Consider the following 55,353-nt stretch of genomic DNA (forward strand, 5'->3'; position numbering starts at 1 on the left):
AATGTTTGCTATGGTTTTCCACGTCGGAACGGGCCGGGCCCGCGAGACAGACACCTTGTCCGGGTGGCGGAATGGCAGACGCGCTAGCTTGAGGTGCTAGTGCCCTTTATCGGGCGTGGGGGTTCAAGTCCCCCCTCGGACACAGAGCACGTGCCGATCAGGAGAAATCCTGGTCGGCACTTTGCGTTGTCGGGTTTGCGTGCCGGATGCCGCGGACAGCGCCCCGCAGTCGGATCACCGGCGCCGCGCGCCCCTCGCCGTCCACGCGGACACCCCTTGTTGAAACGGTTCATTCCTCGTTACCGTCCACCAGAGAGACGGCGAATACCGAACGAGGAGACGCATGAGCCGCACAGATACCGACACACTGCCCTGGTACGAGGACACGGGGCCGGGATCGGGCGGACTCGCGCCACGGTCCTGGTACGCGGCGTCCGACGCCCTGCGGGTGTCCCTGAACGGCGAGTGGGCCTTCCGGCTCTCGCCCGACGCGGGCGCCGAGGACGCGTCGTTCGCGCAGCCGGGGTTCGACGCCTCGGCGTGGGGAACGGTCGAGGTGCCGGGGCACTGGGTGCTGCAAGGGGCCGGTGGGGCTCCCGCGTACACGAACGTCGTCTACCCCTTCCCCGTCGATCCGCCGCGGGTGCCGTCCGAGAATCCGACCGGCGACCATCTGCGGACGTTCGCACTGCCCGCCGGCCTGCCGGAGGACGGCGAGTGCGTGCTCCGGTTCGACGGGGTGGAGTCGTGCGCCCGGGTCTGGCTCAACGGGCAGGAGCTGGGCGACTTCAAGGGGTCCCGGCTGCCGCACGAGTTCGCCGTGGGCCGGCTGCTGCGGGCCGGTGAGAACGTACTGGCCGTACGGGTGCACTCATGGTCCTCGGGGAGCTATCTGGAGGACCAGGACCAGTGGTGGCTGCCCGGTATCTTCCGTGACGTGACACTGCTGCACCGGCCGCAGGGCGCGCCCCGGGACTTTTTCGTGCACGCCGGGTACGACCATCGCGACGGTTCCGGGACGCTGCGCGTGGAGTGCGACGGCGCCGAGGGGCGGGTTCTCGTACCCGAGCTGGGCATCGACGCCCCGGCGGGCGAACCGGTGACCCTGCCGGTGGAGCCCTGGACCGCCGAGACGCCCCGGCTGTACGACGCGGAGCTGGTGACGCCGGGCGAGCGGATACCGCTGCGCATCGGATTCCGCACAGTCGTCGTCGAGGACGGCGTCATCAAGGTCAACGGGCGACGGCTGCTCTTCCGCGGGGTCAACCGGCACGAGTTCCATCCGGAGACCGGCCGGACCGTCGACGCGCAGACCATGCGGCGTGATCTGGAGCTGATGAAGCAGCACAACATCAACGCCGTGCGGACCAGCCACTACCCGCCGCACCCCGCCTTCCTGGACCTGTGCGACGAGCTGGGGCTCTGGGTGATCGACGAGTGCGATCTGGAGACGCATGGCTTTGTCGACCTGGAGTGGCGCGACAACCCGGTCGCCGACGAGCGGTGGACCCCCGCCCTGCTCGACCGGGCGGAAAGGATGGTCGAGCGCGACAAGAACCACGCCTCGGTGATCATCTGGTCGTCGGGCAACGAGTGCGGTACCGGCCGCGGTCTGAGCGCGATGGCCGAGTGGATACGGGGGCGGGACCCGGAGCGGCTGCTGCACTACGAGGGCGACCTGTCGTGCAAGGACGTCGACCTGTACTCACGTATGTATCCGACGCACGCGGAGGTCGAACTCATCGGCGGGCGGGCCGAGGAGCCGCTGGCCGACGCGGAGCTGGACGCCCGGCGGCGCGCGATGCCGTTCATCATGTGCGAGTACGCCCACGCCATGGGGAACGGGCCGGGCGGACTCAGCGAGTACCAGAGGCTCTTCGAGCGATACGAGCGCTGCCAGGGCGGTTTCGTCTGGGAGTGGATCGACCACGGCTTCGCCCACCCGGAGCACGGCTTCGCCTACGGCGGGGACTTCGGCGAGGAGCTGCACGACGGCAACTTCGTCTGCGACGGTCTCCTCTTCCCCGACCGCACCCCCTCCCCCGGGCTCGTGGAGTACAAGAAGGTCATCGAGCCGGTGCGGATCGGTCCGGGTTCCTCGGCGGGCGCCTTCACGGTGACCAACGGGTACGACTTCGCGGGGCTCGGGCACCTGGAGTTCGTGTGGTCACACGAGGTGGAGGGCGCGCTCGTCGCCTCGGGCACTCTGGCGGTGCCCGAGCTGGCGCCGGGGGCATCGGCCGAGGTGGCGCCGGATGCCGTGGGCGAGGGCCTGTGGACCGTACGGGCGGTGCTCGCCGAGGACACCGCCTGGGCCGGTCGCGGGCACGTGGTGGCGTGGGGCCAGACGGAGGTGGGTGCGCCGGCCGCCCCTGTTCCGGCAGCCGGTGCGCGTCCGGTGCGGGGTGAGGGCGTGATCGTACTCGGGCCGGGTGTCTTCGACGCGGCGACCGGGGCGCCGGTCCGGCTGGGGGACATCGCGGTGGAGGGGCTGCGGCTGGACGTGTGGCGGGCGCCCACCGACAACGACAACGGTGCGCCGTGGCAGCCGGACGAGCGGTACGGGCTGCGGTGGCGGGAGTTGGGACTGCACCGGATGCGGCACCGCGTGGACGCGGTCGAGGCCGAGGAGGACTCCCTCACCGTACGAACCCGGGTGGCTCCGGCCGGGTGGGACCTGGGGCTCGTGACCACGTACCGGTGGACCGCGGCCGGGGACCGGCTCGGCCTCACGGTGTCCGTGGTGCCGGAGGGCGACTGGCGGGTGCCGCTGCCCCGGCTGGGCATCCGGTTCGGGCTGCCCGCCGTGTACGGCGGGGCGCGGTGGTTCGGCGGCGGTCCCGGTGAGGCGTACCCGGACACCCGGGCCGCCGCGATGCTCGGGCTCTGGGAGATGGACGTGGACGCGCTGCAGACCCCGTACGTCAGGCCGCAGGAGAACGGCGCACGGGCCGACGTCCGGTGGGCGGAGCTGACGGACGGCAGTGGCGCGGGGCTGCGGGCCGAGGGCGGCGCACCGTTCTGGTTCACCGCGCGGCGCTGGACGAGCGAGCAACTGGACGCGGCGGAGCATCTGCCGGATCAGGTGGCCGGCGAGCATGTCTGGGTCAATCTGGACCATGCGGTGCAGGGCATCGGGTCGCAGTCGTGCGGACCGGGCGTGCTGCCGGAGCACCGGCTCGACGCGGCCCCGGCGGAGTTCTCGTTCGTGTTCTCGACGCTGGGCCGACCCCGCGCGTCCCGTCCCGCCACGAGCCCCAACCCCCTTGCCTGCCAGGCCCGGTGACGACGTAGCATCGGCGTCCTGCGGTGATGTTCATGATTCGCAAGGGGGAATTTTCATGGTCGGCGGGGGCAGACGGCGGGCCGCGGTCCTGGGGGGCGTGGTCGCCGGGGCGGTGCTGGTCTCCGGCATCGGCCTCTGGGCGACGGACAGTTGGCCGTTCCGTGACTCCTACTGCTGGGGCGCGTGGGAGCAGGACAGCGGCGCCTCGTTCCTCGGCGACGAAGCGCTCGGCAAGTCCGGATCGGAGCGGCGGGCCACCGAGTCCGCGCCGCCCTCGGCCGACCGCCCGCACGGCACCTGCACACTGGCGGTGACCTCCGAGATCGAGGACGACGACTCGGACCGGCCGCTCACCTTCAAGGAGCAGATCACCCTGGAGTACGGGCCGGTGCCCGCGGGCGACAAGGAGCGCCGGGCCTGGATAGCCCAGTACTTCCACGGCTCGGCCTCGCCGCTCCCGGACGGGCTCGACGGGCTGGTCGCGAGCGACCGGGCCATGCTGGTGCTGCCCGCCGAGTGCGACGCGGACGGGCGGGCGTCGGCCGTGACGATCCGGAGCGAGAGCGTGGGTGACGGCCATCTCGGCAAGGTGGCCATGCCGTTCGCGATCGGTAACAGCGCCGAGGTCGGACGGATGCTGCTCGATGCCGCCAACACCACGATGAAGAAGGCGGGTTGCGCGCCGGGCAAGCCACTGCGCATGACGTCGCCCCTGGTGACGGTGGCCGAGGACGACGAGCGCGCGTCGAATCCGCTGTGCCGGATACCCGGCGTGTCCTTCGACTTCGGCCAGGGTTTGCGCTACCAGCAGCAGGTGGGCGCGGTCACCGACCGGCTCCAGACGTGCTCGGTGGTGTGGCAGACCCCGCGAGAGCCCGACGAGCCGTCGGCCCAGTATGTGATGGCCCGCCGGCCACGTCTGGTCGCGGTGTTCGACGGCCTCCCGGCCGGCGCGGCCCACGGCCTGCTGCGCGCGAGCTGCGGGGGACGTCCGACGGTGTTCTACGGGAACGTCGACACCGGTCTGCAGGGCCGGGGCAGGCCGGACGACCGGCGGGTGTTCGACCGCTTCACGGAGTCCGTCGGGCAGCGCATCGGTTGCGGGGACGGTGAGGACGCGTGAGCGAGGACCAGCCCGTGCCCGTTGAAAACGCCGACACCAAAAACACCGAGAACACCGAGAACGCAGGAAGCGCCGAGGGTGTGGCGAGCCCCGACGGTACCGGGGAAGCCCGTGCCGGGGGCGGGGGCGGGGGCGACCGCCCGTCCTTCGTGCGCCGCCTGCTCAGGAGCCGTACCGCCCGTGCGGTCACCGCCGCCGGATTGGCCGGCGCGCTGCTCGGCGCCGGTGCGGTCGCCTGGCGCACCGACACCCTGCCGCTGCTCGGGCCCGCTCCCTGCTGGGACTCGCTCGGGCACTCCAGCGTGTCGGGGCTCTTCGGTGACCGCAGGATCGAGGTCGACGAACAGCCGCTGCGGAACAGCCGGCAGGGTGACGGTCTGTCGTACGGGCAGTGCCGCGTCACCAGTTTCAAGGACGACCGGGCCCTGCGTCAGGTGACCGTCAACGTGCACCAGCTGGACGGCCTGCGGGGGACCGACTCACGGCGGTGGCCCCAGGAGTTCCTCGCGGCCGGCATGGTGTCGCTGGGCGAGGGGCTCCCCGGGATGGTGTCGGCGTCGCGCGGCTGGCTGGCGCTGCCGCAGGGCTGCACGGGGCGCGGCGACTTCTCCGGCCCCACCGTGGTGGAGATCGGCATGGGACGGGCGGGCGTCGACTTCTCGTCGGACCTCGCGACCCAGGACCGCGACGCCCTCACCGATGCCCTGGTGGACGCGACCAACGGGGTCATCCGGTCCTTCGGCTGCTCGGGCAGCTACCCGTCGCCGCGGACGCTGCCGTCCGTCGACACCTGGCGGGACACCGATGCGGCCGCGCTCTGCGGCACCAAGGGGTTCGCCCTGCCCACGGCGTACCGCAAGGAGCTGCCCCGCACCCAGATCGGCGCGGGCGACGACGGGCCGGCCCGGATCTGCGAGGTCGGCGGCGACTACCGCGAGCCGGTCATGCGGATGACGACGGTGGTGGACCCGGCGCTGGCCGAGATCTTCTCCTGGGACTCACTGCAGTCCGGCGCTTCCGTGAAGGGCACCACGGGCTACGGAAAGACGACCGGGGGCCGTGCGGTGTACCGGGCGTCCTGCCAGACCGGGCCCGTGGTGTTCGTGGTGGAGCAGCTGCGGCAGACGGGCAAGGGCGGCTTCACGCTCACCGATGACCTGCTGCCGGGCTACGTCGCGGCGGAGGCCGAGCGCATCGGCTGCGGCCCCCAGAAGCTGACGCTCCCGCCCGCCTGAGAGGCGGTGTGCCGGACGAGCCCCCCGCCCCGCCGGCGCGCGGGGCTCGTCCGCTGTGGAAGGATTCTCCGCACCATGAGAACCAGTACCCGGGCGCCGGGCGGGCCCCGGTGAGGGGGCGCGCGAAGCCTCCCCCCTCACCGCTGCCGCAGCGCGACGGCATCGATCCGGTCCGGGTGCGGCTCCCGGACGATCCGGACGGGCAGTGGCCCACGGTCCGTGCTCATCTGCTGGCGCGGTTCGGTGACGCGATCGGTGCGGACCGGGTCGACGCCATGCTCGCGGGCGGCCGGTTCGTCTCGGCCCTGGGCGCGGTGACGGGCCGGGAGCCGTACGCGGCGGGCCGGTACCTCTGGTTCCACCGGGACTTCGCGCCCGAGGAACCTGTGCCGTTCCCGGTCGGTGTCGTGTACCGGGACGAGCACCTGATCGTCGCGGACAAGCCGCACTTCCTGGCGACGACACCGCGCGGCCGGCACATCACCGAGACGGCGGTGGCCCGGCTCCGCCGCGAGCTGGGTCTTCCCCTGTTGCAGCCGGCGCACCGGCTGGACCGGCTGACCGCGGGACTGGTCCTGTTCGTCGTCCGGCCCGAGGAGCGGGGTGCGTACCAGACGCTGTTCCGGGACCGCCTCGTGCGCAAGGAGTACGAGGCGGTGGCCCCGTACGACCCCGGGCTGGTCCTTCCGCGCACCGTACGCAGCCGCATCGTGAAGGAGCGCGGGGTGATCGCCGCCGGTGAGGAGCCGGGCGAGCCGAACAGCGAGAGCCGGATCGAGCTGCTGGAGCACCGGGAAGGGCTCGGGCGCTACCGGCTGCTGCCCGCCACCGGGCGGACGCATCAGCTGCGGGTCCATATGAACGGCCTGGGGCTGCCGCTCGTCCATGACCCGGTCTATCCCGTGGTCGAGGCGGAAGGTGCGCCCGACGACTGGTCGAGGCCGCTCCAACTGCTGGCGCGGGTGCTGGAGTTCACCGATCCGGTCACGGGAGGGCCGCGCCGCTTCGAGAGCGGGCTGCGGCTCTCCGCGTGGCCGGAGAGGTGAGTCCCCGCGTCAGTGGCCGCGGGCGATCCATTCGTCCAGGTGCGGGGCCTCCGCGCCGATGGTCGTGGAGTCGCCGTGCCCCGTGCGGACCGCGGTGTCCGGGTCCAGGGCGAGCAGCCGGTCCCTGATCGAGGCGACGATCGTCGGGAAGTGGGAGAACGACCGGCCGGTGGCGCCCGGGCCGCCCTGGAAGAGCGTGTCACCGGTGAAGACGGTGGACAGCTCGGGGGCGTACAGGCAGACGGCGCCCGGGGCGTGGCCGGGGGTGTGCAGGACCTTGAGTACGGTCCCCGCGATGCTCAGCTCCTGGCCGTCGGCCAGTTCGCCGTCCGGGTCCCGGTCCGGGTGGGTCTGCTTCCACAGCGGCAGGTCGTCGGGGTGGAGCAGAATCGGTGCGCCGGTGGCGTCGGCGAGGGCGGGGGCCGCGTCGATGTGGTCGTTGTGCGCGTGGGTGCAGATGATGGCGCGCAGCGTACGGCCGCCGAGTGCGGCCTCGATGGCGCCGGCGTCGTGGGCGGCGTCGATGACGACGGCCTCGGTGTCGTCGCCGACGATCCAGACGTTGTTGTCGACGTCCCATTCGCCGCCGTCGAGGGCGAAGGTGCCGGAGGTGACGAGGTGGTCGATGCGGGCGGTCATCAGAAGACCACGACCGAGCGCAGTACGTCGCCGTCGTGCATACGGGCGAAGGCCTGCTCGATGTCGCCGAGTCCGATGGTCTCCGTGACGAACGCGCCGAGGTCGATCCGGCCCTGCTGGTGCAGGTCGATGAGCATCGGGAAGTCGCGCGAGGGCAGGCAGTCGCCGTACCAGGAGGACTTGAGCGAGCCGCCGCGGCCGAAGACGTCCAGGAGCGGCAGTTCGAGCTGCATCTCCGGGGTGGGGACGCCGACCAGGACGACGGTGCCGGCGAGGTCGCGGGCGTAGAACGCCTGCTTGTACGTCTCCGGGCGGCCTACCGCCTCGATGACGACGTCGGCGCCGTTGCCGCCGGTGAGCGCGCGGATGGCCTCGACCGGGTCCTGGGTCCGGGAGTTGACGGTGTGCGTGGCACCCATCTTCTTCGCCGTCTCCAGCTTGCGGTCGTCGATGTCCACGGCGATGATCTTCGCCGCTCCGGCCAGCCGGGCGCCGGCGATCGCCGCGTCACCGACACCGCCGCAGCCGATGACGGCGACCGAGTCACCGCGGCCGACCTGGCCGGTGTTGATGGCGGCGCCGATGCCCGCCATCACGCCGCAGCCGAGGAGTCCGGCAACAGCCGGGGCGACCTCGGGATCGACCTTGGTGCACTGGCCGGAGGCGACCAGGGTCTTCTCGGCGAAGGCGCCGATGCCGAGTGCGGGCGACAGTTCCGTGCCGTCCAGCAGGGTCATCCGCTGCTTCGCGTTGTGGGTGTCGAAGCAGTACCACGGGCGGCCGCGCAGACAGGCGCGGCACTGTCCGCACACCGCACGCCAGTTGAGGACGACGAAGTCGCCCGGTTCGACGTCCGTGACGCCCTCGCCGACGGCCTCCACGACACCCGCGGCCTCGTGGCCGAGGAGGAAGGGGAACTCGTCGTTGATCGCACCCTGCTTGTAGTGCAGATCGGTGTGGCATACGCCGCACGCCTGGATCTTCACCACGGCCTCACCGGGGCCGGGGTCCGGGATCACGATCGTCTCGACCCGTACCGGCTCGTTCTTGCCCGGTGCGATGACCCCTCGTACCTGCTGCGCCATGCCTGTGATCTCCCTGTTCCCGACTTTTTCTGGGATCGATCGTGTTTCCCCGAGATCGATCACGAACAACCGTACGCGGTGTGAGCGTGTCACGGCGGGCGCGCCGCGTTGGCGCGGACCGGGCGCCCTGCCCGGCACGGATGTGCCGGTTTCGGACAGATGGTGCGAAGTGCTGAACTGTGTCCCGGTTCCGGACGTCATTTTGATGCAGAGGGAACCCGGAGTCGATACCTGCGGGGGCAGGGGCCCGGGTTCCGACGTCTGACGGATCACGGGGGGAAGTACCTTGACCGAGACTGCCGAACACACGGAGAAGCTCAGCGGGGAACACGAGGACATCGGGGCACGGGTCGGCGGACTCGTCCCCTACACGGACGCGCTGACCGTACCGCCGGTGCTGCGCCCGCGGAGCGGGATCGTGCTCACGGAGACCGAGATCGCGCTCACTCCCACCTGGATGCGGCTGCACGCACAGCTGCCGCCGACCCTGATGTGGGGCTACAACGGCACGGTGCCCGGTCCGACGATCGAGGTGCGGCGCGGGCAGCGGATCAGGATCGCCTGGACCAACCGCATCCCCAGGGGGAGCGAGTACCCGGTCACCCCGGGCTGGAAGGACGTCTTCCTGGTTCCCCAGGGGCAGTTGGTGAAGGTGCTCGGCAGGTTGGACGGGCGTACGGGCGGTTCATGTACCACTGCCATCTGCTGGAGCACGAGGACATGGGCATGATGCGGCCGTTCGTCGCGATGCCGCCGGAGGCCATGAAGTTCGACCACGGCGCCGGGCACGGCGGTGGCCACGGCGGCCATGAGGGGCACACCGGATGATCCGGGCCGGACCGGCACCATCCCTCGCGGGGCGGCCCCACGGGGGATCCGGATCAGGGAGCGAGCACGTCGAGTTCATGCAGGGCGCCGACCGCGATCTCCTTGGTCAGCCGCTCCGCCGCCGCCGCGTCGCCCTCGCGCACCGCTTCGGCGAGCCGGACATGAAGGGTGACGGCCGCCGGGTCGGGGTCCTCGAACATCACTCGGTGGTGGGTGCGCCCCGCCAGGACCTCGGCTACCACGTCGCCCAGGCGTGCGAACATCTCGTTGCCGGAGGCGTCGAGGACGATCCGGTGGAACGCGATGTCGTGTTCGAGATAGCCCTCCAGCTGCTGGCCGCGCGAGGTGGCGACCATGCCGAGGGCCCGTTCGGTGAGCTGGGCGCACTGGTCCGCGGTGGCGTGGCGGGCGGCGAGCGAGGCGGCGACGGGCTCGATCGCCGAGCGCAGGACCGTCAGGGAGCGCAGCTGACGCGGGCGGTCGGCGCCGGCCAGCCGCCACCGGATGACCTGCGGATCGTAGACGTTCCACTCCTCGGTCGGCCGCACGGTCACGCCGACCCGGCGCCGGGACTCGACCAGGTGCATGGACTCCAGGACGCGGATCACCTCGCGCACGACCGTACGTGAGACGTCGAAGCGCTGGGCCAGCTCATCGGTGCGCAGCACCTGGCCGGGCAGATGCTCCCCCGCGGCGATCTCCAGACCCAGGGTGTCCAGCACATGCGTATGCAGCCCCTGGCTCTGTGTGGTCATGAGCCAAGACTACGGGGACCCCCACCGGAACATTAAGTACGACGTTTACGTCACAACATCTTGAATAAGTCGTACGTATACGTTTCAGTAGCGCGATGAACCCGATGTCGAGGAAGACATCGAAGAGGACAGCGAGGCACCGCAACATGAACTCCCCCCACGTCGTCGTGGTGATGGGCGTCGCAGGGACCGGCAAGACCACCATCGGCCCCCTGCTCGCCACCGCACTGGGCGTTCCGTACGCCGAGGGTGACGATTTCCATCCCGCGGCGAACATCGCCAAGATGTCGGCCGGCACCCCGCTCGGCGATGCCGACCGGTGGCCCTGGCTCGACGCGATCGGGCAGTGGGCCCACGGCCGGGCCGGGCTCGGCGGAGTGGTCAGCAGCTCGGCGCTGAAGCGGGTCTACCGCGACCGGCTGCGCAGCAAGGCCCCCGGGGCCGTGTTCCTCCATCTGGCCGGTGACCGGTCCCTGATCGAGGGGCGGATGGCGGACCGCAAGGGCCACTTCATGCCGGCCACGCTCCTCGACTCGCAGTTCGCCACCCTCCAGCCCCTTGAGGACGACGAGGCCGGCGTCGCCGTGGACGTGTCCGGCACCCCCGAAGAAATCACCCAGCGAGCCGTCGCGTCACTGCGCCGGCTGGACAGCTAAGGATCATCACCGTGACCAGTCTCAGCGTCGAGACGCTGGCAGCGGATGCCGTGCAACCGATCACCTCGGCCGGCAACGCGCAGTTGGGCATCGCCGTCCTGGCGGCCATCGCCGTCATCGTCCTGCTCATCACCAAGTTCAAGATGCACGCGTTCCTCGCGCTGACCGTCGGCTCGCTGGCGCTCGGTTCGTTCGCAGGCGCGGCGCCGGCCAAGACGATAGCGAGCTTCACCGCGGGCCTCGGCTCGACCGTCGCGGGCGTCGGTGTCCTCATCGCGCTCGGCGCGATCCTGGGCAAACTGCTCGCCGACTCCGGCGGCGCGGACCAGATCGTCGACACCATCCTCGCGAGGACGAGCGGACGGGCCATGCCCTGGGCCATGGTCCTGATCGCCTCGATCATCGGCCTGCCGCTGTTCTTCGAGGTCGGGATCGTGCTGATGATCCCGGTGGTGCTGCTGGTCGCCAAGCGCGGCAACTACTCCCTGATGCGGATCGGCATCCCCGCGCTGGCCGGTCTCTCCGTGATGCACGGGCTCATCCCCCCGCACCCCGGCCCGCTGGTCGCGATCGACGCGCTCAACGCCAACCTGGGCGTCACGCTGGCCCTCGGCATGCTGGTCGCGATCCCGACGGTGATCATCGCCGGTCCGGTCTTCTCCCGCTACGCCGCCCGCTGGGTGGACATCAAGGCGCCGGAGAAGATGATCCCGCAGCGCCCGTCGGAGGACCTGGACCGCCGGCCCAGCTTCGGCGCGACTCTCGCCACGATTCTGCTGCCCGTCGTACTCATGCTGGTCAAGGCCCTCGTCGACATCGTGGTGGACAACCCCGAGCACGGTGTCCAGCGGATCACCGATGTGATCGGCTCCCCGCTGATCGCGCTCCTCGCCGCTGTCATCGTCGGCATGTTCACGCTGGGCCGGGCGGCCGGATTCACCAAGGGCCGGCTCTCCACCACCGTCGAGAAGTCCCTGGCCCCGATCGCGGGCGTGCTGCTGATCGTGGGCGCGGGCGGCGGTTTCAAGCAGACCCTCATCGACGCCGGTGTCGGCCGGATGATCCTGGACTTCTCCGAGAACTGGTCGATACCCGCCCTGCTGCTCGGCTGGCTGATCGCCGTGGCGATCCGGCTCGCGACCGGCTCGGCGACCGTGGCCACCATCTCGGCCGCCGGTCTGGTCGCCCCGCTGGCGGCCGACCTGTCGACCTCGCACGCCGCACTGCTGGTCCTCGCCGTCGGTGCGGGCTCGCTCTTCTTCAGCCATGTCAACGACGCCGGGTTCTGGCTGGTGAAGGAGTACTTCGGGATGGACGTCGGCCAGACGGTGAAGACCTGGTCGGTGATGGAGACCATCATCTCCGTGGTCTCGCTGGCCTTCATCCTGCTGTTGTCCCTGATCCTGTAGGGACTCCCGCCGGATGCGCCGGTCACCGCCCCTCCGGCGGCGCGGCCGGGTCAGCGGACTCCACCGGGTCAGCGGACTCCACCGGGTCAGCGGACTCCGCCGGGTCCGCCGGGATCCGCCACAGTGAGTGTTCGCGACGGGCCCACCGTCGCTCGACCGACCCGGTGCGCATGCCACGGCGTGCCTCCGGGTCGGTGTACGCCATCGCGATGTGGCCGCCGAGCACGATGCCGATGGCCAGCGCCAGCCAGTCGTGGACGAACGTCGCGCCGGTCCGCCACATCAGCGGGGCCAGTCCGGTGAACCACATCAGCAGCCCGGTGCCGGCCATCACCAGCACCGCACCCGCGATCCAGGCCGCGTAGAGCTTCTGCCCGGCGTTGAACTTCCCGGCCGGCCGGGAGCCGGACCGGTGGTCGCGGCGGCGCACGGCCCGCAGCCACGCGCGGTCGTGCGGCCCGAAGCGGTTGAGCCGCCCCAGGTCTCCCCGCACCGCCCGCGAGAACAGCCCGGCCAGCAGGGGTGCGGGGATCAGCAGCCCGGACCACTCGTGGACGGTGACCACCAGATGGCGGCGGCCGACGAGTTCGGCGAGCAGCGGCACGTACAGGCAGGCGGCCGTGGCCACGCAGAGCAGCATCAGCGCGGCCGTGGTGCGGTGCACCCACCGCACCGGCCTGCCGAACCGCGGCACACGGCCGGCCGCCTCAGGCCGTGGGAGCGTCGCCGCGGCCGTTGGACCGGCCGACCCAGGCGTCGACGTCATATCCGAGCTCCTCCCAGTATCCGGGGCGTACGGAGTCCGTGACGGTGATCCCGGAGAGCCATTTCGCCGACTTGTAGAAGTACATCGGGGCCACATAGAGCCGGACCGGGCCGCCATGGGAATGGGACACCGGCCGGTCCTGCATGCGCAGCGCGACCAGCACATCGGCGCGGCGGGCCTGGGCGAGGGTGAGGCTCTCGCTGTAGGTGCCGTCGAAGCAGGTGAAGCGGATCGCCTTCGCCCCCGGCCGGACACCCGCGGCGTCCAGCAGCGCAGAGAGCCGTACGCCCTCGAACGGGGTCTCGGGCACCCGCCATCCGGTCACGCACTGCACGTCCCGGACCATCCGGGTCTGCGGCAGCGCCTTCAGGGCGTCCAAGGTGTACGTGGCCGGGCGGTCGACCAGCCCGTCGACGGTCAGCCGGTAGTCGGCCGCACTCTTCGACGGTACGGACGAGGCCACGGAGTAGTACCGGAAGCCGCCGCCGTTGGGCAGCAGTCCGGTCAGTCCGGTGGGGTCCTTGTCCGCGAGCGCGCCCAGACCCGATTCCAGGGTCCGTTGCAGGACCGGGGCTGCGACGAGCCCGGCGGCGCCGAGGCCGAGCATCGTCAGGACCATGCGGCGGCCGACGGGAACGCCGACGGCGTCCGGATCGGGGGCCTGATCGGGGCCCGGCGCCGACGGTTCGGGTCCGGCGCGGGGAGGGGGACTGTTCACTCCTCGATTCGAGCACTCCGGGCCACCGGATGCCAGGGGCCGCCGCGATGCGTCACCGGCCCGTCAGAATTCGCGGCTGCCGGCCGGCCGCGGATGTCAGACTTGCGCCATGCCGAACCGTGAAGCGCTCAAGCCCTTCCTCCTCGTCTTCCCCGGACCGCTGCGCGATCAGCTGGTCGCCGCGGTGCTCGCCGGACGGAAGGTGTCGACGACCGGACTGCTCGTGGAGTACGAGGCGGAGATGGAGGAGCCGCCCCCGGTGGGCGAGCGGTCCGCCCTGATCGACTCGCACGGCCGGGAGATCGCGGTGCTGGAGGTGACGGAGGTCCGGATTCTGCGCCTCGGGGACGTCGATCTCCAGCATGTGCTCGACGAGGGTGAGGGCGACACGTCGGTCGCGCAGTGGCGGGCCGGCCACGAGCGGTTCTGGCACAGCGACGAGATGCGGGAGGGGCTCGGCGACCCGGAGTTCACGGTCGACGACGACACGCTGGTCGTCGCCGAACGGTTCCGGGTCGTCGAACTGATCGGTCCGGTCCCGGAGGACTCGCCGTCCTCCTGACGCCCGCCTCCGCTCAGGCCACCGCCTCCGCGGCGGCCCGGCCCGCCGCCCGGCCGGAGAAGATGCAGCCGCCGAGGAACGTGCCCTCCAGCGAGCGGTAGCCGTGCACCCCGCCGCCGCCGAATCCGGCCGCCTCACCGGCCGCGTACACCCCGGGCAGCGGGGTGCCGTCCGCGGTGAGCACCCGGGAGGACAGATCCGTCTCCAGCCCGCCGAGCGACTTACGCGTGAGGATGTTCAGCCGTACGGCGATCAGCGGTCCGGCCTTGGGATCGAGGATGCGGTGCGGTGCGGCCGTCCGGATCAGCTTGTCGCCCAGATAGGCGCGGGCGCCCCGGATCGCGGTGATCTGGAGGTCCTTGGTGAAGGGGTTGGCGATCTCGCGGTCGCGGGCGGTTATCTCGCGGCGCAGTTCGGCCTCGTCGATGAGCGAGTCGCCGGTGATCGCGTTCATGCCGCGGACCAGCGCGCCGAGGTCGTTCTCGACGACGAAGTCCGCGCCGTTGTCCATGAACGCCTTCACCGGACCCGGCACGTCCGCGCGCGCCCGGCCGATCACGCCGCGCACGGACTTGCCGGTGAGGTCGGGGTTCTGTTCGGAGCCGGAGAGCGCGAACTCCTTGCCGATGATCTTCTGGTCCAGGACGAACCAGGTGTAGTCGTGGCCGCTGCGCATGATGTGTTCGAGGGTGCCGAGCGTGTCGAAGCCGGGGAAGAGCGGGACGGGCAGCCGCTTGCCGCGGGCGTCCAGCCAGAGCGAGGACGGGCCGGGCAGGATGCGGATGCCGTGCTTGGCCCAGATGGGGTTCCAGTTCTCGATGCCCTCGGTGTAGTGCCACATCCGGTCGCGGTTGATGTGATGGGCGCCCGCCTCCTCGGCGATTCCGAGCATCAGCCCGTCCACATGGGCGGGGACGCCGGACAGCATCTTGGCGGGCGGGGTGCCGAGCCGCTCCGGCCACTGCTCGCGCACGAGGTCGTGGTTGCCGCCGATGCCGCCGGAGGTGACGATCACCGCCTGGGCCCTCAGCTCGAAGCCGCCGGCCGTCTCCCGGCTGCTCGCGGTCCCGCGGGCCGCGTCGCTCGGCTCCAGGATCTCGCCGCTCACGGTGTCGACCGTGCCCCCGGTGCGGCCGAGACCGGTGACCCGGTGGCGGAAGCGGAAAGTGACGAGCCCCTTGGCGACGCCCTCGCGCACCCGGCGCTCGAAGGGGGCGACGATACCGGGGCCGGTGCCCCAGGTGATGTGGAAGCGGGGGACGGAGTTGCCGTGGCCGTTCGCGTCGTAGCCGCCGCGCTCGGCCCAGCCGACGACGGGGAAGAGCCGCAGCCCCTGCGCGTGCAGCCAGGAGCGCTTCTCACCGGCGGCGAAGTCGACGTACGCCTCGGCCCACTTCGCCGGCCAGTGGTCCTCCTTCCGGTCGAAGCCCGCCGTACCGAGCCAGTCCTGGAGGGCCAGCTCATGGCTGTCCTTGATCCGCATCCGGCGCTGTTCGGGCGAGTCGACCAGGAAGAGGCCGCCGAAGGACCAGTGCGCCTGGCCGCCGAGCGACTGCTCGGGCTCCTGGTCGAGCAGGATCACCGAGCGGCCCGCATCGACCAGCTCGGCCGTGGCCACCAGCCCCGCGAGTCCTGCCCCGATCACGATCACATCAGCGTCGTACGCCATGAGTTCCATCCTTGTCGGGGCGATCCGGACACGGTCCGGCGGAAGGACCGCACCTCACCCGTGAGGTTGCTCGCGAAGTTACCGGTGCGTCAGATCTTCGGCACCGGCCACCCCGGCGTCAACCGCCCGGTCGGCGGCGCTCCAACCGCACCGGTGGCGTCCAGGCGCTATCGTCGAAACAATCCACTCCCTTCCGGCCTGACCTTGGGGTAGAGAAGCGTGTCGGTGCTGGTTCTCGTGCTCGCCGTGAGCGCGGCCTGCTGTCTGGGCTTCGGCTTCGTGCTGCAGCAGGCCGCCGCCAGCCACGCCCCGAAGAGCGACTATCTGTCGCCCCGGCTGCTGCTGGACCTGATGCGGGTACGGAGCTGGCTGGCCGGTATCGGTCTGATGGTCTGCGGCATGGTGCTGGGCGCGCTGGCCCTGGGTAAGGGCGAGGTCTCCGTCGTCGAGCCGCTCCTCGCGACCAACCTGCTCTTCGCGATGACCCTGTCCCGCCACCGCACGGGCCAGCGGCTGGGCCGGCAGGGCTGGGCCGGGCTCTGGCTGCTGGCGTGCGGGGTCGCGGCGTTCCTGCTGGCGGGCGAGCCCAAGGGCGGCGCGGTGGTGTCGGACCCGCTGCGGCACTGGCTGGTCATCGGTGTGGTGGTGGGCCTCGCCATGACGCTCACCGTGTACGCGGCGCGCTCCCGGTCGGTGGCGGCCCCGGCGCTGCTCGCGGTGGCGGCCGGGCTGCTGTACGGACTGCAGGACGCGCTGACCCGGGTCAGCGGCCAGCGGCTCTCGGACGGGGGCTGGGCGGAGCTGGTGATGAGCTGGCAGCCGTACGCGGTGGTGGTGCTGGGGGTGACGGGGCTGATTCTGGTGCAGAGCGCGTTCGAGACCGGCCCGCTGCGGATGTCGCTGCCCGCGCTGACCGCGGCCCAGCCGCTGGCCGGGATCGCCTGCGGGATCGGGTTCCTGGGCGACCAGGTGCGCACCGACACGGGCGCGCTGGCCTGGCAGGCGGCCGGGCTCGCGGCGATCGTGGTCGGGATCGTGCTGCTGGGGCTGCATCCCGCGATGCCGGAGGGGCCGGTGGGCAGGCGCCGCGCGAAGACTCTCGAGCCGCGCTGAGGCAGATCCGCCCGTGCCGGTGGGCCACACCCCTGCCGCTGGCGGGTCAGAGCAACCCGTCGGCGGTGCAGTACCTTTTCGGTTCCCGTGCCGGGCTGCTCGACGCCGTGATGGCCGGCCTCCAGGCCCGTACCGAGCAGGTGGTGGCGCCGCTGCTCGACGAGCTCCCCGCGGACTGCGGCGTACGGGATCTCCTCACCGCGCTGATGACGGCGGAGGCGAGCCTGCTCGCCGACGACCGGGGCCGGCGCTGTCCGCGCATCTCGTCCCAGCTGAGCCACGAGACCGGTCTGCGGACCGGCCGGCCGCACCCCGCCCTGGACGGCACCGCCTACGGCCGGCTGATCGGCCGGATCGGGGACCGCCTGGGCGCACTGCCGGAGCCCGTCCGTCTGGAGCGCCTCGATCTGGCACTCACCCTGACCGGCGCGGCGCTCGCCGACCGCGCCCGCCAAGCGCTTGACGGCACGGAGCCGCTGACCGGCCAGGGGCTCTTCCTCGCGGATCTCGTCGGGACCATCACCGCGTTCCTGCACGCCCCCGCGCCGCACGGCGCGTGAACCACCCGCACCACATGAAGGACATGTCATGACCGACAAGAGCAACCTCACTGACCGGACCGTCGTCATCACCGGCGCCGAACTCGCCGTGGACGGCGGCTGGACCGCGGGTCCTACCGTCAAGTACGTCATGGGTCAGTGACCGTCCCCGGTGGTCCGATGCCGGATGAGCGGTCTGATGTTGGATGAGGGGCATGAACCCTTCTGACGAGATCCTGGACATCGTCGACGAGAACGACGAGGTCATCGGGCAGGCGCCGCGCGGCGAGGCGACCGCGCGGGGCCTGCGCCACCGGTGCGCGTTCATCGAGGTCCGGGACGCCGAAGGCCGGATCTTCGTGCACCGCAGGACCGCCACCAAGCTGGTCTTCCCGTCGCACTACGACATGTTCGTCGGCGGGGTGGTCGGCGCGGGCGAGACGTACGACGAGGCGGCGCTGCGCGAGGCCGAGGAGGAGCTGGGTGTCACCGGGCTCCCCCGGCCCGAGCCGCTCTTCAAGTTCCTCTACGAGAGCGACCGGCACCGCTGGTGGTCGTACGTCTACCGGGTACGGTGCGAGCTGCCGGTGAAGCCGCAGGTGGAAGAGGTCGCCTGGCACACCTTCCTCACGGACGCGGAGTTGGCGGAGCGGCTCGGCGAGTGGCTGTGGGTGCCGGACGGGCTGGAGTGCCACCGGCGGCTGCGGGCGTTCCGCGAAGCGTCCTGAACCACCCCGCAAGGGGTACCGAAGTGGCAGATAAGGTCCGGACGTGAACGAATTCGTACAGAGCCTGCGCCTGTGGTTCGCGCCGCAGCGGATCCGCGAAGAGGGCGACACCCCCGACTACCGCTTCTCGCTCGCCAACGAGCGGACCTTTCTCGCCTGGATACGGACGGCGCTCGCGCTCATCGGCGGCGGTTTCGCCGTCGACCAGTTCCTGCCGGGCCTCGCCTGGGGGGTCCGGGCCGGCCTCGCGCTGGCTCTGCTCGCGGCCGGTGTGCTGTGTGCCCTGCGGGCGGTCAACCACTGGGTGCGGTGCGAGCGGGCCATGCGGCGGGGCGAGGACCTGCCGGTCTCCCGGTTCCCGACGCTGCTGAGTCTCGCGGTCGCCGTCGTCGCCGTCGCGATGGTGGTGGTGGTCCTCTTCGGCTGGGAGGGGCGGTGAGTAGCACGGCGCGCGATCCGGGGCTGCAACCGGAGCGGACCAGGCTGGCCTGGCGCCGCACCACGCTCTCCTGCACGGTGGTGGCGCTGCTGGCGGGCAAGCAGGCGCTGCACGGCGGGGCGAGCCCGGCCGGGCTCGTCGCCCTGTCGCTGAGCGTGCTCGCCTGGCTGGGCTTTCTGCGGGTCGCGAACCGCCGGGTGCAGGGCATGAACACCGCCCGTCCGCAGCCGCTCGGGTCCCGGGAGGCCCTGACGGTCGCGGCGTGCACGGTCGCGCTGGCCGTGTTCGCGGTGGCCATGCTCTTCTGAGGGCTGGTCCGATGAGGGCTGTTCCGAGGGCGGTTCCGAGAGCTTGCGAGGGCCTTTTGCGAGGGCTGTTTCGCGGCCGGGCGCGGGGCCCGTCAGTCGTCCCAGTGCACGGTGACGACGATCTTGCCGCGGGTGCGCCCCTGCTCGTTCAGCCGGTGGGCCTCCGCAGTCTCCGCCAGCGGGAAGACCCGGTCGACATGGACCGTGACGATGCCCCGCTCGGCCAGCTCCGCCAGGTGCGCCAGATCCTTGGCGTCGGGCCGCACGAAGGCGTACCTGCCGCCGTACGAGAAGACCTCGGCATCCGTGATGGAGGCCAGCCGCCCGTCCGGGGCGAGTGTCTGCGCGGACACCCGCAGGGCTTCCCCGCCCACGGTGTCGAAGGCCGCGTCGATACCGTCCGGGGCCAGGGCCCGCAGCCGGTCGGCGAGCCCATCCCCGTACTCCACCGGTTCCGCCCCGAGCTGTCGCAGATGCTCGTGGTTGCGTGCGCTCGCGGTCCCGATGACCCGGCATCCCGCGTGGCGGGCGAGCTGGACGGCGAGCGAGCCGACACCGCCCGCCGCCGCGTGGACGAGGACGGTGTCACCGCTTCGGATCCGCAGCGACCGGTGGAGCACCTGGTACGCGGTGAGACCGGCCAGCGGCAGTCCCGCGGCCTCCTCGAAGCTCAGGCTCAGCGGTTTGCGGGCGAGGGCGCGCACCGGGGCGGCGACGTACTGGGCGAACGTGCCGCGGCTGAGGAAGTCCTCCCGCACATACCCGATGACCTCGTCGCCGACCGCGAACTCGTCGACGGCGATCCCTGGCTGCACCACGACACCGGACACGTCCCAGCCGGGAATCACCGGAAAGACGGCATCCAGCGCTGCGTCGAGCAGGCCTTCCCGGGCCTTCCGGTCGACCGGGTTGACCGCCGCGGCCCGCACCTTCACCAGGACGCTGTCGGGGCCCACCTTGGGATCGGGCCGCTCGCCGTACTCCATGACCTCGGCCCCGCCGTACCTGCTGTAGCTGATCGCCTTCATCCTTCGACCATCGGCGCGGGCCGGGAGCGGCGCAAGTCATGCCGCGGCGGCCCCCGGGGAACGGCAGCGACGGGCTACGTGCGCGGCAGCGACGGGCGAGGCGTGCGGCCGGAGTGCCGGAGCCCGGCGAGGAGCGCGGCCACGGCCCCGCACAGGGCTCTCACCAGCGCGGGATCGACGGCGTCCGCCACCCCGGCTCGGCCTTGCGCATCGCGGCGGCGTCGTCACGCTCACGCATCGTGCCGTCGTCGTCGAGCCAGCGGCGGTGCAGTACGGCCAGGCGTTCCCGGTCGAGTTCGACACCGAGGCCCGGGGCGTCGGAGACGGTGAGCCGGCCGTCCTCGAAGACGTGGCGGGTGGTGATGACGTCCTCGGTCTGCCAGGGGTAGTGGCTGTCGCAGGCGTAGTCGAGGTTGGGGACGGTGGCCGCGACCTGCGTCATGGCGGCGAGGCTGATCCCGAGGTGGGTGTTGGAGTGCATGGAGAGCCCGACACCGAAGGTGCGGCAGATCCCGGCCAGTTCACGGGTGCGGTGCAGTCCGCCCCAGTAGTGGTGGTCGGAGAGGACGACCTGGACGGCGTCCCGGGCGAAGGCCTCCGGGACCTCGGCGAGCGTGGTGACGCACATGTTGGTGGCCAGGGGTACATCGGTGCCCGCCGCGACCGCGGCCATCAGCTCCGTGCCGCTCGCCGGGTCCTCCAGGTACTCGAGTACGTCCTTGAGCTGCTCGGCGACGTGCAGCGAGGTCTCGACGGACCAGGCGCCGTTGGGGTCCAGCCGCAGCGGCTGGTCCGGGAACGCCTCGGCCAGCGCGCGGACCGCGGCGATCTCCTCGTCGGGCGGGAAGACACCGCCCTTCAGCTTGAAGGAGGAGAAGCCGTACTCGTCGGCGAACCGCCGTGCCTGGGCGACGACTCCGGCCGGGTCGACGGCCGCGCCCCAGTCGTCCCGCTCACCGCCCTCGGGGTGCTCGGCCCAGCGGTAGAAGAGGTAGGCGCTGTACTCGACGCTGTCGCGCACCTTGCCACCGAGCAGCGCGTGCACGGGCAGGCCGAGGGACTTGCCCAGGGCGTCCAGACAGGCCACCTCGAAGCCGGACACCACCGAGAGCCGCAGCTTGTCCGCGGTCTGGACGCCGCGCAGCCCGCCCGCGTCGACCCCCTCGTCGGCCGCGCGTGAGTCTGCGCACACCTCGTCGGCAAGGGCGAAGAGCCCGTTCAGATCGCTGACCGGGCGGCCGGCCAGGGCGGCGGCGAGCGACTCGGCCGGTTCGAGGTACTTGCCGTCGCCGTACGTCTCCCCGATGCCGGTCACCCCGCCGCGTGTGACGACCTCCACGATGAGCCGCGGGGTGTACGGCTGGTGGACGCCCTGGGTGTTGAGGAGTGGCGGGTCGGCAATGAGGATCGGGGTCAGCCGGACTTCGTCGATCAACAATGCTGTATCCATACATGAACTCTATTCAGAGATACGACTGAACACCAGAGGTTCGACTGCCGTTCGGGCCGGACTCGGCACATCCGGTTCCGGGAGTTCACTGGACGACATACCGACTGGTCGGCATCATGAACTCCGACGGATCATTCCTCCCGGAGGTGCGCACGATGAGCCCAGTCCACCCGCCAGGTCTCGACCTCGACCGGCTGCGCGGACATCTCGAGCGCGAACGGCCGGGCCTGGTGAACGGACCGCTCGATGCCCGGCTCATCGAGGGCGGGCGTTCGAACCTGACCTACGTCGTCACCGATAGGGACGGCACCGGACGCTGGGTCGTGCGCCGGCCGCCGCTGGGCCATGTACTGGCCACCGCGCACGACATGAAGCGCGAGCACCGGGTGATCAGCGCACTGCACCCGACGGCCGTCCCGGTCCCCGAGCCGTTGCTGCTCTGCGAGGACGACTCCGTCACCGGCTCGCCGTTCTACGTCATGGAGTACGTCGAGGGCACCCCGTACCGCACGGCCGCGCAGCTCGCCCCGCTCGGCGCCGAGCGCACCCGCACGGCCGTGCTCGGCCTGGTGGACACGCTGGTCGAGCTGCACGCCGTGGACCCGGCGGCCGTCGGGCTCGGCGACTTCGGACGCCCCGAGGGCTTCCTGGACCGGCAGCTGCGCCGCTGGGGCAAGCAGCTGGACGCCTCCCGCAACCGCGAACTGCCCGGCATCGACGAGCTGCACGCGGCGCTCGGGCACGGACTGCCCGTCTCCCCGGCCCCGACGGTGGTGCACGGCGACTACCGCCTGGACAACGTCCTGCTCGGCTCCGACGACCGGATCAAGGCCGTGCTCGACTGGGAGATGTCGACGCTCGGCGACCCGCTGACCGACCTCGGCCTGCTGGTGATGTACAGCTCCGACCTCGATCTGCCCGAGTCACCGGTCTCCACGACCAGCGGCGCGGCCGGCCACCCCTCCCCCGCCGAACTGATCGAGCGCTATGCCGCACGCTCCGGCCGGGACACCTCCGCGATCTCCTGGTACACGGCGTTCGCCTGGTTCAAGCTCGCCGTGATCCTGGAGGGCATCCACTACCGCTACACGCTGGGCCAGACCGTCGGTGGCGGCTTCGACCGCATCGGCGATCTCGTCCCCGTCTTCATCGCGCACGGCCTCACCACCCTCCAGGAAGGCTGATCAACCCCATGGACTTCGCATTCGACGCCCGTACCGAAGAACTGCGCGCCCAGCTGCTCACCTTCATGGACGAGCACGTCCACCCGGCCGAGAAGACCGCGCAGGAGCAGCGGGAGCAGCTCGCGTCGCCGTGGGACACCCCGCAGATCGTGGCGGACCTGAAGGCTGAGGCGCGCCGGCAGGGGCTGTGGAACCTCTTCCTGCCGGACGCCGAGCACGGGGCCGGGCTGACCAACCTCCAGTACGCCCCGTTGGCCGAGATCCTGGGCCGCTCCCCGCAGTTGGCGCCGACCGCGCTGAACTGCGCGGCGCCGGACACCGGGAACATGGAGGTGCTCGCACAGTTCGGCACCGACGAGCAGAAGAAGCAGTGGCTGGAGCCGCTGCTCGCCGGTGAGATCCGGTCCGCGTTCGCGATGACGGAGCCGGAGGTGGCGTCATCGGACGCGACCAACATCGAGACGCGGATCGCCCGCGACGGCGGCAACTACGTCATCAACGGCCGCAAGTGGTACATCTCCGGGGCGATGAACCCGGACTGCGCGATCTTCATCGTGATGGGCAAGACCGACCCGGACGGCGACGACATCCGCCGCCAGCAGTCGCAGATCCTCGTCCCGCGCGACACCCCGGGTCTGACCGTGAAGCGCGCCATGAAGGTGTACGGCTACGAGGACCACTACCACGGCGGCCACGCCGAGGTGGTCTTCGACAACGTGCGGGTGCCCGCGGCGAACCTGGTCGGCGAGGAGGGAGGCGGTTTCGCCATCGCCCAGGCGCGGCTGGGACCGGGCCGCATCCACCACTGCATGCGGCTGATCGGCATGGCCGAGCGCGCCATCGAGCTGATGTGCCGGCGCGCGGTGTCCCGCAACGCCTTCGGCAAGCCGCTCGCCCAGCAGGGCGTGGTGCAGAACTGGATCGCCGACGCGCGGGTCACGGTGGAGCAGCTGCGGCTGCTGGTGCTGAAGACGGCCTGGCTGATGGACACGGTGGGCAACCGGGGTGCGCACACCGAGATCCAGTCCATCAAGATCGCCACCCCTCGTGCGGTGGTCTCCATCCTCGACCAGGCGGTTCAGCTGCACGGTGCGGGCGGCGTCAGCCAGGACTTCCCGCTGGCCGAACTGTGGGCGGCGGCGCGGACGCTGCGGCTGGCGGACGGCCCTGACGAGGTGCACCAGCGGTCGCTGGCGCGGCGCGAGATCAAGAAGTACCTGTAGGCGACGGGCCGGTGGCGGGTCGGGGGCGGCGGATCACGTCAGTGTTCGCCGGCCCCGATCCGGTCCAGTACGTCCGTGTACCGGGAGCGCCGGTCGGGCCGGGCGCGGGCGGCGGCGTGACGGAGTGCCGGAACCGCCGCCCTGCCCAGCTCGGCCAGTGCCTCGGCCGCCGCGCCGCGCACGACGGCGTGCGGGTGCCCGAGCAGCCCGGTGACCGCGGGGATCGCCGGCTCCCAGCCCGCCCGGCAGAGCGTCCGAAGTGCCATGCGCACCACGTCCGGCCGTGGGTCGTCCAGCAGTTGTTCGGTGTGGCGCAGATACGCCGTCCGCTCCAGCATCGCGCGCGCGGTGCGGTGGGCCCGCAGCCGCACTCCGGGCCGGGGGTGCGTCAGCAACTCGCCGAGCAGGTGCAGGAGATGCGGGTCGCGGTCCGGCTCGGGGCCGGGGTGCGCCTCGGCCAGTGCGGTGAGTGCCCGGCAGATCTGCTCGGGAGTGCCGGTCGCGGCCAGGTCCATCAGTTCCCGCCGGGTCGGACGTTGCCCCGGCGCGGCGGGAAGGGCCGCGTCGCGGTCGCGGAGTACCGCCAGTGCCGCCGCGTCCTGCCGTCCGGCGTCCGGCCCCCGCAACGGCCCCTCCACGAGGATCAGCCGGTCGGCGAGTTCGTGACGCCCTTCGGTACGCAGGCGGCGGCAGGTCCGCGTCAGCGCGGGGGTGCGCAGGAGCGGGCGGCCGGCAAGCAGGTCCAGGAACCCCCACGCCCCGGCGTCGAGGCGGTCGCCCAGTGCTTCGGCCAGCGCGTCGGCGGGATGGGCGCGCAACGCGTCCCCGACGGCCCGGGCCACGGCGGGCGGTGCGTGCTCCCACCACTCCAGCAGCAGCGGGACGAGCCGTTCCCGCTCCCCCGGATCGAGCCCCACGGCCGCACCTGCCACTTTGTCGCGCAGGATTCCGTCACCCCGGAGTTCGCTCTCGCCGATGTCTCCGAGCGCGTGGTCGAGGCCGGCCGCGGCGGGCAGGCCGACCCGGCCGTTCAGGTACGCGCGCAGCACGGCCAGGCGGGCCTCCGGCTCGGGCCACCGCGCCAGCGCCTCGGCGGCGGTCCGGCGTCGCCCCGCCTCCGCCGAGCCGAGCATGGCGAGCAGCCGCTCCCGCAGGGCCGCCGAACGCGGCTGGTCCAGGTCGTCGGCACGGACCCGGCGCGGTGGGGGCTCCGGCGCGCGGGCGGTCTCCGCGAGGGTCCAGGGCGGCGCGTCCAGGGGCTGGAGCCGTGTCATCCAGTCGATGAGGGCGGCCCGGACCCCGGGGTCGGCGCCGCGGTGGGCCTCGATGAGGGCGGCCAGCCGGTCCCGCGAGGAAACCGTGCCGTCGTCCGTGCGGCGGAAGTCCGCCAGTGCGTCCGGTACCCGGACCGCGTCGGCCAGCGCGGACCGCCAGGCCCGGACCGCATCGGACACGGGTGCGGCGACGGGCCCTGGCTCCGGTACGGCGAAGGCCTCCCGGAGCACGGCGGTCGCGGCCCGCCAGGGAGCACATCGGCGCGCAGCCAGGCGATCCGTACCGTTGCCGGCAGGTGCCCGGCCGTGCGCCACGGGGGCCGGGGGCGGCCCGTCCATCGGTGGCCGAGCCGCTCGTAGAGCCCGGCCAGGAGGAGATCAGCCTCCGGGAGTCCGGTGAGGGACACGGGCAGCAGTGCGGCGAGTGCGTCCGTCCGCCCGTCGTCGGGGGGGCACGCGGTGACGAGCTCGGCCAGCCGGACCAGTGCCGTGTGACGCTGCCCGGGGTCCTCGTTCGTGAGCTGTCGGCCCAGGGCGTGGAACTCTTCGTCGACCGGCGTCCGCATCGTCGGATGCTAGCCGGGTGCTCCGCGGCTCCACCAACGCGTTTCGGGCCCGCGCCTCCCGGCTCAGTAGCCGCCGTACGGTACGTGGTCGGCCAGCGCCAGGTCGCGGGCGAAGGCCCGCACCCGCAGCAGGCACCGTGCGAGGACCCGGACGGTCCTCGGGCGGTGCGGCCCGTAGGCCACGCGCCACAGGGCGGGGACACGCGTCGATGTCTGGATGTGCGCCATGTATCCAGCGTGGCCCCGCCCGCCGGTTCGGTCCAACAGATGGTTTCACTGGCTGCGATCACTACCGTGGATGGGTGGAGATTCGTCAGCTCCGCCACTTCATGGGCGGTGATCACACACGGCAGCTTCACCGCCGCCGCCCGCGCCGAACTGATCGTGCAGTCCGCGAGCACGTCCGTGCGCAAGCGCGAACGGGAGCTGGGCGCCGATCTGTTCGACCGCACCGGCCGCCGGGTGGTGCTGACCGAGGCGGGCCGGGCGCTGCTGCCGTCGGCCCGGACGGTGCTCGCCGGGACGGACGCGGCGCGCGACGCGGTGGCCGCCGTGTCGGCCCTGGCCACCGGCCGGGTGCGGATCGGCACGATCCAGACGCTGGCCTGTGTGGATCTGGCCGCCGAACCGGCCGCGTTCCACCGGCTGTGGCCCGGGGTGCAGATCTCCCTGCGCGAGGCGACGACCCCGGAGCTGCTGGCGGGGCTGCTCGCCGGTGAGCTGGACCTCGGCCATCTGGCGCCGGACGCCGCCGGACTGCCGGACGGCCTCGTGGCGTTCGCCTCCTGGCAGGAGGACCTGGTGCTGATCACCGCCCCCGGTCACCGGCTGGCGACGGCCGGGCGCACCCTGATCGAGGACCTCGCCGGGGAGCCGTTCGTGGACTTCCGGGCCGGTACCGGTCTGGAGACGGCGGTGCAGCGGCTGGCCGCGCACTGCGGTCTGGAGCGCCGGATCACCTGCGACGTCACCCAGATCCGGCTGCTCGTGGACCTCGTGCGGGCGGGCATCGGCGTGGCGATCCTGCCCCGTCGGATCGGTGAGGACGCCGGGCTGCCGTGCGTGAGCATCCGGCAGCCGGAGCCGGGCCGGACGGTGGTGCCGGCGGGCCGGAGCCCCCGGCCGCGCAACCCGGCGGCGGGGGCGCTGCTGGACCGGCTGGCAGGTGGCGGGTCCTGAACGGCGGCCGCGCGGCGCCTCAGCGACGCCGGTCCCGGTCGCCTCCCGCCCCGGCCCATTCGTGCCGCAGCAGTCCGAAGATCAGCTCGTCGACGCGCCGTCCGTCGCGTTGGACGCTCTCGCGCATGACGCCCTCGCGCACGAAGCCCGCGCCTTCGAGCATCCGCACGGAGCGTGGGTTGTCGGCGAAGACCTCCGCGGTGATCCGGTCGAGGCCGAGCACGTCGAACGCATGGTCGACCGCTTGCACCACTGCCGTACGCCCGTGGCCGCGTCCCCACAGGTCCTTCTCCCCGATGACGATGCCGAGCCGGCACCGGCGGTGGGCGCGTTCGATGAGTGCCAGGTGGAGGAAGCCGATGGGCTCCGCGCGGCCGGCCAGCCCGATCGCGAGGTGGACGGTCCCGTGGCTGGGACGCATCCACCGCTCCAGGGTCGCGGCGACCTCCTCGCGGGTGAACGAGTGCGTCCCGCCGTCGCTGAGCCGCCGGATCTCGGTGTCGTTCTTCCAGCGCAGCAGCGCTTCGAGGCTCGCCGGCGTGTGGGGCCGCAGCTCGACGACCTCGGCAGCGCCCCCGGACACCGTTCCCTCCCTCACCGTCTCTGCCGCCTCCCTACGGCCGCAGCGCGCGCAGCAGCAGGTCGGCGAGGTGGTCGGCGACCTCCTGCTGGCTGAGCGGGCCGTCCGGCCGGTACCAGGTGGACAGGTGGTGGACCGAGCCGAAGTGGTAGTCGACGATCAGGTCCGCCGGGGTGGCCGTGGAGAACACCCCGCTGCGCTGTCCCTCTTCCACCAGGGCCCGGAAGCGCTCGTGGTAGCGGCGCCGCTCCATCCGTACCTGCTTGTTCTTCTCCGGGCTCAGGTGGTGCATGGAGCGGAAGAAGATCGAGGCGTCGTCGAGGTTCTCGATGGTGGTGACGACCACGTCGGCCGCGGCGTCGCGCAGCCGCTGCTCCACGGGTGCGTCGGCGTCCGCGAAGGCGTCGAGGCGCTCCTGCTGGAGCCGCAGCACCCGGGCGTAGACCTCCTGGAGGAGGTCCTCCTTGGAGCCGAAGTAGTGGTAGAGCGCGCCCTTGGTGACGCCGGCCGCCTCGACGATCTCCTGGACCGAGGTGCGGTCGTACCCCTGCTCGGCGAAGAGCCGGGTGGCGGCGGCCAGCAGCCGCTGCGGAACGGGGGTACCGCTCCCGTCCGTCGCCTTGGCCATAGCCGCCACCTTCCTTCCGTGCGGTGCGTGAACCGGTTCTAGCGGGGTGAACGCAGTTCCCGCCTGAGGATCTTCCCACTTGCCGTCTTGGGAAGTTCGGTCAGGATCTCGACCTCGCGCGGGTACTTGTACGCGGCGAGCCGTTCCTTGCAGTACGCGGCCAGTTCGTCCGGTTCGACGCGGGAGCCGGGCCGCAGGCTGACGTAGGCGCGGACCGTTTCGCCCCGGTAGGCGTCGGGGACGCCCACGACCGCCGCCTCGCGGACGGCGCGGTGGGTGTAGAGGACGTCCTCGACCTCGCGCGGCCAGACCTTGAAGCCGGAGGCGTTGATCATGTCCTTCTTGCGGTCGACGACGTAGAGCCAGCCCTCGCGGTCCATGAAGCCGATGTCGCCGGTGCGCAGTTCGCCGTCGGGGAAGGCGGCGTCGTCGGCCGCGGGCAGCCGTTCGAAGTTCAGCACCCGCTCGTCGTTCTTCGTCTGGAAGTCCAGCTCGCAGGCGGTGACGGCGATCCGGACGGCCGGGGCTGCCGCCGCGGTGTCCCGCAGGTAGGCCTCCCAGGCGCGGTCCGAGCAGATGAGCGCGGTGACCTCGGCGTCCTTCAGCACATGGCCGACCTCACCGGACTTGTACATCGGGTTGAGGGGTACGACCGTCGCCCCGGCCTTCCAGGCGCCGAGCAGGGCGAGGACGAACTGCGGCGAGTTCTGCAGCATGATCGCGACCCGGTCGCCGCGCTCCAGACCCCGGACGGCGAGGTGGCCGGCCACGGAGTCGGAGAGCGCGTCGGTCTCGCGGTAGGTGAGGCACCCGTCGAAGTAGGCCAGCGCCGGGTGGTCCGGGGCGCGGGCCACCGATTCCCGGAAGGCGTGCACCAGGGTGGCGGCCGGGTGGACGGAGACCCGCTGGGCCTCGCTGAGCAGCGGGAGCCAGGGCTTCGCCGCGTAGATCGACTCGGTCATGCGCCGGTCTCCTCCCACTTCTGCTGGAGGTGGTTCATGCTGCCGAGCCAGTGGTCGGTGTCCTTGGCGCGGGCCCGGTAGTACCCGGCGACCTCCGGGTGCGGCAGGACGAGGAAGCGGTCCTCGGCCATGGCCGCGAAGAGCGCGTCGGCGACGTCCTCCGGCTCGATGGCGCTGGGGGCGAGCACGAGCTCCCCGGCCGATCCCGCGGCGGTCAGCATGTCCGTACGCACGCCCTGCGGGCAGATCGCGTGAACCTTGACGCCGCGGTGGCCGTAGGTGAGTGCGAGCCACTCCGCGAAGGCGACCACGCCGTGCTTGGTGACGCTGTACGGCGCCGCGCCGATCATCGTGAGCAGTCCGGCGGCCGAAGCGGTGGAGACGAACCTGCCGCTGCCGCGCTCCAGCCAGTCCGGGAGCAGCGCCCTGGCCGCGCGGACGTGGGCCATCACATTGACGTCCCAGGCGGCGGCCCAGACCTCCTCGTCGGCGAAGACGTCACCGGGCGAGGCGAGGCCCGCGTTGGCGCAGTAGACGTCCACGGTGCCGTCCAGGGCGTCCCGGGCGGCGTCGACGATCCGCGAGGCGTCCCCGGCGACGGCCACGGCGCCGATCTCCTCGGCGAGCGCCGCGATCCTGCCCTCGTCGAGGTCGTTGACCACGACCCGTGCGCCCTCGGCGGCGAACCTGCGGGCCAGGGCGGCTCCGATGCCGCCTCCGGCCCCCGTGACCACTACGCCCGCGCCCTGCACCGTACTCATCGGTCCCGCCTCTCTCAGCCGACTGCACCAGCAGACTAACCAGTCGGTATGTCGTCGGGGAAGAGACTGACGCCACCCATGCGTCGCTCCCGTCACATCCGTCACGTCCGGCTCGTTCCCTGCGGCCCGTGTGCGCGCTAGCGTGCGTGGCCATGACAGACGTCGCGATCTTGGAGGTATCCGAATGAGCCTGACCAGACGTGGTTTGCTGACCGCCGGCAGTGCCGTGGGAGCCCTCGCGGCGACGGCCGCGGCGGCCGGACCCGCAGCGGCCCGCCCCTCGCAGGGCAACGAACAGGGCCATGGGCACGGCAACGGGCAGGGGGGCGGCCACGGCCGGTTCCGTACCGGCTTCGACCGGCTCTCGGCGGACGGCTACGCGATACTGAAGGGCCAACGGGTCGGCGTCGTCACCAACCCGACCGGGGTCACCTCCGACGTCCGCCACATCGTCGATGTGATGCACCCGGACGGGCGGGTGAACCTGACGGCCGTCTTCGGCCCGGAGCACGGCTTCCGCGGCACCGCGCAGGCGGGCGGCTCCGAGGGCCGGTACGACGACCCGGCGACCGGCCTTCCGGTCTACGACACGTACCTCAAGAGCGGGCAGCAGCTCGCCGACGTCTTCACGGCATCCGGCGTCGACACGATCGTGTTCGACATCCAGGACGCGGGCGCCCGCTTCTACACGTACATCTGGACGCTGTACGACTGCATGGAGGCGGCGGCCCTCGCGGGCAAGAAGTTCGTCGTCCTGGACCGGCCCAACCCGGTGTCCGGGCGGGCGGCGCTCGGGCCGGTCCTCGATCCGGCGTTCGGCACCTTCGTGGGCCGCCGGGAGATCGCCCAGGCGCACGGCATGACGGTCACCGAACTCGCCCTGCTGTTCAACGGGGAGTTCCTGGCCGACCGTCCGGCCGAGCTGGAGATCGTGAAGATGTCGGGGTGGTCGCGCTCGGACTTCTTCGACGCGAGCGGGCTGCCGTGGGTGCCGCCGAGCCCCAACATGCCGACGCCCGACACGGCGCTGGTCTACTCGGGCACCTGCCTCTTCGAGGGCACGAACCTCTCCGAGGGGCGCGGCACCACGCGGCCGTTCGAGCTGCTCGGCGCGGAGGGCATCGACCACACGTGGGCGGCCGCCGCGAACGCGCTCGACCTGCCCGGGGTGGCGTTCCGCGAGGCGTACTTCGCGCCGACGTTCTCCAAGTTCGTGGGCAAGACGGTCGGCGGCGTGCAGGTGCACGTGCAGGACCGGGAGGTCTTCGACCCGGTGCGCACCGGGATCGCGCTGCTGGTGACGGCGAAGCAGACCTGGAGCGGGTTCGCCTGGCGGCCGGACAACTGGATCGACAAGCTCACCGGCAACACCCGGGTCCGCACGATGATCGACGCGGGTGCGGACACGGATGAGGTCGTGGGGGCGTGGTCGAAGGATCTCGCCGCGTTCCGTTCCGTGCGCAAGCGGTATCTCCAGTACCGGTGAGACGTGCCGGGCGGGCCCGGGAGTTCGGGCCCGCCCGGCGAACCGGTTCCGTCCTCACGCACCGGACGGGCCGGAACTCAGCGATGGGCCGGGGACTCCACCACCTGTTGGTACGTGGGACGGTTCTGCCAGTGGATCGCCTTCTGCGTGATCCCGCCCAGCGCCCGGTGGATGATCGAGTCGGTGCACCACTGCTCGCCGGCCTTGCAGTTGTCGTCCGCCGGGTACACCTCCGCCGCCGGTACCGCCGCCGCCCGCTTCAGCGAGGACAGCAGCGCCGCGCGGCAGCTGCTCAGATCGCCGTTGCCGCAGTAGGTCCTGGCCAGCGGCCCCTTGACCGGCTGTCCCAGCACCTGGCGCAGGTCCTTGTCGGCGAAGCCCCACCAGCCGGAGACCAGCAGGGCGTTGGACATGCGGGGCTTCCGGGCGCCGGAGCCGGAGCCGGGGAGCGAGCCCTCCGGTATGACCTCGTCGTCGTAGATGCCCTGCGCCGCCTTGAGCCCGGCCGGCGCCTCGACCGGGGCACTTGACGATCAGTCATCTCACGCATTGGACGACCGCACCCTTGGATGGAGCCGATCCGGGCAGTTGTACGTCTATTCACCGACGCCGAAGTTCGGGCGACGGAGTACGAGCGACGGAGGTGGCAGCGCAATGGCCGGTTTCCGGAGTCTTGCGAGACAGGTCCGCGATCCGCGGAGCGACCTGGCACTGCGGCGGTACTCGCTGCGCAAGTGCCTGGAACGCTTCGCCCCTTACGGACACCGGGCGACCTGGGATCACCTGTGCGCCCGGCACGGAATCGGGCCCGAGGACCGGGCCCCCGACCCGGTGCGGCTGATACGCGCACTGGAGGAGCTGGAGACGGCCCGCGCGGTCTGGCTGGGCTACGAGGCGGGGTTCGCCGAGCGCCGCCGCCGGGAGAAGCACGACGGGCTGCGCCGGCCGGGCGCGTTCGACGACTGGCACCGGCGCACCTGGGGCGGGAACGGGGTCGCCCGGTGCGACGACCCGGCCGTCCACCCGGCGGCGCCGCTCGCCGAGGTCCTGGTCCGGCTGATCTCCGCCCTGGAGTCGGAGCCGGGCACCGGCTGCCCGGTGTGCGCACAGGCCAGGATCGCCTGGCGGCAGGACCTGGACAGCGAGCCGTGGTCCGGCCCGGTCTGCACCGGGTGCGGGATCGTGGTGCCGCGGTCTGTGCTCACCCAGGCGGCGCTGGCGAAAGCCCGGCGGACCCGGCTCGGCCACCTGGCATCGGCGGCCTGAGGAACGGAGCGGCCCGCCCGGCGTCCGTCGACGTACGGCTGCCGGACGGGCAACACACCTTCATCGGCCGGACCCCTCGGTGCCCTCCCGGGGACCGCTCCGCGACCCCGCATGCCCGGCCTTGCTCTCCGTGCCCCGGTGCTCCGCGACCTTGCCCGGCATCAGACGCGAGCCGCTGATCCGCTCACCGGTGATGTCGTTCGGGTTGGAGAGCACACAGTTCTCCAGCGACAGGCAGCCGCAGCCGATGCAGTCGGTGAGATGGTCGCGCAACCGCGCCAACTGCTCGATCCGCCCGTCCAGCTCCGAGCGCCATGCCTCGGAGAGCCGCGCCCAGTCGTCGCGGTTCGGGGTGCGCTCCTCCGGGAGTTGGGCCAGCGCGTCCCGGATGGTGGCGAGCGGGATCCCGACCCGCTGCGCCGCGCGGACGAAGGCGACCCGGCGCAGCGCGTCCCTGCTGTAGCGGCGCTGGTTGCCACTGGTGCGGCGGCTGCCGATCAGGCCCTTGGCCTCGTAGAAGTGCAGGGCCGAGACTGCGGCGCCGCTGCGGGCGGAGAGCTGACCGACGGTGAGTTCATGGAGCGTCTGTGGGATCTGAGGCACCCCTCGAACCCTACGCGGCCCGGTCCCGGCCGGTCCGTCGTTGACAGGAACGCGCCCGCGAACCATGCTGAGCAAGCGCTTAGACAGGCGCTGCCACGGGTGGCCGAGAGAGCGGGAAGGCAGGGACCAGGGACATGACAGAGCCGAGGATCTTCACGTCTGCGCAGGAGCTGCGTGACGGAGTGGGCGAGCAGCTGGGACACAGCGACTGGCTGGAGATCGAGCAGAAGAGGATCGACCTCTTCGCCGATGCCACCGGTGACCACCAGTGGATCCATGTGGACCCGGAGCGCGCCGCGGCCGGCCCGTTCGGCACGACGATCGCGCACGGCTACCTCACGCTCTCGCTGCTGCCGGCGCTCGTGCCGCAGGTCATGCGGGTCGAGGGCATGAAGATGGGCATCAACTACGGGACCAACAAGGTGCGCTTCCCCTCCACGGTGCCCGTGGGGTCGCGGCTGCGGGCCACGGCCGTCCTGAAGAGCGTCGAGGAGGCGGGCGGCGGCGTGCAGGTCACCGCGGTCGTCACGGTGGAGCGCAAGGGCGGCGACAAGCCGGCCTGCGTGGCCGAGTCGGTGTCGCGGTACTACTTCTGAGGCCTGCCGGAGACCGGATCACCAGGCCTCCCGCCGGCCCGGTCGCGGCACCTGTCCCGGTCCGGCCGCGCGGCCGGCCGCCGGCCCGGGCGCCCAGGCCACCGGGAATCGAGCAGCGCCGGGGCGGCGGCGTCAGCGCTGGGCCGCGACCATGCGCAGCACGAGGTCGGCGTACAGCTCGCCGACCTCGTCCGGCGTCCGGCTGCCCTGGGCGTTGAACCACCGCGCCACGTCGATGCAGAGCGAGAGCACGGCGAGCGTGGTGCCCGGCACGTCCGGGACGTCGAACTCCCCGGCCTCGACGCCCTCACCGATGATCCGGCGCACCACCGCGTCACTCCGGCGGCGGAGTTCGATGATCTCGGTGCGGTGCTCCTCGCCGAGGGCATCGAGCTCGTACTGGACCACGCGTGCGGTGGTGTGCCGCTCGGCGTGCCAGCGGACGAAGGACCGTACGGCGTCGGCGAGCCGATCGGCGGCCGTCCCCTCGCTGTCGGCAGCCGCCTCCAGTACGGACAGGGCGCGGTCGTGACCGATCCTGCTGATCCGGTGGAGCAGCTCTTCCTTCGTCTTGTAGTGGATGTAGAGCGCGGCGGGGCTCATCCCGGCGCGGCCGGCGATGTCCCGGGTGGTGGTCGCGTGGTACCCGCGCTCGGCGAAGGCGTCGACGGCGGCGACGAGAAGCCGCCGGGCAGCCTCGGGCGTCACTTCGGCCCACGGCGTGTCGTCGCCGTCGGTCTCCTCCGCCGTGCTCATCGTCCGTGGCCCCTCTCAGTCAGCAGGACGAACACCATACCCCGATCCTGAGCAAGCGCTTAGTGGTCCGGTGGGTGAGATCGCCGGAGCTGCCGGGAGGGGTCCGGCGGGAGAGATCCTCAGAGCTTCTGGAAGGGGTCGTGCTCGGCGAGGATCTTCTCCAGCCTGGCCTGGTCCACCCGGCTGACCAGCTGGCCCGCCTCCTGCCGGTCCCTGATGACTTTGGCCAGGGTGAAGCAGGACGTGACCAGGTAGAGGACGCCGATGGCGAGGAACCCCCGCACCCAGGCATCCGCGTCGAGGAAGTAGATTCCGAGAGCCACCGCACCCATCGCCACCCCGAAGGACGCGACGGCCTGACCGTAGAAGGCGGCGCTGCTCTGCTGCTTGACCGATGTCGTGTCACTCATGCCGCTCAGCATCGGGCAGCGTGGCGCGCGCCACATCCGTCCGGGTACTCAGCCCGGTACTCAGATGCCCGTTCGAGGCGCCGGTGGGGCCTCAGAAGGCGGAGACGCCCGTCAGCGCGCGGCCGATGATCAGCTTCTGGATCTGACTGGTGCCCTCGTACAGCGTCATCACCCGGGCGTCGCGGAGCAGCTTCCCGACCGGGTACTCATCGATGTAGCCGTAGCCGCCGAACACCTGGAGGGCGTTGTTGGCGGAGCGGACGGCGGCCTCGGAGGCGAAGAGCTTGGCCTTGGAGGCGGCGGTGGCGAAGTCCTCGCCGCGGTCGATCAGGTCGGCCACCCGCCAGGTGAGCAGCCGGGCGGCGTCGACGTCCACGGCGATGTCGCTGATGAGCTCCTGGACGAGCTGGTGGCCCGCGATGGACTTGCCGAACTGTTCGCGTTCACCCGCGTATCCGACGGCCGCGTCCAGGGCGGCCCGGGCGATGCCGACGCAGCCGGCCGCGACCGACATCCGCCCCTTGGCCAGGGCGGACATGGCGATCGAGAAGCCCTTGCCCTCGGGGCCCATGAGGGTGGTGGCGGGTACGCGGACGTCCTCCAGCACCACCTCGGCGGTCGCCTGGCCGCGCAAACCGAGCTTGCCGTGGATGGTGCGACGGGTGAGGCCGGGGGTGTCGGCGGGGACCAGGAAGGCGGATATGCCCTTGTGACCGGGGGTGTCATTGGTGCGGGCGAAGAGCAGCACCACATCGGCCCAGGTGCCGTTGGTGATGAACGTCTTGGAGCCGTTGATGACGTAGTCCCCGCCGTCCCGCACGGCCCTGGTCGCCAGATTCCCGGCGTCCGACCCGGTGCCCGGTTCGGTGAGGCCGAAGCAGCCCACCGCGTCGCCCGAGGTCAGCCGCGGCAGCCAGTGCCGCTTCTGCTCCTCGTCGCCCCAGCCGGCGACGGTCTTGGCGACCAGCCCCAGAGAGACCGAGACGATGCCCCGGACCGAGGAGTCGCCGCGGCCGAGCTCCTCGGTCACCAGGCAGTACGTGAGGTGGTCGCCGCCCGAGCCGCCGTACTCCTCGGGGACGGTCAGCCCGAGGAAGCCGAGGGAGCCCAGCTTCTTCACGATCGACTTGTCGACGTTCTCGGCCCGGTCCCACTCGACGACGTGCGGGGCGACGTCACGGGCGACGAACTCCTCGGCGAGCTGCCGGACGGCCTTCTGCTCCTCACTGAGCTCCAGGTTCATCGTTCGGCCCTCCACCTTAATTAGCACTGCTAGTTTTATGGCTGGGCCCTACTATGTGCCGCATGGCCCGCCCGCGCAAGCCCCTCCTCAGCAGAGACCGCATCGTCGCGACGGCGGGTGCCCTCGTGGACGCCGAGGGGCTCGACGCGGTCTCCACCCGCCGGCTGGCGGCGGAGCTCGGGGTCAGCGGGCCGTCGCTCTACAACCACTTCCGCAACAAGGACGAGATCCTGGACGCGGTCGCCGACGCCGTCTCCGCGCAGGTCGATCTGTCGATGTTCGACGAGTCCGACAGCCGCGACTGGCGGGCCGCCCTGCACGACTGGGCGGTCTCCTATCGTGCGGCGCTCACCGAGCACCCGCACATCGTCCCGGTGCTCGCCCAGGGCCCCGGCCGCCGCCCGGCCGGCCTGCGGGTCGCGGACGCGGTCTTCGGCGCCATGGTCCGGGCGGGCTGGCCACCGGCCCAGGCCACGTACATCGGCGCGCTGATGCGCTACTTCATCACCGGATCGGCGCTCGGCTCCTTCGCCCGGGGCTTCGTGGACGACGAGACGGCGTACGACCCCGCCGACTACCCGCACCTCGGCCGGGCCCATCTGCTGGCAGAGCACCGCCAGCAGGTCGACGAGGGGGCGTTCGAGACGGGGCTGCGGGCGCTGATCGACGGCCTCGGCATGCAGTACACGCCGCCCGGGGCCGCCGGGACCGACCGGCCTGCGCCGAAGCGCTCCTGACGCGTCCTGGAACACAGGGCACGCCCCGCCCCGGACGTGAACCGGGCCCTCGCCGCGCGGCCGGGCACCGAGCCGTCGGCTATTCGGTAGGCGCCGAACGGTCGCGGCCGTACGGTCAGCACCATGATGACTACCCCCGCACCGGCTCCACGCTCCGACTGGCGGGCCGGCGCCGCCGCCTGCACCACCGTGGTGCTGTGGGCATCCGCGTTCGTCTCCATCCGCAGCGCGGGCGAGGCCTACTCCCCCGGCGCACTGGCCCTCGGGCGGCTGCTGACCGGCTCACTGGCGCTGGGCGCCCTGCTGCTCATCCGGCGCGAAGGGCTGCCGGGGCGGGCGGCCTGGCCCGGGATCATCAAGTCCGGGCTGCTGTGGTTCGGGCTGTACATGGTGGTGCTGAACTGGGGCGAGCAGCAGGTGGACGCCGGCACCGCCGCCATGGTCGTGAACATCGGGCCCCTCCTGATAGCGCTGCTCGGCGCCCGGCTGCTCGGCGAGGGACTGCCGCGCCGGCTGGTGCTGGGCATGGCCGTGTCCTTCGCGGGCGCCGTGGTCGTGGGGCTCTCCATGTCGGGGAAGGGGGGTTCCTCGATCCTGGGCGTGCTGCTCTGTCTGCTGGCCGCGGTGGCGTACGCGGCCGGGGTGGTCGGCCAGAAGCCCGCGCTGGCGCACGGATCGGCGCTCCAGATCACCACGTTCGGCTGCCTGGTCGGCACGGTGGCCTGCCTGCCGTTCTCCGGTGCGCTGGTCTCGGACGCGGCCGGCGCACCCCTGTCCGCGACGCTGAACATGGTCTATCTCGGCCTCTTCCCGACCGCGCTGGCCTTCACCACCTGGGCCTACGCCCTGGCCCGCACCACCGCCGGACGGATGGGCGCCACCACCTACGCGGTGCCCGCGCTCGTGGTGCTGATGGCGTGGCTGCTGCTGGACGAGGTGCCCGCACCGCTCACCATCGGTGGCGGACTGCTCTGCCTCGCCGGGGTGGCGGTGTCCCGGATGCGTCAGCAGACTGGTCCGACGCGGAGGAATCCGGCCCGGCCGATGGAGGGAACCCGTCATGACGCGGAGAGCCGAGCAGCGGACCGGTCGTAGCGAGAAGGCGAAGAAGGCGAAGAAGGCGAAGGAGGCGAAGGAGGCGAAGGAGGCGAAGGAGGCGAAGGAGAAACCGGCGGTGGCCGCCGGCGACGGCGATCCGGTCCTGGTGACGCCGGAGGGCCGCGCCCGTGACGCCTGGCGGGAGGACTATCCCTACACCGAAAAGCTCGGCCGCAAGGCGTACGAGAAGTCCAAGCGCGCCCTCCAGATCGAGCTGCTCAAGCTCCAGCACTGGGTGAAGGAGCACGACGAGCGCCTCGTCATCCTCTTCGAGGGGCGCGACGCCGCGGGCAAGGGCGGCACGATCAAGCGGTTCACCGAGCACCTCAATCCGCGTGGCGCACGGGTGGTGGCGCTGGAGAAGCCCACCGAACGCGAGCGCTCCCAGTGGTACTTCCAGCGGTACGCGGCCCATCTGCCGGCCGCCGGGGAGATCGTGCTCTTCGACCGGTCCTGGTACAACCGGGCGGGTGTGGAGCGGGTGATGGGGTTCTGCTCGACCCCCGAGTACCTCGAATTCATGCACCAGGCGCCGGGGTTCGAGCGGATGCTCGCGCGGGACGGCATCCATCTGGTGAAGTTCTGGTTCTCCGTCTCGCGCAACGAGCAGCGCAACCGGTTCATGACCCGGCAGACCGATCCGGTGCGGAAGTGGAAGCTGAGCCCGGTCGACCTCGCCTCGCTCGACCAGTGGGACGCGTACACCGAGGCGAAGGAGCTGATGCTCTTCCACACGGACACGCCGGACGCGCCCTGGACCGTGGTGAAGAGCAACGACAAGAAGCGGGCCCGGCTGGAGGCGATCCGGCACGTGCTGCACCGCTTCGACTACCCGGACAAGAACACGTTGGTGGCCCGGGAGCCGGACCCGCTGATCGTGGGCCCGGCCTCCCGGCTGTTCGAGCAGGGCGAGATGGAGGCCCGGCTGCTCACTACGGGCCGCTCGGAGGACGGTGCTTAGAAGACGACCAGTGACCGTCCGCCCTTGCCGGCGATCATGTGGTCGAAGGCGGCCGGGATGCCGTCCAGCGCGATGCGTTCGGTGACCATCATGGAGAGGTCGAAGCGGCCCGCCCCGATGTGGTCGGCGAGCACGGGCAGATCGCGGGCCGGGTCGCTGTTCCCGTACACGCAGCCGGTCAGGGACCGGCCCCAGTGGAAGATCTCCAGGGCGTTGAAGGTCACCTGCTGGTCCTTGCCGCCGATGCCGACGACCGTGGTGCGGCCGCCCCGGCGGGTGGACTCCCAGGCGGCGCGGATGGTGGTGGAGCGGCCGACGCACTCGACCGCGACGTCCGCGCCGTGGCCGCCGGTGAGCGCGCGGATCTCGCGGGGTGTGGTGGCGGAGGCGATGACGTAGTCGGTCGCGCCCGCCTGCCGGGCCAGCTCCTCCTTCTCCGGGGAGACGTCCACGGCGATGATCCGCGTCGCGCCCGCGATCCGGGCGGACTGAAGGACCGCGAGGCCCACGCCGCCGATGCCGAACACCACGACGGACTCGCCCGCGCGGACCTGCGCGCTGTGGTGGACCGCGCCGTACCCGGTCAGTACGGCGCAGCCGAGCAGGGCGGCGTCGGTGAGCGGGATGCTGTCCGGGGCGGGCAGCACGCAGTTCCCGGCGACGACGGTCTCCTGGGCGAAGGCGGCGACGTTCAGCCCGGGGTGCAGTTCGGTGCCGTCGGCGGTGTGGGCGTGGATGTTCGCCGCCCCGGCCAGGGCGTTGGCGCAGAGCCAGACCTCACCGATCCCGCAGTGGTGACAACTGCCGCAGGAAGGTGCCCAGTTGAGCACCACGCCGTCGCCGGGTGCGACATGGCTGACGCCGTCGCCCACGGAGACGACGGTGCCCGCGCCCTCATGGCCGAGGACTGCGGGCACCGGGACCCGCATCGTGCCGTTGGACAGCGAGAGGTCGGAGTGGCAGACCCCGGCGGCAGCGAGACGGACGCGCACCTGGCCGGGGCCGGGTTCCGGGAGGGTGATGTCGGTGATCTCCAGGGGAGCTCCGACGGCGGACAGTACGGCGGCGCGGACCACGGACCGACTCCTTGCTGAGGGGGCACGTACGGGGAACGGGGAACGGGTTCAGAACTGGAGGGACTTGGTCTGCAGGTACTCCGCGAGACCGTGCGAACCCAGCTCGCGGCCGACGCCGGACTGCTTGTAGCCGCCGAAGGGGGCGAGCGGGTTGAACCGGCCGCCGTTGATGTCCACCTGTCCGGTGTCCATCCGGCGGGCGAAGGCGACGGCCTCCGCGTCGTCGGCGTCCCAGACGGCTCCCGCCAGCCCGTACACCGTGCCGTTGGCGATCCGCAGCGCGTCGTCCTCGTCCTCGTACTTCAGGATCGAGATGACCGGGCCGAAGATCTCCTCCTGGGCGATGGTCATCTCCGGGGTGACGTCGGCGAAGACCGTGGGGCTGACGTAGTAGCCCGTGCCGAGCGGCGCCCCGGGGCCGCCCGCGACGACGCGGGCGCCCTCCTCGATGCCCTTCTCGATGTAACCGCGCACCCGGGCCTGCTGCTTGGCGTTGACGAGCGGGCCGACGCGCTCGCCGGGCACGTACTTGGCGACGGCCGCGGTGGCGAGGGCGACGGCCTCCTCGTACCGGTCGGCGTCCACCAGCATCCGGGTCCAGGCGCTGCACGTCTGGCCGGAGTTGGACATCACGTTGGCGACGCCGACGTTGACCGCCCTGGCGAGATCGGCGCCGGGCAGGATGACGTTGGCGGACTTCCCGCCGAGCTCCAGGGCGACGCGCTTGACCGCGCCTCCCGCGGTGGCGCCGATCCGCTTCCCCACGGCGGTGGAGCCGGTGAAGGAGACCAGGTCCACGTCCTCGTGCGCGGCGAGGGCCTGTCCGGCGACCGGGCCGAGGCCGGTGACCAGGTTGAAGACACCGGCGGGCAGTCCGGCCTCCGCGGTGGCCTCGGCGAAGAGCTGTGCGGTGAGCGGGGTGTCCTCGGCGGGCTTGAGGACGACGGTGCAACCAGCGGCGAGCGCGGGGGCGACCTTGGCGACGATCTGGTGCAGCGGGTAGTTCCACGGGGTGATCGCGCCGACCACGCCGACGGGCTCCAGCAGCACGGTGGAGTTGCCGTGCCGCTCCTCGAAGGCGTACGTCGCGGCCAGTTCGGCGTACGAGCCGGCGACCAGAACCGGTACGCCGGCGTGCACCGCCTGCGACATCGGCAGCGGTGAGCCCAGTTCGGCGGTGACCGTTTCGGCGATCTCGTCCCTGCGGGCGGCCAGCACGTCGCGCAACGCGCCGATCCGGGCGGCGCGTTCGGCGGGCGGGGTCGCGGCCCAGCCGGGGAAGGCGGCGCGCGCGGCCCGTACCGCGGCGTCGACGTCGGCCGCCGTTCCGGCCGGGACATGGGCGATGACCTGCTCGTCCGCCGGATTCACCACCGCGATCGTGTCCGCTCCCGCGGCGGGCCGCCATGCGCCGCCGATGTACATACCGTCATGGGCCTTCATGGCTGTTCCTTCCGGGCACGGTGACGGACGAGGTCGTCCACGCCCCAAACTAGCGCCGTTAGTTTTCGGGCGCCAGAGACGCCGGTCACGCCCGGTCCGGGGTTTCACGTGCGAGGCCACCGCGCCCGTCCGGCCGCGGGTTACATGTCCAGCCCCGGGACGTCCTTCGGCAGCGGGCAGATCCGGCGCCCGTGGTGGTCGAAGACGTACAGGTGCGCCAGGTCCACCAGGAGCGGGACCTGGCCTCCGGTGCGCAGCCGCATGTCGGGGCCGGTGCGCACGACGAGGTCGCTGGCCGTGACCGCGGGGCGGTCGGGGCTGCGCGCCCCCGAAGTGGCGGCCTCGGACGACGGTTCGTCCAGGACGGCGACGGGACCGCTGAGGTACCCGGCGGCGCGTCCCTTGAGCCGTTCCAGCACACCGACTCCGCCCGCGGTCGTATGGCGTCTTCGTGGGGCACCGCGATCCGGTCGGGCCGATTCCAGGTCCGGCACCACGGCGGGCCGGGAGCCGGTGTTGAGGTGGACCAGTGCCTCGTGGCCCTGGTACTCGACATGCTCGACGATGCCGCTGAGCGCGACCTCCCCGGGACGGGCCTGGCTGGGCGGGGCGATCCGGACCGCTTCGGAGCGCAGTCCGACGATGATCCGGCGGCCCTGCTGGATGCGCAGCAACTGGTGGTCGGGGCTGAGCGGTTCGGGCAGCGGCAGGCGCTGGCGGCCGAGGTCGATCGACATCCGCCCCTCCAGGGGCGCGTGGACGACGGCCTGCAGCAGGTTGATCCGCGGGGTGCCGATGAACGCGGCGACGAACACGTTCTCCGGCAGGGCGTACACCTCGCGCGGCGGGCTGACCTGTTGGAGGACTCCCCCGCGCATCACGGCGACCCGGTGGCCCAGCGACATCGCCTCGGCCTGGTCGTGGGTGACGTAGACCGTGGTGACGCCGAGTTCCTTGGTGAGCTGGGATATCTCGGCGCGCAGATGGTTGCGGAGCTTCGCGTCGAGGTTGGAGAGCGGCTCGTCCATCAGGAAGGCGGAGGGCTGGCGCGAGATGGCCCGGCCCATGGCGACCCGCTGGCGCTCGCCGCCGGAGAGCTGGCCGGGGAGCCGGTCCAGGACGCTCTCGATCCCGAGCATCCTGGCCGTGTTCTCGATGCGCGCGCTGTGGTCCTGGCGGGGGTTCTCCAGCTTCAGCGGGAATCCGATGTTGGCCCGGTTGGTCATGGTCGGGTAGAGCGCGAAGTTCTGGAAGACCATGGCCATCGAGCGTTCGCGGGGCGTGAGGTGGTTGGCCGGTTCACCGTCGAGCAGTATCTCGCCCTCGGTGACGTCCTCAAGGCCGGCGATCATGCGGAGCACGGTCGATTTTCCGCATCCCGAGGGGCCCAGCAGGACGACGAACTCGCCCGGGTCGATGGAGAGCGAGAAACGGTCGACGGCACGCGAGGACCGACCGTACGCCTTGCTGACGTTGTTCAGAATGATGGCGCGAGTCATGTGGTTCCGCCCGGAAGTGATGAAGGTGGAGCGGTGGGGAGCGGCAGTGGCCTGAAATTAACCCACTGTGCGGGGTGAGGGAATGACTCGCGCAAAGGTTGCGCGGTACTGAGGTTGCCGAGCCGGAAGTGTCAGGTGGGGTTCCGGTTCGAACGGGGCCGTGCCGACGGCCGGCCGGAGCACGGTGAGCGGTCCGGCGCCGAGCGCCGGGACCATCGGAACGGGGACGGGGACGGGGACGAGCAGGGACTCAGGTCAGTGGGCAGGTGCGACGGTGACGGGTATGCCGTTGAGCACGGCGGTGCCGGAGAGCGGGTCGAGCCGGGTGCCGTCGAGCAGCTGATTGACGTTGACGCCGGGCTGTGCGGCGGCGACGGACATCCGGGTGCCGGGGCGGCTGTGTCCCCAGCCGTGCGGGAGGCTCACCACGCCGGTCCGCACACAGTCGGTGATCTCGACCGGGGCCGTCAGCTCACCGCCGTCCGCCGTGACCGTGGCGGCGGCACCGTCGGCCAGTTGGAGGCGTGCCGCGTCCTGGGGGTGCATCTGGAGGGTGCAGACGTTGGAGCCGCCGGTGAGCGCGGCGACGTTGTGCATCCAGCTGTTGTTGGACCGCAGATGGCGGCGGCCGATGAGGACGAGCGCTTCGGGGTCGGTACGGGCCGCGAGGGCCCCGCGCAGTCTGGGCAGATCGGCGGCGATGGGCGCGGGGAGCAGTTCGATGCGTCCGCTGCGGGTGGTGAGGACCTGCGGAACCCGGGAGGTGAGGGGGCCGAGGTCGATGCCGTGCGGGTGGGCGAGCAGCCGTTGCAGGGTGAGGCCGTCGGGGTCGGCGCCGAAGCCGTCGCCGTACGGGCCGAGGCGCAGCATCAGGTCGAGGCGGCGTTCCGGTCCGGTGCGGCCGGTGAGTGCGGCGGCGAGTTCGGTGGGGGTCCGGCCGTGCACGGGCGCGTGGGGGTCGGCGACGGCCTTGCCGAGGGTCCGGTCGATGATCAGGGCGTCCACCGCGTCCGGCTCCGCGCCGTGCATCCCGGAGACGGCCAGGACGAGCCGGGCGAGGATCTCGCTCTCGTCCATCCGGTCCGCGTCCAGGGGCACGGCGGGCCGGGTGTAGCGGACCTGGTTGCGCACGGCGAGGGTGTTGAAAGCGAAGTCGAAGTGGGCGCTCTGCGAGGGCGGCGGCGGGGGAAGCACCACATCGGCGTGGCGCGAGGTCTCGTTGAGGTACGGGTCGACGCTCACCATGAAGTCGAGCCCGTCGGCCAGTGCCCGGTCGAGCCGGTCGCCGTCGGGCGCCGAGAGCACGGGGTTGGCGGCCAGGACGATCAGTGCGCGGATGCGCCCCTCCCCCGGCGTCGAGATCTCCTCGGCCAGGGCGGAGATGGGCAGTTCGCCCTTGGCCTCGGGGTGCCCGGACACCCGGCTCGCCCAGCGCCCGAGGGCGAAGCCCTTGCCGGGGGCGGCGGGGCGTGGGGCGCGGGCGGTGGCGGAGAGCGGGAAGAGGGCGCCGCCGGGGCGGTCGAGGTTGCCGGTGAGGATGTTGAGGACGTCGACGAGCCAGCTGGCAAGGGTGCCGTGTTCGACGGTGCAGCTGCCGATACGGCCGTAGACGGCGGCGGTGGGGGCGGCGGCGAGGTCCCGGGCGATCGCCCGGATGGTGCCGGCGTCCACGTCGCAGGCCCCGGCGACCGCTTCCGGTGAGAAGTCCTTTACCGCTCGGGCGACTTCCTGGATGCCCTGGACGTGCTCCGCGAGCACACCGGGGTCGGTCAGCTTCTCCTCGAACAGTACGTGGGTGACGGCGGCGAGCAGGAGGGCGTCGGTGCCGGGGCGGATGGCGACATGCCGGTCGGCGAGACGCGCGGTGCGGGTGCGGCGCGGGTCGATGACGGTGAGGGTGCCGCCGCGGCGGCGCAGCGCCTTGAGCTTTCCGGGGAAGTCGGGGGCGGTGCAGAGGCTGCCGTTGGATTCGAACGGGTTGGCGCCGAGCAGCAGCAGGTGGCCGGTGCGGTCGAGGTCGGGGACCGGGATGGCGTTCGGGTCGCCGAAGAGCAGCCCGCTGGAGACGTGCTTGGGCATCTGGTCCAGAGTGCTCGCGGTGAACAGGGACCGGGTCCGCAGGGCGGCGAGCAGGGCGGACGGATAGAGGGCCCCGGCCATGGTGTGCACATTGGGATTGCCGAGGACGACGCCGACGGCCTGCGCGCCGTGCTCCTCGGCGACGGCCGGCAGGGCGCGGGCGATCGCGTCGAACGCGTCGTTCCAGCTCGTCTCCGTCAGGACACCGCCCTTGCGGACGAGCGGGGTGCGCAGCCGGTCGGGGTCCTCGTCGAGCCCGCCGATGGACGCGCCCTTGGGACAGATGAAGCCCTGGCTGAACACGTCGTCGCGGTCGCCGCGGGCGCCGGTGACCCTGGTCCCCTCGATGGTGAGGGTGAGTCCGCAGGTGGCTTCGCACAGGGGGCAGATGCGCATGGCGGTGCGGGTGCTGCTGGGGTCGTGCGACATGGGCCCTCCCCGGGGCGGCGACAGCGTTGACGCGCGTACGTGGGCAAGCACCGCTGAGCATACCGACCGGTACGCATGGTGGGGAGGTGTCGCGGCAGGAAGGTTGCCCGGCCCTCCGGCAGGTTCGTCCGACCCTCCGGCAGGGGGCCGGACCGGGCCCCCTGCTCCGGGCGGTCTCAGTCCAGTACGCGCGCGAGATACGCCTGGATCAGCAGCCGGGTCTCGGCGACGATCGCCCGGTCGCCGGACGGGTCGGTGCGGAAGGCGAGTTTGAGCAGGGCGTCGGTGGCCTCCACGCAGACCAGGACGGTGCGCAGCAGATCCTCGTCGGAGGCGCGGCCCAGATGGCCGCAGAGGAGGTCGGTGAGCCGGCTCGCGACCCGGTCGTTGGCGTCGTCGGCCGGGTCCTCGTCGGGCGCCGGTGCGCCGAAGTCGACGAGCGCGAAGCCGGGTACGGAGCGTTTCATCGCCAGGTACTCGTCGAGCACGGCATCGATGGCGTTGCGCCAGTCGGTGACCGGGATGGGTGCCAGCCGGACCGTGATGCGCTCGGCGTAACTGTCCAGGTTGCGGCGGGCGAGGGCGTCGGCCATGGCGCGTTTGTTGGAGAAGAACCGGTAGACGGAGCCGATGGGGACCTCGGCGCGTACGGCCACGGCCCGGGTCGAGAGCTGTTCGTAGCCGGTCTCGTCGAGGAGTTCGGCGCAGGCGTCGAGTATCCGGGCGAGGCGCTCGGCGCTGCGCTGCTGCACGGGGGCGCGGCGGAGATTCGTGTTCGCATGGGGCACGGGCTCCATGATGCCGTGGGCCTCCTTCGCCGGGCGTAAGGGCTCCTGCGGGTCTCAGGCGATGAGCAGGCTCAGCCCGCCGATGGTGTACGCGATCATCAGGACCAGCAGCGGGAGTTGGCCCGCTGTCGCCCGTCCGGGCGGGAAGAGCCGCACGGAGCGGTCGTGGGCGGCGACGACGCCGAGGACGTGACCGAGGACGATCGCGAGGACCTGGAGGGTGGCGACACCGCCCGGCCCCAGGAGTGGATCGGGCGGGGCCGGATTGTCGGTGCCGAGTGCCACCATGACTGTACGTGGCCCTTCGGTGACGAAGAGCGTGAAGTAGTGGGCGACGAGATAGCCGAGCGCGATGGGGACGAGTGAGTGCGCGAAGGCGGCGAGGGGGTTCGGCAGTTGACCGGAGAGCAGCCGGGTGGCGCCGGCGCAGAGCGCGTAGAGGGTGGCGACGAGGGCGACGGCACCGAGAAGTCCGAGGGTGGCGACGGCGGTACGGCCTAGGGGGGAGGTCTGGACGGTGGTGATCCATGAGGGTGCGTCGGAGAAGCCGTCGTAGGCGGTGGAGCCGAGCATGACGCAGATGGTGGCGACGAGTCCGGGGAGCTGTGGTGTGGCGTCGAGTCCGTTGAACGGGGAGCGCAGGACGAGGCGGCGGTCGGCCGCCCGGCGGCCGAGCGGGGAGAGCCTGGCCAGGAGCCCCGAATAGACCTCGAAGGCGTCGGCGTGGTCGAACCAGTGGGCGCCGTGGCGGGCGGCGCCCGTGAGATGGGCGGCGGAGTACAGGGCGAGGAAGAGCAGCAGGGCGGTGGGTGACGCGGGGTCGGGGGCGACGAGTTCGAGCCAGGTGAAGGCGAGGAGCCCGGCCGCCGCGGGCCACATCCCGAGGCGTACGGGGAGGGGGCGGCCGGTGTCGGGGTCGCGCCCCAGGGCGCGGCAGGCCAGGAGGTGCAGGGTGCGCAGGGGGTTGAGCAGCCGCCAGACGGGGCCGAGCGGCAGTGAGGCCGGGACGAGCCCGACCCAGAGGAGTACGTAGACGGCGCCGGGAGCCGGATTGCGGTCCGGGTCGGCCGGGCCGAGGAGGAGGTACAGCACGACGAGGATCGCGGCGGCCAGGCCGAGCGCGCGGGCCGCGATACGGGTGGGGCGGGCGTCGGCCGCGCGCTGGACGGCGTCCGGCAGCGGGCGGCCCGCCAGATCGCCGCGGAACCGGGAGGTGGACCAGAGCAGGCCGAGGGCGAGAAAGGAGACGAAGAGCGCGGCGAAGGCGCCTGCGAAGGCGTAGAAGGGCGAGAGGGGCAGATCGTGCTGGGCGCCGGTGCCGTGAGCGAGAACGCTCACGGCACCGGCACCGGCACCGCTGCCCGGACCAGCCGTCACCGTACGACAAGTTGGGTCAGGAGCAGATCGGACTCATGCGTCTCGACCTCGAAGAGCCCGGTGCGGTCGGCGGTGAACGTGAGGGTGACGGTCTTGCCCGCGGGCAGCCACGCCTCCTTGTCGTAGCCGTGGACGTGAAGGGTGTCGTCGCGGTCGCTGCGGATCCTGAGCCGCACGGTCCGGCCCTTCTTGATCTCGGCGCGCCCCGGCGCCGGGCTGACCTTTCCGTCGTGGACGGAGATCTCCAGCGTGGTGTCGGGGTCGGGCTCGGCGGGGGTGGATGCGGGGGCGCTCGTCGCAGTGGTGGTGAGGGTGGCGGTGGCCTGGACCGGGGTGGAGCCGACGGCCCAGGCGGTGTGGTCGTCGGCGTAGAGGCGGGCGGTGAGTCCGGTGCCGCCACCGGCGCTGCGGATCAGCGACTCCGGCAGGTGGAACCAGGCTCCGTACACCCGGGCGAGCGGATGGCCGTCGAGGAAGAGCCCGGCGTGGCCCCGCCCCAGGAGTGCGCCGCCGCCCACGCTGTCCGGGGTGAACCGGAAGTTCCGTACCGAGAGGTGGACGTTCCAGCCGTCCTCCGAGTCCGGCCGCACGGTGACGCTCACCTCGGGGGCGCCCTCGGCATCGATCTGGCGCAGCCGGTGACCGGAACCGTCGCCCGAGGTCAGGAGCCGGCCGACGCTGCCGGTGGCCTGCTCGTGGCTGGTGCCCGGCTTGTGGTGCGTGGTGGCCCGGCCACCGCAGGCGCCCACGCCGAGTGCGAGGGCGACCGCGGTGAGCACGGAGAGGGCAGCCCTGCGGCCTGCCCTCAGCCGCGGGGCGGCCGGTGCCCGACCTTGACCCTGACCCTGGCCCTGGCCCTGGCCTCGACCCTGAATGCCTTTCACGAAGCGTCTCCGTCCGGGGAGGGGTCGGTGGCAGGGGACGCCTGCGTCGCCGAGGTGCCGTCCGGGGCGGGGGCAGGGGCGGTACCGGCAGCCGAAACCTGGTCCGGAGCGTGGCCGGAGGCCTGATCCGTACCCGCACCCGTACCTGCGCCCGCGCCCGTGCCCGCGCCCGTGCCCGCGATCGCGTCGGGATCCGGCGCCCCGGCATCCCGCTCTCCGTGGCGGGCGGAGGCCACCACGGCCCACACCACCCAGACCACGCCCAGCAGTCCCCGCACCCAGGCGGGGCTCAGCGGAATCCACGGGATCATGAACACGCCCTTGTCCAGCGCGTCGAGCAGCGTGAGCGCGCCCAGCACCACCGTGGTCCAGCCCAGCACCGGCCGCTCCCGGCGCAGCACCAGGCCGATGCCCGTCCACCAGAGCCCGGTCAGCAGCAGTGCGACGGCGGGCAGGTACGAGGAGGCGAGTCCCATGGTCGATCCGGCGACGTCCAGCCCGAGGCCGATGAGGCCGAGGACCGTGGCCGCCGTGGCGAGCCTGCTCGATCGCAGCCTGCGCCACCACAGCACGCCGCCGACCAGCACGAGGACCACCGCGATGCCCAGGGCCGCCTGCAGTTCGATGCGCTCGATCCCGCGTGCGCCGTACCAGTCGCAGCCGGCCGGCAGCCGGCGCGCCTGCACGTTGTAGTCGGCGCAGACGAGCAGCTGGGCGAGCTTGACGGGTTCGCCCACCAGCCGGTCGGTGCTGCCGGTGACCGCGCCGCGTTCGTCGCCGCAGGCGGGCAGCGAGCGGGGCGTGGAGGCCCCCGTGTCCGACTGCCAGCAGTTGCCGTCGCCCTGGCCGTCCCACCACACATCGGTGCGGTTGGGCCGCGGGTTGCCCGCCTTGTCGACGCCGAGGTGGTTGTCGGCGTACCGGTTGTGGTGCGAGGTGTCGGTCTGCTTGCCGAGGGCGTTCTCGCCGCGGATGAAGGCGGGTACGGCGCTCAGGAAGAAGGCGGCGCGCTGCTGCCCGTAGACCCAGTTGTTCTCGTAGATGTTCCAGTTGCCGCCCGCGGTGATGATGCCGCTGCCCGGCGGCAGGGAGATCTGCGGGCAGACCACCCCGTTCTCGTACCCGCGCTCGACCGGCGGCTTGGCGCAGGTGCCGTCGGCGACGTACCGGTAGTAGTCGGCGTTGTTGTCGTGGATCAGGTTGCGCTCGAAGCGGGCGTGGTTCTGCGGCAGCCCGGGGTGGCCGGGGAAGGCGCTGTCCATCGAGGCGCCACCCATGTTGTGGTCGAACTCGTTGTCGTGGACGTAGACGGAGTCACCCGCGGTGCCGGAGTAGCCGACCATGTTGTGGTGGCTGCGGCAGCCGGTGATCTCGATCGAGTAGCGCGGGACCTTGTAGCCGTAGCCGTCGTTGATGTTCGACGCGCTGCCCGGGTAGATGCCGGAGTCGCCGTTCCCGTACGACTCGCAGTTCTTGTAGAGGCCGTGGTCGCCGGCGAAGGTCAGGAAACCGTACTCGTCGTTCCAGCGGGTCAGTACGTCGTCGATGACGAAGCCGTCCTGGGCCAGGATGTACAGCGAGTTGAACGTGGTGCGCTGGGCGGTGAAGTTCTTGAAGTAGACGCCGTCGGAGCCGTCCGCCCGGATCGCGTTGAGCTTCCGGTACTTGGCGTCGATGACGACGTCCGTGCGCTCGGCGCCGGTGCCCTCGATCTGGAGGTCCTTCTTGCCGAGGATCGCCACCAGGTTCTGGTTGTGCGGGCACTTCGCCTGCTGGGCGTAGCTCAGGATCTGGTAGCCGAGCTGGGAGTTGGGGGCCTTCAGCCGGGTGCAGTCGCCGGTCGGCGCCGGCAGTGAGGGATCCTCCTCGTAGAGGCCGGGCAGGATCGCGATGTTCTTCCCGGGCTCGGTGACCGCGTCGACGGCCTGCTGGAGATGGCGGTAGCCGGACTTCTGGCAGCGGTCGAAGAGCGTCAGGTTCCTGGACCGCAGGGCCTCGGGGAAGGCCGATATCCGGTGTTCGAAGTCGGCGCGGTCGCTCTTGCAGACCAGCAGGTCCGGCTCGCCGGTGCGGTGCACGGGGACGCTGCCGGTTCCGTCGGGCAGGGTGACCGGCCGTTCCTCGTGCGCCTGGGCGGCCGGAGCCGAGAGAAGGGCGACGACGAGCGCCGCCAGTACCACCAGAAGTCTTCGTGTCCACGACATACGCCGGAGAGTAGAGCATTGTTCAACTTTTGAAACCCCCTCGCGCACCACGGATGCCGTTGACTCCCCCTCAATTCATTCCTACGGTTATCCATAGGATTCCTTCGGCACCGGGAGCGCACATGAGCGGTATCGAGCAGGCGAGGAAGACGGCGGAAGGGCTGGAGCATTCCGCCGGTTTCGGCAATCAGCACAGCTCGGAGGCGGTGCCGGGGGCGCTGCCGCACGGCCGCAACTCGCCGCAGCGCGCCCCCCTGGGGCTCTACGCGGAGCAGCTGAGCGGCTCGGCCTTCACCGAGCCGCGCGCCCACAACCGCCGCTCGTGGCTCTATCGGATCCGCCCCTCCGCGGCCCATCCGCCGTTCCGCCGGATCGACAACGGCACCGTCCGCACCGCCCCGTTCACCGAATCCGTCCCCGATCCCAACCGGCTTCGCTGGGACCCGCTCCCGGAACCCGCACCCGGTACGGACTTCCTGTCCGGTCTGTGGACGCTGGGCGGCAACGGCGACGCGGCCCTGCGCAGCGGCATGGCCGTGCACCTCTACCACGCCAACACCGCGATGACCGAGCGGGTGTTCAGCGACAGCGACGGCGAGCTGCTGATCGTCCCCGAGCAGGGCGGTCTGCTGCTCCGCACCGAACTGGGCCTGCTGCGCGCCGAACCGGGCCATGTGGCGCTGATCCCGCGCGGTGTCCGCTTCCGGGTCGAGCTGCTCGACGCCACCGCGCGCGGTTACGTGTGCGAGAACTACGGTCAGCCCTTCGTCCTCCCCGAGCTGGGCCCGATCGGTGCCAACGGCCTGGCCAACGCGCGGGACTTCCTCGCCCCGGTCGCCGCGTACGAGGACGTGGAGCGCCCGGTCGAGGTGGTCAACAAGTTCTGCGGCAACCTCTGGTCGGCGACGTACGACCACTCGCCGCTCGATGTGGTCGCCTGGCACGGCAACCACACCCCGTACGTCTATGACCTGCACCGTTTCAATGTCATCGGCTCAATCAGCTACGACCACCCGGACCCCTCGATCTTCACGGTGCTGACCTCGCCGTCGGACACCCCCGGTCTGGCCGGGGTCGACTTCGTGGTGTTCGCGCCGCGCTGGCTGGTCGGCGAGGACACCTTCCGGCCGCCGTACTTCCACCGCAATGTGATGAGCGAGTACATGGGCCTGATCGAGGGCGCGTACGACGCGAAGACGGCCGGCAAGGGGGGCTTCGTGCCCGGCGGCGGCTCGCTGCACAACATGATGTCGGCGCACGGCCCGGACCGTGAGACCTTCGACCGGGCGAGCTCGGCGGAGCTGAAACCGCAGAGGATCGACGACGGCCTGGCCTTCATGTTCGAGACCCGCTGGCCCGTCACGGCGACCGGGCAGGCCGCCACCGCCGGACATCTTCAGCACGGCTACGACGACGTGTGGCAGGGTCTGAGCCGCAACTTCAGGCCGTAACGCCCCCGTCTCCCCCGCCCGACTCCCCTCCCCTCCCCCTCCCAGCGACGAAGAATGCAGGTGACTCAGGTGACTCACGTCCCACAGAGCCCTCTGAAGCCCTCCGCACCCCAGGGGGCCGCCTTCGCGCCCGACTCACTGGTCCTGAACCGCAAACTGCCGCTCTGGTACCAGGTCTCGCAGTCGTTGCGGGCCTCGATACTGGGCCGCACCCCGGACGCCACGCTGCGGCTGCCGACCGAGGAACAGCTCGCCGCGCACTACGGCGTCAGCGTCCTCACCATGCGCCAGGCGCTCAAGGAGCTGGAGACGGAGGGGCTGATCAGCCGGCACCGGCGGCGCGGCACGTTCATCGAACCGCGCGCCCGCCGGGTGTCGCCGGTCCGGCTGCTCGGCTCGATCGACGCGATCGTCGCCCAGCAGTCGGGCGAGCTGACCACGGTGCTCGACCACGGCCCGTTCCCCGTGCCGGGCGATGTCGCGGAGCACTTCCCCGGCTGCGCGGAGGTCGTCGGCTACCGGCGGCTGCGGTGCGACGAGGAGAGCGGCGAGCCCACCAACTGGGCCCGGAACTGGATCCATCCGGAGGTCGCGGCCGGGCTCGACCCCGCCGATCTCGACCGCTGGCCGATGACCAAGGTGCTGCGCGACCGCGTCGGTGTCCGGATCGCGAGGATCACCGACACGGTCGAGGCCCGGCTCGCCGACCCGGTCACCGCCGATCTGCTCCGGGTCCCGCTGCTCAGCCCGATCCTGTACTTCACGGGCGTGACGTACGACGAGAGCGGCCGGGTGGTCGATGTGGCGCAGATCCGTTACCGGGGCGACCGGTTCTCGTTCTCGGTCACGGTGGAGGCGCACTGACGTCACGGCCGCCTCCCCGTCCCGGCCCACCGCGCAGACGCCCTGCCGCCCTCACCGGCGGCGCCGTTACGATGCCGGGGAAGGCGGCAGACGTGGCGACGGGGAGGACGACACGGTGGCAGCACCGGCAGCGGCCGGCTCCGGGGAGGGCCCGTGCGGCCCGCTCCTCGATGACCTCATGCCCTGGTCCGTACGGCCGTTGCGGACCGGTCGCCGCTGGGTGACGGCCCCGGACGCGGCCTCGCTCAGGGCCCGCTGGGAGCGGCTGGTGCGGGCCGGGGACGCCGAGCGCGAGCGGCTGTTCGCACCGACCCGTTCCCGTACTCCGCGGACTCCGGTGGCCGCGTTGCCCGGACAGACCACCGGGACCGGCCGGTTCGCCCGCGAGCCGGGCCCGTGCCCGGAGCCGGTACGGATCCTGCACGGCCCGTTCGACGAGCAGTGGCTGCTCCCCGACCACCGGCTGATAGACGTCGCCCGTCCGGAACTGTGGCGGGTCGCCGACGGGCACCAGCTCTTCGCCGTCGAGCACGGCCGGGTCCCCCAGGACACCGGTCCCGCCCTGTCGGTGACGGCGCTGCTCCCCGACGGGCACTCCCCCGCGGGCCGCCCCGGCCGGATCCGCCCGCTCTACCGGCGCCCCGGCGGCCTCGAACCCAATCTGGCGCCCGGACTGCTCACGCTGCTGCGCGGCCGTCACGGGGACGCGGTCTGCGCTCGGTCCGTGCTGGCGTGGATCCTCGCGGCGGCCCGTCACTCCCCGGCCGGCTGCGTGGTGCCGCTGCCCGCGGACACCGCGCACTGGTCGACGGGCGTGGAGCTGGGGCAGGAGCTGCTGCGGCTCCAGTTGCGCGGGGCCCGCGGCGGGGAGCGGCCACGGCTGCCCGGCGGGCGCCGCCCCTATGTGCGGGCCGCGGTCCCGCCCGTACCGTCGGCCCTGTCGTACGACTCCGGGGAAGCGGTGCTGGCCCTCGGCACGGGCCGCATCTCGCCGGTGCCCGCCGGGGCGTGGGAGTTCCGGGTGGGCGGCGTACGGATGCTGGAGCTCTGGTTCGAGCGGCGTACGGCGGTGGCCGGGGCGGATGGGCTGGAGGCCCTACGGCCACGCGTCTGGCCGCAGGAGTGGACGTCCGAACTGCTGGAACTGATCACGCTGCTCGCCCTGCTCGCGGAACTGCGGCCCCAGCAGGACGAACTGATGCACGGTCCGCGGATCGGTGCGCAGGAGCTGCGTGCGGCGGGAGTGCTGCCGGTGGCGGCCGCGGCACGGCGGCCCGCGTCCGTGCTCGATCATCAGGAGGAGGGCCCGGACGGCCAGTTCGCGCTGCTGTGACGGGCGCGGCTAGCCGCGGCCGAACGAGTCGAACAGCCGGGTGAGCGCCCGGTCGAAGACCTCCTCCAGATCGATCGGCCCGGGGTCCTCGGCGAATCCCGCCGCCAGGCGCGGATACTTCCCGGTCGAGATCTGACTGATCAGATAGCCGGTACGGGCGGCCTGCTCCTGCTCCTCGGTCCAGGGCAGCGAGCGACTGCGCTCCGCCGTGGCGATCTCGTTGGCGGTGTAGGTGGTGACCACGCCGTTGACCATGGCGATGAGTTCCATCTTCTCGCCGAACCGCGCGTCCACCCCGTCCAGACAGCTCAGCGTGTATTCCAGATACCGCAGGGTGTTCGGGCTGAATCCGTACACGGGTGACATCAGCCGGGGCACCCAGGTGTGGCGGTGCATCATCCGCCGGGCCTGATGGGCGAGGGCCAGGATGTCGGCGCGCCAGTCGCCGGAGGGCTCCGGGTAGTCGTACCCGGCACTGACCGCGTCGAGCATCAGCTCGTACAGGTCCTCCTTGCGGGGCACGTAGTTGTACAGCGACATCGTGCCGCAGCCCAGCTCGGCGGCCACCTTCCGCATCGACACCGCGTCAAGGCCCTCCGCGTCCGCGATGCGCACGGCGGCTGCGGCGATGTCCGCACGGCGATACGCGGGCCGCGGCCCGCGGCCGGCCCGTTCCGGACGCGCCCAGATCACTTCGGGTACAGCGGGTCGCTCCACCATTGATCATCACCTCGACCACCATGGTAGTTACGTACACCGTACGTAGTGCGGTACGGTTACGGCATGACAACTACGTACACCGTACTTAGTGAAGGTCTGGAGAAGCGCTACGGCGAGGTCCACGCGCTGCGCGGCCTCGATCTGGCCGTGGCCGAGGGCACCGTCTGCGGAGTGCTGGGGCCCAATGGCGCCGGCAAGACCACAGCCGTCCGGGTGCTCACCACGCTGACCGCACCCGACGGTGGCAGCGCCCTGATCGCCGGCCACGACGTGGTGCGCGAGGCCGGCGCGGTACGGGCGGCGATCGGCGT

General features: G+C 71.8%; 51 protein-coding genes, 1 tRNA gene and 3 pseudogenes (1 of these 55 running past the window's edge). 27 read left to right on the plus strand and 28 right to left on the minus strand.

The window, feature by feature from the left end; genetic code table 11:
- Positions 1-57: 57 nt before the first annotated feature.
- The 5 genes from FHX80_RS02390 (at position 58) to FHX80_RS02410 (ending at position 6,690) form a co-directional block, all read left to right on the plus strand.
- A tRNA-Leu gene (locus FHX80_RS02390) sits at positions 58-142 on the plus strand.
- A 201-nt stretch (positions 143-343) separates the two neighbouring features.
- Positions 344-3,286: a glycoside hydrolase family 2 TIM barrel-domain containing protein gene (locus FHX80_RS02395; RefSeq protein WP_145762581.1), complete on the plus strand. Its 2,943-nt coding sequence runs from the start codon at positions 344-346 to the stop codon at positions 3,284-3,286.
- A 55-nt stretch (positions 3,287-3,341) separates the two neighbouring features.
- Positions 3,342-4,409: a hypothetical protein gene (locus FHX80_RS02400; RefSeq protein ID WP_145762582.1), complete on the plus strand. Its 1,068-nt coding sequence runs from the start codon at positions 3,342-3,344 to the stop codon at positions 4,407-4,409.
- Between the two features lie 14 nt (positions 4,410-4,423).
- A complete protein-coding gene (locus FHX80_RS02405) occupies positions 4,424-5,644 on the plus strand; it encodes a hypothetical protein (RefSeq protein ID WP_244318113.1) in 1,221 nt (406 codons plus the stop codon).
- A gap of 110 nt (positions 5,645-5,754) precedes the next feature.
- Complete coding sequence (locus FHX80_RS02410; RefSeq protein WP_145762583.1) at positions 5,755-6,690, plus strand: pseudouridine synthase; 936 nt, start codon at positions 5,755-5,757, stop codon at positions 6,688-6,690.
- 9 nt (positions 6,691-6,699) lie between these two features.
- On the opposite strand, the gene FHX80_RS02415 is transcribed toward FHX80_RS02410, so the two are convergent.
- Complete coding sequence (locus FHX80_RS02415; protein ID WP_145762584.1) at positions 6,700-7,329, minus strand: MBL fold metallo-hydrolase; 630 nt, start codon at positions 7,327-7,329, stop codon at positions 6,700-6,702.
- Entirely contained in the window at positions 7,329-8,414 is a 1,086-nt protein-coding gene (locus tag FHX80_RS02420; protein ID WP_145762585.1) for an S-(hydroxymethyl)mycothiol dehydrogenase, read from the minus strand. Before FHX80_RS02420 ends, FHX80_RS02415 begins: the two co-directional genes overlap by 1 nt.
- Before the next feature lie 337 nt (positions 8,415-8,751).
- On the opposite strand from FHX80_RS02420, the pseudogene FHX80_RS36970 reads away from it, so the two are divergent.
- A pseudogene (locus tag FHX80_RS36970) lies at positions 8,752-9,018 on the plus strand (multicopper oxidase domain-containing protein); the annotation flags it as partial.
- A 277-nt stretch (positions 9,019-9,295) separates the two neighbouring features.
- Here FHX80_RS36970 and FHX80_RS02430 read toward each other — a convergent pair.
- Positions 9,296-9,997: a FadR/GntR family transcriptional regulator gene (locus tag FHX80_RS02430; RefSeq protein ID WP_145762586.1), complete on the minus strand. Its 702-nt coding sequence runs from the start codon at positions 9,995-9,997 to the stop codon at positions 9,296-9,298.
- A gap of 146 nt (positions 9,998-10,143) precedes the next feature.
- Here FHX80_RS02430 and FHX80_RS02435 point away from each other — a divergent pair, with 146 nt between their 5' ends.
- Together FHX80_RS02435 and FHX80_RS02440 are read left to right on the plus strand one after the other, a co-directional pair.
- The gene (locus tag FHX80_RS02435) at positions 10,144-10,653 is read left to right on the plus strand and encodes a gluconokinase (protein ID WP_145762587.1); all 510 of its coding nucleotides are present in this window, start codon (positions 10,144-10,146) and stop codon (positions 10,651-10,653) included.
- Positions 10,654-10,664: 11 nt separating this feature from the next.
- Complete coding sequence (locus FHX80_RS02440; RefSeq protein ID WP_145762588.1) at positions 10,665-12,062, plus strand: GntT/GntP/DsdX family permease; 1,398 nt, start codon at positions 10,665-10,667, stop codon at positions 12,060-12,062.
- Between the two features lie 22 nt (positions 12,063-12,084).
- Here FHX80_RS02440 and FHX80_RS02445 read toward each other — a convergent pair whose 3' ends face one another.
- Positions 12,085-12,828, minus strand: coding sequence for a cytochrome b/b6 domain-containing protein (locus FHX80_RS02445; protein WP_145762589.1), 744 nt, complete (start codon positions 12,826-12,828; stop codon positions 12,085-12,087).
- On the minus strand, positions 12,770-13,546 hold the full coding sequence (locus FHX80_RS02450; protein WP_145762590.1) for a molybdopterin-dependent oxidoreductase: 777 nt from the start codon (positions 13,544-13,546) through the stop codon (positions 12,770-12,772). Before FHX80_RS02450 ends, FHX80_RS02445 begins: the two co-directional genes overlap by 59 nt.
- A gap of 109 nt (positions 13,547-13,655) precedes the next feature.
- Here FHX80_RS02450 and FHX80_RS02455 point away from each other — a divergent pair, with 109 nt between their 5' ends.
- On the plus strand, positions 13,656-14,108 hold the full coding sequence (locus FHX80_RS02455) for an ASCH domain-containing protein (protein WP_145762591.1): 453 nt from the start codon (positions 13,656-13,658) through the stop codon (positions 14,106-14,108).
- Positions 14,109-14,121: 13 nt separating this feature from the next.
- Here FHX80_RS02455 and FHX80_RS02460 read toward each other — a convergent pair whose 3' ends face one another.
- Entirely contained in the window at positions 14,122-15,777 is a 1,656-nt protein-coding gene (locus FHX80_RS02460) for an FAD-binding dehydrogenase (RefSeq protein WP_145762592.1), read from the minus strand.
- Between the two features lie 219 nt (positions 15,778-15,996).
- Between FHX80_RS02460 and FHX80_RS02465 the strand changes: the two genes are divergently transcribed.
- The 5 genes and pseudogenes from FHX80_RS02465 to FHX80_RS02485 all read left to right on the plus strand — a co-directional run bounded on the left by FHX80_RS02465 (position 15,997) and on the right by FHX80_RS02485 (position 18,904).
- On the plus strand, positions 15,997-16,890 hold the full coding sequence (locus FHX80_RS02465; RefSeq protein ID WP_145762593.1) for a DMT family transporter: 894 nt from the start codon (positions 15,997-15,999) through the stop codon (positions 16,888-16,890).
- 38 nt (positions 16,891-16,928) lie between these two features.
- Positions 16,929-17,450: pseudogene (locus tag FHX80_RS02470) on the plus strand (TetR/AcrR family transcriptional regulator); the annotation flags it as partial.
- A gap of 194 nt (positions 17,451-17,644) precedes the next feature.
- Positions 17,645-18,157 (plus strand): NUDIX hydrolase, encoded by a 513-nt coding sequence (locus tag FHX80_RS02475; protein WP_145762594.1) that lies wholly within the window; start codon positions 17,645-17,647, stop codon positions 18,155-18,157.
- Between the two features lie 43 nt (positions 18,158-18,200).
- Positions 18,201-18,596 (plus strand): YidH family protein, encoded by a 396-nt coding sequence (locus FHX80_RS02480; RefSeq protein ID WP_145762595.1) that lies wholly within the window; start codon positions 18,201-18,203, stop codon positions 18,594-18,596.
- Positions 18,593-18,904: a DUF202 domain-containing protein gene (locus FHX80_RS02485; protein WP_145762596.1), complete on the plus strand. Its 312-nt coding sequence runs from the start codon at positions 18,593-18,595 to the stop codon at positions 18,902-18,904. Before FHX80_RS02480 ends, FHX80_RS02485 begins: the two co-directional genes overlap by 4 nt.
- A gap of 92 nt (positions 18,905-18,996) precedes the next feature.
- Here FHX80_RS02485 and FHX80_RS02490 read toward each other — a convergent pair whose 3' ends face one another.
- Entirely contained in the window at positions 18,997-19,932 is a 936-nt protein-coding gene (locus FHX80_RS02490) for an NADP-dependent oxidoreductase (RefSeq protein ID WP_145762597.1), read from the minus strand.
- Between the two features lie 160 nt (positions 19,933-20,092).
- Positions 20,093-21,382, minus strand: coding sequence for a glucarate dehydratase family protein (locus tag FHX80_RS02495; RefSeq protein ID WP_145762598.1), 1,290 nt, complete (start codon positions 21,380-21,382; stop codon positions 20,093-20,095).
- A 155-nt stretch (positions 21,383-21,537) separates the two neighbouring features.
- Between FHX80_RS02495 and FHX80_RS02500 the strand changes: the two genes are divergently transcribed.
- Both FHX80_RS02500 and FHX80_RS02505 read left to right on the plus strand, forming a co-directional pair.
- Positions 21,538-22,566, plus strand: a complete 1,029-nt coding sequence (locus tag FHX80_RS02500) for a phosphotransferase family protein (RefSeq protein WP_145762599.1) — start codon at positions 21,538-21,540, stop codon at positions 22,564-22,566.
- Positions 22,567-22,574: 8 nt separating this feature from the next.
- Entirely contained in the window at positions 22,575-23,789 is a 1,215-nt protein-coding gene (locus tag FHX80_RS02505) for an acyl-CoA dehydrogenase family protein (protein ID WP_145762600.1), read from the plus strand.
- A gap of 38 nt (positions 23,790-23,827) precedes the next feature.
- Here FHX80_RS02505 and FHX80_RS02510 read toward each other — a convergent pair whose 3' ends face one another.
- Positions 23,828-25,243: a HEAT repeat domain-containing protein gene (locus tag FHX80_RS02510; RefSeq protein ID WP_167523348.1), complete on the minus strand. Its 1,416-nt coding sequence runs from the start codon at positions 25,241-25,243 to the stop codon at positions 23,828-23,830.
- Positions 25,244-25,692: 449 nt separating this feature from the next.
- Complete coding sequence (locus FHX80_RS34575; protein WP_167523349.1) at positions 25,693-25,857, minus strand: hypothetical protein; 165 nt, start codon at positions 25,855-25,857, stop codon at positions 25,693-25,695.
- 108 nt (positions 25,858-25,965) lie between these two features.
- On the opposite strand from FHX80_RS34575, the gene FHX80_RS02515 reads away from it, so the two are divergent.
- Entirely contained in the window at positions 25,966-26,808 is an 843-nt protein-coding gene (locus FHX80_RS02515) for a LysR family transcriptional regulator (RefSeq protein WP_244318116.1), read from the plus strand.
- A gap of 19 nt (positions 26,809-26,827) precedes the next feature.
- Here FHX80_RS02515 and FHX80_RS02520 read toward each other — a convergent pair whose 3' ends face one another.
- The 4 genes from FHX80_RS02520 to FHX80_RS02535 are packed head-to-tail and all read right to left on the minus strand — an operon-like array spanning position 26,828 to position 29,739.
- Positions 26,828-27,391, minus strand: a complete 564-nt coding sequence (locus tag FHX80_RS02520; RefSeq protein ID WP_167523350.1) for a GNAT family N-acetyltransferase — start codon at positions 27,389-27,391, stop codon at positions 26,828-26,830.
- Between the two features lie 31 nt (positions 27,392-27,422).
- A complete protein-coding gene (locus FHX80_RS02525; RefSeq protein ID WP_145762603.1) occupies positions 27,423-28,016 on the minus strand; it encodes a TetR/AcrR family transcriptional regulator in 594 nt (197 codons plus the stop codon).
- A gap of 38 nt (positions 28,017-28,054) precedes the next feature.
- On the minus strand, positions 28,055-28,978 hold the full coding sequence (locus FHX80_RS02530) for an AMP-binding protein (protein WP_145762604.1): 924 nt from the start codon (positions 28,976-28,978) through the stop codon (positions 28,055-28,057).
- Complete coding sequence (locus tag FHX80_RS02535) at positions 28,975-29,739, minus strand: SDR family oxidoreductase (RefSeq protein ID WP_145762605.1); 765 nt, start codon at positions 29,737-29,739, stop codon at positions 28,975-28,977. Before FHX80_RS02535 ends, FHX80_RS02530 begins: the two co-directional genes overlap by 4 nt.
- Positions 29,740-29,923: 184 nt before the next feature.
- Here FHX80_RS02535 and FHX80_RS02540 point away from each other — a divergent pair, with 184 nt between their 5' ends.
- Entirely contained in the window at positions 29,924-31,225 is a 1,302-nt protein-coding gene (locus FHX80_RS02540) for an exo-beta-N-acetylmuramidase NamZ family protein (protein ID WP_145762606.1), read from the plus strand.
- Between the two features lie 77 nt (positions 31,226-31,302).
- Here FHX80_RS02540 and FHX80_RS02545 read toward each other — a convergent pair.
- A pseudogene (locus tag FHX80_RS02545) lies at positions 31,303-31,614 on the minus strand (penicillin acylase family protein); the annotation flags it as partial.
- A gap of 265 nt (positions 31,615-31,879) precedes the next feature.
- On the opposite strand from FHX80_RS02545, the gene FHX80_RS02550 reads away from it, so the two are divergent.
- Positions 31,880-32,491: a hypothetical protein gene (locus tag FHX80_RS02550; RefSeq protein ID WP_145762607.1), complete on the plus strand. Its 612-nt coding sequence runs from the start codon at positions 31,880-31,882 to the stop codon at positions 32,489-32,491.
- Between the two features lie 60 nt (positions 32,492-32,551).
- Here FHX80_RS02550 and soxR read toward each other — a convergent pair whose 3' ends face one another.
- Positions 32,552-33,094, minus strand: a complete 543-nt coding sequence (gene soxR, locus FHX80_RS02555) for a redox-sensitive transcriptional activator SoxR (protein ID WP_244318117.1) — start codon at positions 33,092-33,094, stop codon at positions 32,552-32,554.
- Between the two features lie 134 nt (positions 33,095-33,228).
- Between soxR and FHX80_RS02560 the strand changes: the two genes are divergently transcribed.
- Positions 33,229-33,690 (plus strand): MaoC family dehydratase, encoded by a 462-nt coding sequence (locus FHX80_RS02560; RefSeq protein ID WP_145762608.1) that lies wholly within the window; start codon positions 33,229-33,231, stop codon positions 33,688-33,690.
- A 132-nt stretch (positions 33,691-33,822) separates the two neighbouring features.
- On the opposite strand, the gene FHX80_RS02565 is transcribed toward FHX80_RS02560, so the two are convergent.
- The 3 genes from FHX80_RS02565 to FHX80_RS02575 all read right to left on the minus strand — a co-directional run bounded on the left by FHX80_RS02565 (position 33,823) and on the right by FHX80_RS02575 (position 36,099).
- Positions 33,823-34,446, minus strand: coding sequence for a TetR/AcrR family transcriptional regulator (locus FHX80_RS02565; protein ID WP_145762609.1), 624 nt, complete (start codon positions 34,444-34,446; stop codon positions 33,823-33,825).
- 119 nt (positions 34,447-34,565) lie between these two features.
- Entirely contained in the window at positions 34,566-34,856 is a 291-nt protein-coding gene (locus FHX80_RS02570) for a YiaA/YiaB family inner membrane protein (protein WP_208764566.1), read from the minus strand.
- A 91-nt stretch (positions 34,857-34,947) separates the two neighbouring features.
- On the minus strand, positions 34,948-36,099 hold the full coding sequence (locus tag FHX80_RS02575) for an acyl-CoA dehydrogenase family protein (protein ID WP_145762611.1): 1,152 nt from the start codon (positions 36,097-36,099) through the stop codon (positions 34,948-34,950).
- 62 nt (positions 36,100-36,161) lie between these two features.
- On the opposite strand from FHX80_RS02575, the gene FHX80_RS02580 reads away from it, so the two are divergent.
- The 3 genes from FHX80_RS02580 to ppk2 all read left to right on the plus strand — a co-directional run bounded on the left by FHX80_RS02580 (position 36,162) and on the right by ppk2 (position 38,895).
- Positions 36,162-36,836: a TetR/AcrR family transcriptional regulator gene (locus FHX80_RS02580; RefSeq protein ID WP_145762612.1), complete on the plus strand. Its 675-nt coding sequence runs from the start codon at positions 36,162-36,164 to the stop codon at positions 36,834-36,836.
- A gap of 123 nt (positions 36,837-36,959) precedes the next feature.
- Positions 36,960-37,931, plus strand: coding sequence for a DMT family transporter (locus tag FHX80_RS02585; protein ID WP_145762613.1), 972 nt, complete (start codon positions 36,960-36,962; stop codon positions 37,929-37,931).
- Complete coding sequence (ppk2, locus tag FHX80_RS02590) at positions 37,897-38,895, plus strand: polyphosphate kinase 2 (protein WP_145762614.1); 999 nt, start codon at positions 37,897-37,899, stop codon at positions 38,893-38,895. Before FHX80_RS02585 ends, ppk2 begins: the two co-directional genes overlap by 35 nt.
- On the opposite strand, the gene FHX80_RS02595 is transcribed toward ppk2, so the two are convergent.
- From FHX80_RS02595 to FHX80_RS02630, 8 genes are all read right to left on the minus strand, one after another.
- Entirely contained in the window at positions 38,892-39,971 is a 1,080-nt protein-coding gene (locus FHX80_RS02595) for a Zn-dependent alcohol dehydrogenase (protein WP_145762615.1), read from the minus strand. The two genes, ppk2 and FHX80_RS02595, sit on opposite strands and share 4 nt — an antisense overlap.
- A 48-nt stretch (positions 39,972-40,019) precedes the next feature.
- Positions 40,020-41,414, minus strand: coding sequence for an aldehyde dehydrogenase family protein (locus FHX80_RS02600; RefSeq protein ID WP_145762616.1), 1,395 nt, complete (start codon positions 41,412-41,414; stop codon positions 40,020-40,022).
- A gap of 140 nt (positions 41,415-41,554) precedes the next feature.
- Positions 41,555-42,913 (minus strand): ABC transporter ATP-binding protein, encoded by a 1,359-nt coding sequence (locus tag FHX80_RS02605; RefSeq protein WP_145762617.1) that lies wholly within the window; start codon positions 42,911-42,913, stop codon positions 41,555-41,557.
- A gap of 255 nt (positions 42,914-43,168) precedes the next feature.
- Positions 43,169-45,421, minus strand: a complete 2,253-nt coding sequence (locus FHX80_RS02610; protein WP_145762618.1) for a molybdopterin-dependent oxidoreductase — start codon at positions 45,419-45,421, stop codon at positions 43,169-43,171.
- Between the two features lie 176 nt (positions 45,422-45,597).
- Positions 45,598-46,218, minus strand: a complete 621-nt coding sequence (locus tag FHX80_RS02615; protein ID WP_145762619.1) for a TetR/AcrR family transcriptional regulator — start codon at positions 46,216-46,218, stop codon at positions 45,598-45,600.
- Positions 46,219-46,263: 45 nt separating this feature from the next.
- Entirely contained in the window at positions 46,264-47,547 is a 1,284-nt protein-coding gene (locus tag FHX80_RS02620) for a hypothetical protein (protein ID WP_145762620.1), read from the minus strand.
- A 35-nt stretch (positions 47,548-47,582) separates the two neighbouring features.
- A complete protein-coding gene (locus FHX80_RS02625; protein ID WP_244318118.1) occupies positions 47,583-48,365 on the minus strand; it encodes a cupredoxin domain-containing protein in 783 nt (260 codons plus the stop codon).
- Positions 48,366-48,466: 101 nt separating this feature from the next.
- Positions 48,467-50,674, minus strand: a complete 2,208-nt coding sequence (locus FHX80_RS02630) for a right-handed parallel beta-helix repeat-containing protein (protein ID WP_145762621.1) — start codon at positions 50,672-50,674, stop codon at positions 48,467-48,469.
- Between the two features lie 122 nt (positions 50,675-50,796).
- Here FHX80_RS02630 and hmgA point away from each other — a divergent pair, with 122 nt between their 5' ends.
- The 3 genes from hmgA to FHX80_RS02645 all read left to right on the plus strand — a co-directional run bounded on the left by hmgA (position 50,797) and on the right by FHX80_RS02645 (position 54,322).
- A complete protein-coding gene (hmgA, locus tag FHX80_RS02635) occupies positions 50,797-52,125 on the plus strand; it encodes a homogentisate 1,2-dioxygenase (protein WP_145762622.1) in 1,329 nt (442 codons plus the stop codon).
- Between the two features lie 54 nt (positions 52,126-52,179).
- Positions 52,180-52,989, plus strand: coding sequence for a GntR family transcriptional regulator (locus tag FHX80_RS02640; RefSeq protein WP_145762623.1), 810 nt, complete (start codon positions 52,180-52,182; stop codon positions 52,987-52,989).
- Positions 52,990-53,104: 115 nt separating this feature from the next.
- Positions 53,105-54,322 carry a type ISP restriction/modification enzyme gene (locus FHX80_RS02645; RefSeq protein WP_145762624.1) on the plus strand — a complete coding sequence of 406 codons (1,218 nt, stop codon included), beginning with the start codon at positions 53,105-53,107 and terminating at the stop codon, positions 54,320-54,322.
- A gap of 9 nt (positions 54,323-54,331) precedes the next feature.
- Here the strand turns inward: FHX80_RS02645 and FHX80_RS02650 are convergent, their stop codons facing one another.
- Positions 54,332-55,042 carry a TetR/AcrR family transcriptional regulator gene (locus FHX80_RS02650; RefSeq protein WP_145762625.1) on the minus strand — a complete coding sequence of 237 codons (711 nt, stop codon included), beginning with the start codon at positions 55,040-55,042 and terminating at the stop codon, positions 54,332-54,334.
- Positions 55,043-55,105: 63 nt separating this feature from the next.
- Between FHX80_RS02650 and FHX80_RS02655 the strand changes: the two genes are divergently transcribed.
- Positions 55,106-55,353, plus strand: partial view of an ATP-binding cassette domain-containing protein gene (locus tag FHX80_RS02655; protein ID WP_145762626.1) — the 5' portion only. Its footprint extends 730 nt past the window's final position; only the first 248 of its 978 coding nucleotides appear in the window; its start codon is at positions 55,106-55,108; its stop codon lies beyond the right edge, outside the window.

Source organism: Streptomyces brevispora (assembly GCF_007829885.1).
GTDB classification, from domain to species: domain Bacteria; phylum Actinomycetota; class Actinomycetes; order Streptomycetales; family Streptomycetaceae; genus Streptomyces; species Streptomyces brevispora.

What these genes read in the sequence shown, in the direction of transcription:
- FHX80_RS02560 (WP_145762608.1), top strand. Translation starts at nt 33,229, where the DNA reads ATGACAGAGCCGAGGATCTTCACGTCTGCGCAGGAGCTGCGTGACGGA.
- FHX80_RS02490 (WP_145762597.1), bottom strand. Translation starts at nt 19,932, where the DNA reads ATGAAGGCGATCAGCTACAGCAGGTACGGCGGGGCCGAGGTCATGGAG.
- FHX80_RS02630 (WP_145762621.1), bottom strand. Translation starts at nt 50,674, where the DNA reads ATGTCGTGGACACGAAGACTTCTGGTGGTACTGGCGGCGCTCGTCGTC.
- FHX80_RS02615 (WP_145762619.1), bottom strand. Translation starts at nt 46,218, where the DNA reads ATGGAGCCCGTGCCCCATGCGAACACGAATCTCCGCCGCGCCCCCGTG.
- FHX80_RS02600 (WP_145762616.1), bottom strand. Translation starts at nt 41,414, where the DNA reads ATGAAGGCCCATGACGGTATGTACATCGGCGGCGCATGGCGGCCCGCC.
- FHX80_RS02585 (WP_145762613.1), top strand. Translation starts at nt 36,960, where the DNA reads ATGATGACTACCCCCGCACCGGCTCCACGCTCCGACTGGCGGGCCGGC.
- FHX80_RS02550 (WP_145762607.1), top strand. Translation starts at nt 31,880, where the DNA reads ATGGCCGGTTTCCGGAGTCTTGCGAGACAGGTCCGCGATCCGCGGAGC.
- FHX80_RS34575 (WP_167523349.1), bottom strand. Translation starts at nt 25,857, where the DNA reads ATGGCGCACATCCAGACATCGACGCGTGTCCCCGCCCTGTGGCGCGTG.
- FHX80_RS02580 (WP_145762612.1), top strand. Translation starts at nt 36,162, where the DNA reads ATGGCCCGCCCGCGCAAGCCCCTCCTCAGCAGAGACCGCATCGTCGCG.
- FHX80_RS02415 (WP_145762584.1), bottom strand. Translation starts at nt 7,329, where the DNA reads ATGACCGCCCGCATCGACCACCTCGTCACCTCCGGCACCTTCGCCCTC.
- FHX80_RS02400 (WP_145762582.1), top strand. Translation starts at nt 3,342, where the DNA reads ATGGTCGGCGGGGGCAGACGGCGGGCCGCGGTCCTGGGGGGCGTGGTC.
- FHX80_RS02395 (WP_145762581.1), top strand. Translation starts at nt 344, where the DNA reads ATGAGCCGCACAGATACCGACACACTGCCCTGGTACGAGGACACGGGG.
- FHX80_RS02475 (WP_145762594.1), top strand. Translation starts at nt 17,645, where the DNA reads ATGAACCCTTCTGACGAGATCCTGGACATCGTCGACGAGAACGACGAG.
- FHX80_RS02575 (WP_145762611.1), bottom strand. Translation starts at nt 36,099, where the DNA reads ATGAACCTGGAGCTCAGTGAGGAGCAGAAGGCCGTCCGGCAGCTCGCC.
- FHX80_RS02650 (WP_145762625.1), bottom strand. Translation starts at nt 55,042, where the DNA reads ATGGTGGAGCGACCCGCTGTACCCGAAGTGATCTGGGCGCGTCCGGAA.
- FHX80_RS02500 (WP_145762599.1), top strand. Translation starts at nt 21,538, where the DNA reads ATGAGCCCAGTCCACCCGCCAGGTCTCGACCTCGACCGGCTGCGCGGA.
- FHX80_RS02540 (WP_145762606.1), top strand. Translation starts at nt 29,924, where the DNA reads ATGAGCCTGACCAGACGTGGTTTGCTGACCGCCGGCAGTGCCGTGGGA.
- ppk2 (WP_145762614.1), top strand. Translation starts at nt 37,897, where the DNA reads ATGACGCGGAGAGCCGAGCAGCGGACCGGTCGTAGCGAGAAGGCGAAG.
- FHX80_RS02445 (WP_145762589.1), bottom strand. Translation starts at nt 12,828, where the DNA reads ATGACGTCGACGCCTGGGTCGGCCGGTCCAACGGCCGCGGCGACGCTC.
- FHX80_RS02460 (WP_145762592.1), bottom strand. Translation starts at nt 15,777, where the DNA reads ATGGCGTACGACGCTGATGTGATCGTGATCGGGGCAGGACTCGCGGGG.
- FHX80_RS02605 (WP_145762617.1), bottom strand. Translation starts at nt 42,913, where the DNA reads ATGACTCGCGCCATCATTCTGAACAACGTCAGCAAGGCGTACGGTCGG.
- FHX80_RS02455 (WP_145762591.1), top strand. Translation starts at nt 13,656, where the DNA reads ATGCCGAACCGTGAAGCGCTCAAGCCCTTCCTCCTCGTCTTCCCCGGA.
- FHX80_RS02530 (WP_145762604.1), bottom strand. Translation starts at nt 28,978, where the DNA reads ATGACCGAGTCGATCTACGCGGCGAAGCCCTGGCTCCCGCTGCTCAGC.
- FHX80_RS02535 (WP_145762605.1), bottom strand. Translation starts at nt 29,739, where the DNA reads ATGAGTACGGTGCAGGGCGCGGGCGTAGTGGTCACGGGGGCCGGAGGC.
- FHX80_RS02570 (WP_208764566.1), bottom strand. Translation starts at nt 34,856, where the DNA reads ATGAGTGACACGACATCGGTCAAGCAGCAGAGCAGCGCCGCCTTCTAC.
- FHX80_RS02640 (WP_145762623.1), top strand. Translation starts at nt 52,180, where the DNA reads ATGCAGGTGACTCAGGTGACTCACGTCCCACAGAGCCCTCTGAAGCCC.
- FHX80_RS02610 (WP_145762618.1), bottom strand. Translation starts at nt 45,421, where the DNA reads ATGTCGCACGACCCCAGCAGCACCCGCACCGCCATGCGCATCTGCCCC.
- hmgA (WP_145762622.1), top strand. Translation starts at nt 50,797, where the DNA reads ATGAGCGGTATCGAGCAGGCGAGGAAGACGGCGGAAGGGCTGGAGCAT.
- FHX80_RS02420 (WP_145762585.1), bottom strand. Translation starts at nt 8,414, where the DNA reads ATGGCGCAGCAGGTACGAGGGGTCATCGCACCGGGCAAGAACGAGCCG.
- FHX80_RS02565 (WP_145762609.1), bottom strand. Translation starts at nt 34,446, where the DNA reads ATGAGCACGGCGGAGGAGACCGACGGCGACGACACGCCGTGGGCCGAA.
- FHX80_RS02495 (WP_145762598.1), bottom strand. Translation starts at nt 21,382, where the DNA reads ATGGATACAGCATTGTTGATCGACGAAGTCCGGCTGACCCCGATCCTC.
- FHX80_RS02435 (WP_145762587.1), top strand. Translation starts at nt 10,144, where the DNA reads ATGAACTCCCCCCACGTCGTCGTGGTGATGGGCGTCGCAGGGACCGGC.
- FHX80_RS02525 (WP_145762603.1), bottom strand. Translation starts at nt 28,016, where the DNA reads ATGGCCAAGGCGACGGACGGGAGCGGTACCCCCGTTCCGCAGCGGCTG.
- FHX80_RS02430 (WP_145762586.1), bottom strand. Translation starts at nt 9,997, where the DNA reads ATGACCACACAGAGCCAGGGGCTGCATACGCATGTGCTGGACACCCTG.
- FHX80_RS02505 (WP_145762600.1), top strand. Translation starts at nt 22,575, where the DNA reads ATGGACTTCGCATTCGACGCCCGTACCGAAGAACTGCGCGCCCAGCTG.